Annotated in this window: 42 protein-coding genes and 2 riboswitches (1 of these 44 only partly in view); of the genes, 26 read left to right on the plus strand and 16 right to left on the minus strand. The window is 67.8% G+C overall.

The window, feature by feature from the left end; all coding sequences use genetic code 11:
- A protein-coding gene (locus SOM10_RS17350; RefSeq protein WP_320491330.1) for an ABC-F family ATP-binding cassette domain-containing protein crosses the window boundary here: on the plus strand, positions 1-1,170 show its 3' portion. The gene continues 495 nt to the left of window position 1, outside the view; 1,170 of the gene's 1,665 nt are visible here — the last part of the coding sequence; the start codon falls outside the window, past its left edge; the stop codon is at positions 1,168-1,170.
- Between the two features lie 3 nt (positions 1,171-1,173).
- On the opposite strand, the gene SOM10_RS17355 is transcribed toward SOM10_RS17350, so the two are convergent.
- The 3 genes from SOM10_RS17355 to SOM10_RS17365 all read right to left on the minus strand — a co-directional run bounded on the left by SOM10_RS17355 (position 1,174) and on the right by SOM10_RS17365 (position 2,564).
- Positions 1,174-1,518, minus strand: coding sequence for a LysR family transcriptional regulator (locus SOM10_RS17355; protein ID WP_053099048.1), 345 nt, complete (start codon positions 1,516-1,518; stop codon positions 1,174-1,176).
- A 132-nt stretch (positions 1,519-1,650) separates the two neighbouring features.
- A complete protein-coding gene (locus SOM10_RS17360; RefSeq protein ID WP_053095543.1) occupies positions 1,651-1,950 on the minus strand; it encodes a Fe-S cluster assembly protein HesB in 300 nt (99 codons plus the stop codon).
- A gap of 104 nt (positions 1,951-2,054) precedes the next feature.
- Entirely contained in the window at positions 2,055-2,564 is a 510-nt protein-coding gene (locus SOM10_RS17365) for a GNAT family N-acetyltransferase (protein WP_372984305.1), read from the minus strand.
- Between the two features lie 96 nt (positions 2,565-2,660).
- Here SOM10_RS17365 and SOM10_RS17370 point away from each other — a divergent pair, with 96 nt between their 5' ends.
- The gene (locus SOM10_RS17370; protein WP_320491333.1) at positions 2,661-3,215 is read left to right on the plus strand and encodes a DNA starvation/stationary phase protection protein; all 555 of its coding nucleotides are present in this window, start codon (positions 2,661-2,663) and stop codon (positions 3,213-3,215) included.
- A 9-nt stretch (positions 3,216-3,224) separates the two neighbouring features.
- On the opposite strand, the gene SOM10_RS17375 is transcribed toward SOM10_RS17370, so the two are convergent.
- Entirely contained in the window at positions 3,225-3,758 is a 534-nt protein-coding gene (locus SOM10_RS17375; protein ID WP_056278016.1) for a DUF6328 family protein, read from the minus strand.
- A gap of 69 nt (positions 3,759-3,827) precedes the next feature.
- Between SOM10_RS17375 and SOM10_RS17380 the strand changes: the two genes are divergently transcribed.
- Positions 3,828-4,049, plus strand: a complete 222-nt coding sequence (locus SOM10_RS17380; RefSeq protein ID WP_053095546.1) for a hypothetical protein — start codon at positions 3,828-3,830, stop codon at positions 4,047-4,049.
- Positions 4,050-4,059: 10 nt separating this feature from the next.
- Here SOM10_RS17380 and SOM10_RS17385 read toward each other — a convergent pair whose 3' ends face one another.
- Positions 4,060-4,641: a 1-acyl-sn-glycerol-3-phosphate acyltransferase gene (locus SOM10_RS17385; protein ID WP_053095547.1), complete on the minus strand. Its 582-nt coding sequence runs from the start codon at positions 4,639-4,641 to the stop codon at positions 4,060-4,062.
- A 96-nt stretch (positions 4,642-4,737) separates the two neighbouring features.
- Here SOM10_RS17385 and SOM10_RS17390 point away from each other — a divergent pair, with 96 nt between their 5' ends.
- Positions 4,738-4,881, plus strand: a complete 144-nt coding sequence (locus SOM10_RS17390) for a hypothetical protein (RefSeq protein ID WP_164481686.1) — start codon at positions 4,738-4,740, stop codon at positions 4,879-4,881.
- Between the two features lie 26 nt (positions 4,882-4,907).
- Here the strand turns inward: SOM10_RS17390 and SOM10_RS17395 are convergent, their stop codons facing one another.
- Positions 4,908-6,386 carry an MDR family MFS transporter gene (locus tag SOM10_RS17395; protein ID WP_053095548.1) on the minus strand — a complete coding sequence of 493 codons (1,479 nt, stop codon included), beginning with the start codon at positions 6,384-6,386 and terminating at the stop codon, positions 4,908-4,910.
- Between the two features lie 171 nt (positions 6,387-6,557).
- Between SOM10_RS17395 and SOM10_RS17400 the strand changes: the two genes are divergently transcribed.
- Positions 6,558-8,603, plus strand: coding sequence for an ABC transporter ATP-binding protein (locus tag SOM10_RS17400; protein ID WP_320491334.1), 2,046 nt, complete (start codon positions 6,558-6,560; stop codon positions 8,601-8,603).
- A 7-nt stretch (positions 8,604-8,610) separates the two neighbouring features.
- On the opposite strand, the gene SOM10_RS17405 is transcribed toward SOM10_RS17400, so the two are convergent.
- Genes SOM10_RS17405 through SOM10_RS17435 form a run of 7 tightly spaced genes read right to left on the minus strand, consistent with a single transcriptional unit; the run spans position 8,611 to position 15,946 of the window.
- Positions 8,611-9,384 carry an SDR family NAD(P)-dependent oxidoreductase gene (locus tag SOM10_RS17405; protein ID WP_320491336.1) on the minus strand — a complete coding sequence of 258 codons (774 nt, stop codon included), beginning with the start codon at positions 9,382-9,384 and terminating at the stop codon, positions 8,611-8,613.
- A 20-nt stretch (positions 9,385-9,404) separates the two neighbouring features.
- Positions 9,405-10,352, minus strand: a complete 948-nt coding sequence (locus tag SOM10_RS17410; RefSeq protein ID WP_187249376.1) for a glycosyltransferase family 2 protein — start codon at positions 10,350-10,352, stop codon at positions 9,405-9,407.
- A 36-nt stretch (positions 10,353-10,388) separates the two neighbouring features.
- Positions 10,389-11,528, minus strand: coding sequence for a cysteine desulfurase family protein (locus SOM10_RS17415; RefSeq protein ID WP_320491337.1), 1,140 nt, complete (start codon positions 11,526-11,528; stop codon positions 10,389-10,391).
- 5 nt (positions 11,529-11,533) lie between these two features.
- Positions 11,534-12,385: a carboxylating nicotinate-nucleotide diphosphorylase gene (gene nadC, locus SOM10_RS17420; RefSeq protein ID WP_053095552.1), complete on the minus strand. Its 852-nt coding sequence runs from the start codon at positions 12,383-12,385 to the stop codon at positions 11,534-11,536.
- Entirely contained in the window at positions 12,385-13,899 is a 1,515-nt protein-coding gene (nadB, locus tag SOM10_RS17425) for an L-aspartate oxidase (protein WP_320491340.1), read from the minus strand. Before nadB ends, nadC begins: the two co-directional genes overlap by 1 nt.
- Positions 13,896-15,233, minus strand: coding sequence for a quinolinate synthase NadA (nadA, locus tag SOM10_RS17430; protein WP_053095554.1), 1,338 nt, complete (start codon positions 15,231-15,233; stop codon positions 13,896-13,898). Before nadA ends, nadB begins: the two co-directional genes overlap by 4 nt.
- A complete protein-coding gene (locus SOM10_RS17435; RefSeq protein WP_053095555.1) occupies positions 15,230-15,946 on the minus strand; it encodes an NUDIX hydrolase in 717 nt (238 codons plus the stop codon). Before SOM10_RS17435 ends, nadA begins: the two co-directional genes overlap by 4 nt.
- 243 nt (positions 15,947-16,189) lie before the next feature.
- Between SOM10_RS17435 and SOM10_RS17440 the strand changes: the two genes are divergently transcribed.
- From SOM10_RS17440 to SOM10_RS17500, 13 genes are all read left to right on the plus strand, one after another.
- Positions 16,190-17,881: an ABC transporter substrate-binding protein gene (locus SOM10_RS17440; RefSeq protein ID WP_056278036.1), complete on the plus strand. Its 1,692-nt coding sequence runs from the start codon at positions 16,190-16,192 to the stop codon at positions 17,879-17,881.
- Positions 17,882-17,920: 39 nt separating this feature from the next.
- A complete protein-coding gene (locus tag SOM10_RS17445; RefSeq protein WP_053095557.1) occupies positions 17,921-18,916 on the plus strand; it encodes an ABC transporter permease in 996 nt (331 codons plus the stop codon).
- Positions 18,909-19,889 (plus strand): ABC transporter permease, encoded by a 981-nt coding sequence (locus SOM10_RS17450; protein WP_053095558.1) that lies wholly within the window; start codon positions 18,909-18,911, stop codon positions 19,887-19,889. The genes SOM10_RS17445 and SOM10_RS17450 overlap by 8 nt, the downstream gene beginning before the upstream one ends.
- Positions 19,886-20,749 carry an ABC transporter ATP-binding protein gene (locus SOM10_RS17455; RefSeq protein WP_053095559.1) on the plus strand — a complete coding sequence of 288 codons (864 nt, stop codon included), beginning with the start codon at positions 19,886-19,888 and terminating at the stop codon, positions 20,747-20,749. The genes SOM10_RS17450 and SOM10_RS17455 overlap by 4 nt, the downstream gene beginning before the upstream one ends.
- Entirely contained in the window at positions 20,746-21,582 is an 837-nt protein-coding gene (locus SOM10_RS17460; RefSeq protein WP_072590993.1) for an ATP-binding cassette domain-containing protein, read from the plus strand. The genes SOM10_RS17455 and SOM10_RS17460 overlap by 4 nt, the downstream gene beginning before the upstream one ends.
- Positions 21,583-21,709: 127 nt before the next feature.
- A riboswitch (glycine riboswitch) is annotated at positions 21,710-21,804 on the plus strand.
- A gap of 1 nt (position 21,805) precedes the next feature.
- Positions 21,806-21,908: riboswitch (glycine riboswitch) on the plus strand.
- 51 nt (positions 21,909-21,959) lie between these two features.
- Entirely contained in the window at positions 21,960-23,144 is a 1,185-nt protein-coding gene (locus SOM10_RS17465) for a glycine cleavage system aminomethyltransferase GcvT (protein ID WP_320491343.1), read from the plus strand.
- The gene (gene gcvH, locus SOM10_RS17470) at positions 23,141-23,518 is read left to right on the plus strand and encodes a glycine cleavage system protein GcvH (RefSeq protein WP_320491344.1); all 378 of its coding nucleotides are present in this window, start codon (positions 23,141-23,143) and stop codon (positions 23,516-23,518) included. Before SOM10_RS17465 ends, gcvH begins: the two co-directional genes overlap by 4 nt.
- Before the next feature lie 61 nt (positions 23,519-23,579).
- On the plus strand, positions 23,580-26,411 hold the full coding sequence (gene gcvP, locus SOM10_RS17475) for an aminomethyl-transferring glycine dehydrogenase (RefSeq protein ID WP_372984318.1): 2,832 nt from the start codon (positions 23,580-23,582) through the stop codon (positions 26,409-26,411).
- Between the two features lie 225 nt (positions 26,412-26,636).
- Complete coding sequence (locus tag SOM10_RS17480) at positions 26,637-28,274, plus strand: peptide ABC transporter substrate-binding protein (RefSeq protein ID WP_150115049.1); 1,638 nt, start codon at positions 26,637-26,639, stop codon at positions 28,272-28,274.
- Between the two features lie 101 nt (positions 28,275-28,375).
- On the plus strand, positions 28,376-29,302 hold the full coding sequence (locus SOM10_RS17485; RefSeq protein ID WP_053095564.1) for an ABC transporter permease: 927 nt from the start codon (positions 28,376-28,378) through the stop codon (positions 29,300-29,302).
- On the plus strand, positions 29,295-30,239 hold the full coding sequence (locus SOM10_RS17490) for an ABC transporter permease (protein ID WP_053095565.1): 945 nt from the start codon (positions 29,295-29,297) through the stop codon (positions 30,237-30,239). The genes SOM10_RS17485 and SOM10_RS17490 overlap by 8 nt, the downstream gene beginning before the upstream one ends.
- Positions 30,236-31,909, plus strand: a complete 1,674-nt coding sequence (locus SOM10_RS17495; RefSeq protein ID WP_053095566.1) for a dipeptide ABC transporter ATP-binding protein — start codon at positions 30,236-30,238, stop codon at positions 31,907-31,909. The genes SOM10_RS17490 and SOM10_RS17495 overlap by 4 nt, the downstream gene beginning before the upstream one ends.
- 2 nt (positions 31,910-31,911) lie before the next feature.
- Positions 31,912-32,472 carry a PH domain-containing protein gene (locus SOM10_RS17500; RefSeq protein ID WP_295104154.1) on the plus strand — a complete coding sequence of 187 codons (561 nt, stop codon included), beginning with the start codon at positions 31,912-31,914 and terminating at the stop codon, positions 32,470-32,472.
- Positions 32,473-32,486: 14 nt separating this feature from the next.
- On the opposite strand, the gene SOM10_RS17505 is transcribed toward SOM10_RS17500, so the two are convergent.
- Positions 32,487-33,269 carry a CPBP family intramembrane glutamic endopeptidase gene (locus tag SOM10_RS17505; protein ID WP_056278052.1) on the minus strand — a complete coding sequence of 261 codons (783 nt, stop codon included), beginning with the start codon at positions 33,267-33,269 and terminating at the stop codon, positions 32,487-32,489.
- 34 nt (positions 33,270-33,303) lie between these two features.
- Positions 33,304-34,374 (minus strand): hypothetical protein, encoded by a 1,071-nt coding sequence (locus SOM10_RS17510; protein WP_157538134.1) that lies wholly within the window; start codon positions 34,372-34,374, stop codon positions 33,304-33,306.
- A gap of 138 nt (positions 34,375-34,512) precedes the next feature.
- Between SOM10_RS17510 and typA the strand changes: the two genes are divergently transcribed.
- From typA to SOM10_RS17530, 4 genes are all read left to right on the plus strand, one after another.
- Complete coding sequence (typA, locus tag SOM10_RS17515) at positions 34,513-36,426, plus strand: translational GTPase TypA (protein WP_053095568.1); 1,914 nt, start codon at positions 34,513-34,515, stop codon at positions 36,424-36,426.
- Between the two features lie 165 nt (positions 36,427-36,591).
- Positions 36,592-37,476 carry a phospholipase gene (locus tag SOM10_RS17520; RefSeq protein ID WP_187249386.1) on the plus strand — a complete coding sequence of 295 codons (885 nt, stop codon included), beginning with the start codon at positions 36,592-36,594 and terminating at the stop codon, positions 37,474-37,476.
- Between the two features lie 173 nt (positions 37,477-37,649).
- Positions 37,650-38,663 (plus strand): glutaminase A, encoded by a 1,014-nt coding sequence (gene glsA / locus SOM10_RS17525; protein WP_320491357.1) that lies wholly within the window; start codon positions 37,650-37,652, stop codon positions 38,661-38,663.
- Between the two features lie 28 nt (positions 38,664-38,691).
- Positions 38,692-40,323 (plus strand): MFS transporter, encoded by a 1,632-nt coding sequence (locus SOM10_RS17530; RefSeq protein ID WP_072590999.1) that lies wholly within the window; start codon positions 38,692-38,694, stop codon positions 40,321-40,323.
- Between the two features lie 3 nt (positions 40,324-40,326).
- Here SOM10_RS17530 and SOM10_RS17535 read toward each other — a convergent pair whose 3' ends face one another.
- A complete protein-coding gene (locus SOM10_RS17535) occupies positions 40,327-40,875 on the minus strand; it encodes a helix-turn-helix domain-containing protein (RefSeq protein WP_187249387.1) in 549 nt (182 codons plus the stop codon).
- Between the two features lie 93 nt (positions 40,876-40,968).
- Here SOM10_RS17535 and SOM10_RS17540 point away from each other — a divergent pair, with 93 nt between their 5' ends.
- The 4 genes from SOM10_RS17540 to SOM10_RS17555 all read left to right on the plus strand — a co-directional run.
- Positions 40,969-41,679 (plus strand): AzlC family ABC transporter permease, encoded by a 711-nt coding sequence (locus tag SOM10_RS17540; RefSeq protein WP_320491358.1) that lies wholly within the window; start codon positions 40,969-40,971, stop codon positions 41,677-41,679.
- Positions 41,676-41,990 carry an AzlD domain-containing protein gene (locus SOM10_RS17545; RefSeq protein ID WP_053095573.1) on the plus strand — a complete coding sequence of 105 codons (315 nt, stop codon included), beginning with the start codon at positions 41,676-41,678 and terminating at the stop codon, positions 41,988-41,990. The genes SOM10_RS17540 and SOM10_RS17545 overlap by 4 nt, the downstream gene beginning before the upstream one ends.
- 35 nt (positions 41,991-42,025) lie before the next feature.
- Entirely contained in the window at positions 42,026-42,502 is a 477-nt protein-coding gene (locus SOM10_RS17550; RefSeq protein ID WP_230100669.1) for a histidinol dehydrogenase, read from the plus strand.
- 9 nt (positions 42,503-42,511) lie between these two features.
- The coding region (locus SOM10_RS17555; RefSeq protein WP_320491374.1) for a ferredoxin family protein at positions 42,512-42,685 on the plus strand (174 nt) is incomplete at its 3' end.

Below are 42,685 nucleotides of genomic sequence, written 5' to 3' on the forward strand. Positions count from 1 at the left end.
ACCGGCCTGTCCGGCGGCCAGGCGGCTCGCGTCGGACTCGCCGCACTGCTGCTGTCGCGGTTCGACATCGTCTTCCTCGACGAGCCGACCAACGACCTCGACCTCGATGGGCTGGAGCGCCTCGAGGCGTTCGTACGCGGTCTCCGCGGCGGCGTCGTTCTCGTCAGCCACGACCGTGAGTTCCTGGCTCGCAGCGTCACCCGCGTGCTCGAACTCGATCTCGCCCAGGGATCGAATCGTCTCTACGGGGGCGGCTACGACGCCTACATCGAGGAACGCGCCGTCGTGCGTCGGCACCTGCGGGAGAAGTACGACGAGTTCGCCGACAAGAAGGCGGACCTCGTCGCGCGGGCGCGCACCCAGCGAGAATGGTCGAGCCAGGGCGTCCGGAACGCGATGAAGAAGGCTCCGGACAACGACAAGATCAGGCGCAAGGCGTCGACGGAGTCGAGTGAGAAGCAGGCGCAGAAGGTGCGTCAGATGGAAAGCCGGATCGCACGACTGGACGAGGTCGAGGAGCCGCGCAAGGAATGGCAGCTGGAGTTCACGATCGGCTCTGCGCCCCGATCGAGCAGCGTGGTCTCGACACTCAACGGGGCGGTCTTCCAGCAGGGCGCGTTCACGCTGGGGCCGCTGTCTCTGCAGGTGGACGTCGGCGACCGCATCGGAATCACCGGTCCCAACGGCGCCGGCAAGTCGACTCTGCTCCGTGGGCTCCTCGGACGACAGCAACCCGTCGAGGGGACCGCGGCGCTCGGGAGCAGCGTGCAGATCGGCGAGATCGACCAGGCTCGGTCGCTGCTGATCGGCGATTCTGCGCTCGCCGATGCGTTCGAGGCTCTCGTGCCCGAAACGTCGTCGGCCGAGGTGCGCACTCTGCTGGCGAAGTTCGGTCTGAGGGCAGACCACGTCACGCGTTCCGTCGAAGCCCTGTCACCCGGTGAACGCACGCGGGCGGCACTGGCGCTGCTGCAGGCGCGGGGAGTCAATCTGCTCGTCCTCGACGAGCCGACCAACCACCTCGACCTGCCGGCGATCGAACAGCTCGAGCAGGCGCTCCAGTCGTACACCGGAACTCTGCTGCTGGTCACGCACGACCGACGGATGCTGGAGGCTGTCCAGACCGATCGGCGGTGGTCCGTCGAGAGCGGCCAGGTCACCGAACGCTGAGGCTCAGCGACCCTGACGCTTCTTGTAGGGCTTCGGCTGACCCTTCACGATGGGCGCGCGACCTTTGCCCTTGGACGCCTTGGCCTTGCCGCCCGCCGGGCCCGCCGTCTTCGGCGCGGGCGGGGGAGCGGCGGCCACGGTCGCCTGCGCTTCGGCGAGGAACAGCTCTCCCACGTTCGTGAGTCGCGGCGTCCCCTCGCGATTGATCAACGTGTGTCCGACCTCGTCCTCGAGCTTGTCGAGAGAGGTGTACAGGGAGGCCAGGGGAATGCCCAGCTGGGAGGCGGCTCGGGGGAAGTGCAGCGTCTCAGCGAGGACGACGTAGCGACGGAGCAATGCCAGCTTCATGCGGGGGAACGGTCCTTCTGGATCCGCGACGATCACGGGTCTCCGTCTAACCTACGCGAGGCGGATGCGCGGCAGTCCCAGACGCACGGATGCCGCGGCTCGATGAGCCGCGGCATCCGGTGGCGGATCTCCTCAGGAGACCTGCGGAAGCACGGCGAAGGACACGGATCCCTCGTCATCGACGCCGGCGTCGAGCACCTTGTCATCGAGCGCGGCTGCGGCGGTCTCATCGAGGAAGAGTCGGGTGCCCGACACCTCGACGACCTGGTCGTCGGGTTCCGGGTCCGGCGTCACGAGGACGGCGAGGCGCGCACCCCCATCCGGTCCAGGGGCGGGCGTGGAGTGGATGCGAAGCCCGGCGTCGTCAGCGTCGGTCTGACGGCTGACGAGGGTGTTCACGATTGCGGTGGCGTTATCGGTGAGGGTGAGCACAAGACTCTCCTTCCGGTTGCGGTCACGACGCGGGTGCGGCGTGACGGGCCACGATTCCGCACTCGGCGGGACGATTCAACCCGACGCGCCCGTTCAGAGGGGTCTCACACCTGATGCAGAGGTTTTCTCAGGAACACCTGCTCGGTTCCGTCGCCCTGCGGCACGCGCTCGGCCTCCTCGTATCCGCATGACTCGTACAGGCGGATGTTGGCCTCGCTCAGACTGCCGGTGAAGAGCTCGGCCACATCCGCGCTCGACGCGCGTTCGGCCGCGTCGAGCAGCGTGCGCCCGATGCCCTCTCCCTGCATGTCGGGCGCGATCGCGATCCTGCCGATCAGTAGCACGCCGTCGTCCTCGACGAACCGGATGACCCCGACCAGCCGTCCGTCCTTCCGCGCCGCGAGGCCGCTGCTGGAACGCAGCTCGGCCTCCACTTCGGGGAGCGTCTGGGTCAGCGGGGGCATATCGGCGCTGCCGTAGATCTGCGCCTCCGACACGAACGCCGCGCGTTGCAGGGTGAGCACCTCACCCGCATCCGACTCCGAGGTCGGGCCGATCACCACATCCGATGCGTGGTCGTCGATCTCGGTCTGTGCTCTCTCTGATTTCGTCACTGCGCCACGATCTGATGAGACCGGGGGGACTGTCAACCCCCTCGATACGGGCCGCGAGCGGAGCTAATCTCGCAGTTTCCAACCCCAGGAGGACTCATGGCTGAGAAGAGCACGTCCAAGAGCGCGTCCAAGACCGGCACCGCATCCAAGCGCGGAGCGAAGACGACGAGAAGGCAGAACGCCGAGAAGGGATTCACGGCGTCGCCCACCCTCGCCGCGAACCTGCAGCTCGTGCTGGTCGACCTGATCGAGCTCTCACTACAGGGCAAGCAGGCACACTGGAACGTCGTCGGACGCAACTTCCGGGACACCCACCGTCAGCTCGACGAGATCATCCACGCCGCGCGCACGTTCAGCGACACGGTCGCCGAGCGGATGCGGGCACTGCACGCGGTGCCCGACGGACGCACGGACACGATCGCGGAATCGACCTCTCTTCCCGCGTTCCCGATGGGCGAGGTCTCGACGACCGACACGATCGACCTCATCACCGCGCGCCTCGAGGCGACGATCGGGACGATCCGCGACGTGCACGATGCCGTCGACGAGGAAGACCCCACGTCGGCCGACATCCTGCACGCGGTGCTCGAGAGCCTGGAGCAGTTCGCGTGGATGGTGAGTGCCGAGAACCGCACTCCCGCGACCAGCTGAGCTGACGTCTCACTCTCGTTCGTCCTCCCGCGTACGTTCGGCCTCTCGCCGGACCAGGCGCGGGAGGACGAGCCAGAGGAGGAGGACGGCGACCAGTGAGGAGACGAGCGCGATGAGCCCGGCGGCGCGATCGACGGTGAAGTCGATGATGAGGGTGGTCACACCGATCGTCAGTGCGGAGATCGCCACGAGGTCGATCTTCACGATCCGAGCGGCCACCCGGACGAGTTCGGGTTTGCGGCGGCGACCGAACAGCGCCCGGTGCATGCCCACCGGCGCGAGCGCCAGGATCGTCGCCAGCGCGGCGAGTGCCACTAGCACCACGTACAGATCCCTCTGGACCTCGTCCATGTCCTCGAAGCGGGGAGTGAAGGCGACGGCCAGCAGGAATCCGGTGAGGATCTGCGTACCGGTCTGCATCACTCGCAGCTCCTGCAGGAGCTCCTCCCAGTTGCGGTCGGCGCGCTCGTTCCGAGTCTCGTCGCGTCCGTCTCGTCGGTCGTCGAGCTCGCTCGACGGTGCAGATCGGTGGTCGGGTTCCATGCAGTCAGTTTTGCGGCACCGCTCGGAGTCTGTCCAGACTCTTGCGCAGATGCACTCGAGGAGCAGGGGATGACGCTTCCACCGATCCGCGAGTGGTGGCCCGGGCTGTCGCTCGAGGCGCGAGTCGAGGTGCTCGGAGATACCGCGCCGCACCTCGGCGAGCGAACGCGGGATGAGATCAGGACGATCACCGGGGCTGTGGTCGGCATGGCCGAGACGCTGTCCGACGACGATCTGGAGTACGCCCGTTCCGAGGCCCGGTCGGAGATCGAGCAGGAGGACTCGGCCTGAGACGGCGTTGTCAGCTGTCGCCGTTCGCGTGCTCCTCGCGCAGCCGCGGCACGGTGCGGCGTTCGGGACGGAGACCGGCCTTGTCTGCGTAGAACGCCCGGATCCTGTCCATGTCAGCGGCGACGTCCCCCGTCAGCTCGATCGTGGGGCCGAGTCCGGTGGTCATCGTGCTGCGGTCGACGAAACCGAGAGTCACCGGCATCCCGGTCTCTCGTGCGATCCGATAGAAGCCGGACTTCCAGTACTCGTTGCCCCCGCGAGTGCCGTCGGGCGTGATCACGAGGCCGAAGACGCCGCCGGAATGGACCTGCTCCACGACGTCGTTGACGACCCGCGCCGGGTCGGCGCGGTCGACGGCGATGCCGCCGAGACGACGCATGATCGGACCCCGCCACCCGCGGAACAGGCTGTTCTTGCCGAGCCAGTGCACCTCGATGCCCAGTCTCCACGCGATCGCCAGCATGAGCACGAAGTCCCAGTTGGACGTGTGCGGCGCACCGATGAGGATGGTGGGTCTCTGAGGAGTGGCCTCGGCGGTGAGGGTCCAGCGGCTGACTGCCCAGAAGAAGCGGGCGAGGAGTCGTTTGAGCACTCGTCCACCGTAGGGCAGAACGTCTGATGATCAGCCGCCCCCCGGCCGCCGCCGCATTTCCGCGCCATGCCGTCGCCACAGGCGTACGATCGAATGATGGCCAAGACACAGGACTCCGCCGAGCAGGACGCACCGACCGTGCTTCAGCCGCTGACCGGAACTCCGAACCTGCTTGATGACGACGCCGCCGGGTACTGCAGCGGCGGCGTCTGCCACTTCCCTGCGCCGAAGACGCAGTAGCAGGAGACGCCGCCGCAGCGGGACGATCAGTGCCCGCCGTGCGCTCCGCCGGAGACGTCGTCAGCCGGCTTGCGGACGAAGGGGCTCAGCGCCACCGCAGCCAGCGAGATGATCGCGGCGATGAGGAATGCCATGCGGGCACCCGGCGCACCGGCGACCGCCGTGGGGAGCCCTTCGGCTTCTCCGGCGTGCAGGATGGCGGAGTACGTCACCGTCAGCACCGCCACGCCCGCCGCGCCACCGACCTGCTGGAGGGTGTTCAGCACAGCGGAGCCGTGTGAGTACAGCGAACGCTGCAGCGACCCGAGCGACGCGGAGAACAACGGCGTGAACGACATCGCGAGTCCGACCGACATGGCCGCCTGCACGATGATGAGGACCCACCACACGGTGTGCTCGCCGACGGTCGAGTAGTAGAACAGCGCGGCCGACACCAGGATCGTTCCGGGGATCAGCAGCGGGCGAGTGCCGCGTGCGTCGTACACCCGACCCATGATGGGGCCGAGCAGACCCATCAGCACCGAACCGGGAAGCAGGATGAGACCGGACTCGAGGGCGTTGAGGCCGGCGACGTTCTGCAGGTACTGCGGCAGAAGGGTCAGCGTCCCGAACATCGACAGCGCGAGGATCGTCATGATGACGACCGAGAATGTGAAGTTCGCCGAACGGAACACGCGCAGGTCGAGCAGTGCGTCGTCGACCCGCTGCAGCACCAGCTGGCGCCACACGAACAGCGCGAGTGCGACGGCACCCACGACGAGAGCGACGACACCGGCGGTCTCGCCGGATCCGCCTTCCCCGCCGAACTGGCTGAGACCGAAGACGATGCCGCCGAATCCGAGAGCGGCGAGCGGGATGGAGACGACATCGAGGGGGACCACGCGGGTCTCACCCAGGTTGGTCATCCACTTGACGCCGATGAGCAGCGAGACGAGCGCGATGGGCAGGATGATCGCGAACAGCGCACGCCAGTGGAGCGTCTCGAGGACCGCACCGGCGAGCGTCGGTCCGATCGCGGGAGCGAGCGAGATGACGAGTCCGACGCGCCCCATCATGCGTCCGCGCGACTGGGCGGGGACGACGTTCATGATGGTGGTCATAAGGAGCGGCATCATGATGCCCGTGCCGGCGGCCTGGATGACGCGGCCGGCGAGGAGGATCTCGAAGCCGGGCGCCACGAGGGCGACCAGGGTTCCGAGCGAGAACGAGATCATCGCGGCGATGAAGACCTGACGGGTCGTGAAGCGCTGCAGGATGAACCCGGTCGTCGGGATGACGACCGCCATGGTGAGCATGAATGCGCTCGTCAGCCACTGGCCGAGCTCGGGCGGGATGCCCAGATCGACGTTCAGATGGGGGATCGCGATGCCCATCGTGGTCTCGTTGAGGATCGCGACGAACGCGGCGACGAGCAGGAGCCAGATCACGCGCATGTCGCTGCGGGCGATCTCGCCGCTGCGCGCGGGAGGGGGCGTGGTGATCGACCCGGTGTCGACGGCAGACATACGGCCTCCAAGGCACTGAAGAGAGGGGGAGATCGCGCGAGTGCGCGGGGACCACTCAGCGTAACCACAGGTTCGGACATTTCATTCCGGATCCCTCTGAATCCGCTCTCAGCGGACGGACGCCCGCGCTGAGCGCGTCCCGGGGTCATGCGTGCTGACTACGCTGGCGACATGAGCATGGGTGGTGGACGCGGGGGATTCCGCGGTGTGGACGAGAGCGCACAGCGTCGGCTCAACGCCGAGGCACCGCGCATCAGCGGGCTCGGATCCAGGGTGATCGCGCTGTTCCGTCCGTACCGCTGGCGCATCTTCTGGACCGGCGTATTGGTTGTGATCGGCGCCGCCATCGCCGTGATCCCGCCGCTGATCGTGCAGCGCATCTTCGACGACGCGCTCTTCCCCGTCGACGGCGGTGGCCCCCAGCTGCAGCTCCTGATCTGGCTGGTCTCGGCGATGGTCGGGCTCTTCCTCCTCTCCGCCGTCCTCGGCGTCGCGCAGACCTGGCTCACCTCGACCGTCGGCAACAGCGTCACGGGCGATCTGCGGGTCCGGCTGTTCGAGCATCTGCAGGCCATGGAGCTCGGATTCTTCACCCGGACGAAGACCGGCGTCATCCAGTCGCGTCTGCAGAACGACGTCGGCGGCGTCTCGGGCGTCCTGACCAACACCGTTACCAGCATCCTCGGCAATGTCGTGACGGTCATCGCCTCCCTCGTCGCGATGATCCTGATCGATTGGCGACTCACGCTGATCGCTGTCGTGCTCATGCCGTTCCTCATCATCGTGCAGCGACGCGTGGGGCAGGTCCGTGCGCGCATCGCCGGCGAGACCCAGGAGTCGCTGTCCGAGCTCACCTCCATCACGCAGGAGACTCTGAGCGTGTCGGGGATGCTCCTGTCGAAGGCGTTCAACCGACAGCGCACCGAATCGCAGCGATACCAGGCCGAGAACCGCAACCAGGTGAGGCTGCAGGTACGGCGGGCGATGAGCGGGCAGGGCTTCTTCGCGGTCGTCCAGGTGCTGATGGCGAGCGTCCCCGCGGTCATCTACCTCGTCTCGGGCTACCTGATCGCCGGTGGCACCGGCGCGATCACCGCGGGAACCGTCGTCGCCTTCACGACCGTCCAGGCCCGTCTGCTGCAGCCGCTGATGGGCCTCATGCGGGTGTCGCTCGACCTCCAGACGTCGTCTGCGCTGTTCGCGCGCATCTTCGAGTACCTCGACCTGGTGCCCGAGATCCAGGACGCCCCGGATGCGATCACGGTCGCTGAAGCGCCGGGGCCACGGGGACGGATCGAGTTCGCCGACGTCGTCTTCCGCTATCCGGACGCGGCACCCGATGCTCGCCCCACCCTGCAGGGCGTCTCCTTCGTGGCCGAGCCCGGTCAGCACGTCGCATTCGTCGGTCCCTCGGGTGCGGGCAAGACGACGGTGCTGTATCTGGCGCCGAGACTGTACGAGGCGCATGGCGGCGCGGTGCTGTTCGCGGGAGCGGACGTGAAGACCCTCACGCAGGAGTCGATCATCGACCAGGTCGGCATCGTCTCGCAGGAGACGTACCTGTTCCACGCGACGATCCGCGAGAACCTGCTGTACGCCAGACCCGACGCGACGGACGAGGAGATGATCGCCGCCTGCACCGCAGCGAACATCCATCACATCATCAGCGGGTTCGAAAACGGCTATGACACCGTGGTCGGAGAACGGGGATACCGTCTCTCGGGCGGTGAGAAGCAGCGCATCGCGATCGCCCGAGTGCTGTTGAAGGATCCGCCCGTGCTGCTGCTCGACGAAGCGACGTCCGCTCTCGACACGGTGTCGGAGCGCGTCGTGCAGGAGGCGTTGGACGAAGCGGCCAAGGGGCGCACGACGCTGACGATCGCGCATCGACTCTCGACGATCATGGGTGCCGACGTCATCCATGTCGTCGAAGCCGGCCTGATCGTGGAGTCGGGCACTCACGCCGAGCTCCTCGCGCGGGGCGGCCTCTATGCCGAGCTCGCCGCACAGCAGGTGGCCGCTTCGCGAGTGCTCGATACGGAGAGGGCCGTCGAGACGGCCGTCTCGGGAGGCGTGCGCGCCGCCCTCGCTCACCGTCGGGCCGACCGGGCTCCGGAGGATTCCGCCGGGGCGGATGCGGTCGACGCGCTCACCGCTCCGGTTCCGCTGCTCGACGTGTCCCGTGCCGACGAGCGGGTCTACCCGGCCGAGGGGTGAGACGTGCTCAGTGCACCGACAGGCCGCCGTCGATGAACAGCGACTGCCCGGTGACGTAGCTCGAGCCGGCGCCGGCGAGGAACACGGCCGCGGCCGCGAAATCCGACGGCAGTCCGTTGCGTCCGATCATGGTCCGTGCGGCGAGGGCGGCGATCTGCTCGGGGTCCTCCTGCAGCCGGGCGTTGAGCGGGGTGAGCACGAACCCGGGGACGAGACTGTTGCTCGTGACTCCGGTGCCTCCCCATGCCTCGGCCTCCGAGCGCATCAGCGACTCCACGGCTCCCTTCGAGGCGCCGTAGACGCCGCTGCCGACGAACGCGCGATGCGCCTGCTGGGAGCTGATGTGGATCAGCCGCCCGTAGCCCCGCTCGGCCATGCCGGTGGCATAGCGCTGGCCGAGCAGGAAAGGGGCGAGCGCATTCACCGTCATCGTCGCGTCCCAGTCGTCCTCGGTGATCTCTGCGAACGGCGGGCGGATGTTGATCCCTGCGGAGTTCACCAGGATGTCCGGCTCGCCGAACGGCTCGACGGCCGCTTCAGCGAGGGCTCGGATTCCCTCCCGCGTGCCGAGGTCTCCGGCGACTCCTGCCGCCCGGCATCCGGCGCGGGTGAGCTCCGCCACGGTCTCAGCAATCCGCGCTTCACCGCGCGCCACGATCACGGTCGAGGCGCCTGCGCTCGCGAGTGCCGTCGCGATGCCGCGTCCGATGCCCGAGCTGCCACCGGTGACGACGGCGGTGCGCCCCTCGAGCGAGAAGAGGTCGGCGAGGTACTGGTTCATCGGTCTCCAGAGTGCGGGTCTCACCACGCCAGCGCGGCGGTGAGGGCGGGATCGGGGCGGGCGGCGGCGTGCTCGGGGAGTGCCTCGATCTCGGCGACGAACGCGTCGACCTCGTCTGAGTAGTCCGGTTCGGTGTGCGTGCGCGCGATCTCGAGCAGCGGCGGAATGTCCATGGCCAGGATCAGCTCGAGACGGGCAGTGACGGCGGCCTGTGCCCCCGCCTCGTGCAGCACGCGGATTCCTCCGCGCAGAGCCGTGAGATAGTCGCGCAGCACGGGGAGCTTCGCACGCCCCTGCGTGATCGAGGTGCCGTCCGCGCGCAGGCGCCAGCGCACCACGGTGTCGGGGATGACATCGAAGCTGCGCGCCCGTGTGTACATCAGCTGGGCGACCACCTGATCCTCGTAGGCGACGCCCTCGGGGAACCTCAAGTCGTTCCAGAACTCGGTGCGGCTGACCTTCGACCAAGCCACGATGTTCGCGCTCGCTCGAGGGTGCTCCGCGATCGTGGTGGCGAGTCGTTCGGGCGACGTCGCTGCCGACACCCACGGCTGCACGCGCCCCGCGACGTAGCGCTCGCCGTCGAAGCGCGACCGCACGTAGGCGCCGGCGACGAAATCGCTGCCGGTCTCGGCGAGCGTCCCGACGAGTCGTTCGAGGGCCGAGGGCGTGAGTTCGTCGTCTGCGTCGAGGAAGCCGATCAGGGGAGTGTCGACGAGGTCGATGCCGACGTTCCGCGCGGCACCCAGGCCTCGGGACGCCTCGTGCTGCACCGCCCGGAACCGTGGATCCGATGCGGCGGCCGCGGCGAAGATCTCCGCCGTGTCGTCTCTGGATCCGTCGTCGATGAGGATCGCGTTCCACCGCGTCTCGGTCTGCGAGCGCAGCGACTCGAGTGCGGCAGGAGCGAAGGCGCCGATGTCGCGGCCGGGGACGATCAGGGTCACGATCGGGGCGGAGGCGGTCACGAGCCGAGTCTATGGCCGGCCGGTCGGGCTCGTCGTTCAGGGGTGGGTGACCGCGCGCACCGATTCGGCGACCAGCCCGGCGAGCCGTTCGGCCAGGTCGTGCGGGAGCGCCTCGCGTCCGAAGGTGAACCGCACAGAGGTCTGCGCGACCGCGGGGGAGATCCCGCATGCGAGAAGCACATGCGAGGGCTCGTCGCTTCCGGCGGCGCAGGCAGAGCCGCTCGACGACACCACTCCCCGACGCTCGAGCTCGAGCAAGACAGCCTCCCCGCTGACTCCGGCGAACGTGAAGCTCGCCGTGCCGGGCAGCCGTGCCACGGGGTCGCCGGTGAGGGCCGCCTGCGGCACGAGTGCGTGCACCGCGGCGATGAAGCGCCCCGTCGACTCAGCGACCCGGGCGCTCGCCTCCTCGCGCTCCGCGTCGGCGAGCTCCAGCGCTGTCGCGAGGGCCACCGCGCCCGCGACGTTCTCGGTGCCCGAACGGCGTCCTCGTTCCTGGCCGCCCCCGTGCATGAGCGGCTCGAGCGCGACGCGCCCTCGCACGGCGAGCGCTCCGATCCCCTTCGGAGCTCCGAGCTTGTGCCCGGCGATGGCGACGGCATCCGCTCCGAGGGCGCTGAGCGGCAGCCACCCCGCAGACTGCACGGCGTCGACATGCACCGGGACGCCTGCCTCCCTCGCGGCTGTTGCGAGGGAGGCCACGTCCTGGACCGTGCCGATCTCGTTGTTGGCGTGTCCGAGGGCGACCAGTGCGGTGTCATCGCGCAGGGCCTGCGTCAGAGCGGCGACGGAGATCCTGCCGAGGCCGTCGACGGGGATCGGCGTCACCTCGACGTCGTGGAAGCGCCGCAGGTGGTCGGCGGATTCGAGGATCGACTCGTGCTCGATCGGCGAGACGACCAGATGCCGGCGACCGCGTGCGAGGGCTGCCAGCACGATGCCCTTCACCGCGAGATTGTTCGATTCCGTTCCACCGGATGTGAAGATCACATCGCCCGCGCGCATGCCGAGCACTCGGGCCACCCGCGACCGCGCGTCGTCGAGTGCGCTCGCCGCGGCCTCACCGTACGTGTGGTGGCTCGACGGATTGCCGAAGACCCCGGTCAGAAACGGGCGCATGGCCTCGACGACCTCCGGTCGCACCGGAGCCGTTGCGGCGTGATCGAGATAGAGCATCCCCGTCAGTCGATCCGCACGTCGAGACCGAGATCGAGCGCCCGGGCGGAGTGCGTCAGGGCGCCGACCGAGATGACGTCGACCCCGGTCGCCGCGATCGCCCCGACCGTGTCGAGAGCGACCCCGCCCGAGGCTTCGACCTGCGCGCGATCGCCGATCATCGAGACCCCGGCGCGCAGGTCGTCGAGAGAGAAGTTGTCGAGCAGCACCGTGTGCGCACCCCCGTCGAGCACGGCGGGGATCTGATCGAGCCGGTCGACCTCGACGACTACGTGCGTCGTGTGAGGCAGTCGGGAGAGCGCATCCCGCAGAGCCGAGGCGAGGTCGACGCCCGAGCGCTTCAGCACCGCGAGATGGTTGTCCTTGGCCATCACCGCATCGGACAGCGAGAACCGGTGGTTGTGACCACCGCCCGAGAGCACCGCATGCCGTTCGAACGCTCGCATGCCCGGGGTCGTCTTCCGCGTGTCGGCGATCCGCGCCGATGTCCCCTCGACCGCGCGCACGTAGGCGGCGGTGGCTGTCGCGACACCGCTCATCCGCTGGGTGAAGTTCAGAGCGATGCGCTCGGCGGTGAGGATGCCGCGGGCCGAGCCGGATACCGAGGCGAGCACGTCGCCCGCATCGAAGGCGTCTCCGTCGCCCACATGCACGTCGACCGCGATCGCCGGATCGGTGAGGTGGAACGCGGCCGCGAACACCTCGCCGCCGCTGAAGGTGCCCGCTTCGCGCGCGACGAGGTCGGCAGTGGCGGTGGCATCCGCGGGAAGCAGGGTCGCGCTCGTCAGGTCGCCCCAGGGGGCGTCTTCCTCGAGGGCTGCGCTGACGACGCGGGTGATGTGGGCGGCGGTGAGCATCAGACTGTCTCCAGGAGAGGTGAGGCGAGGGGTTCGCGGAAGTGCGCACCGACGGAATCGGTGCGAGCGAGCGCGGCAGACGCGGTCGCGCGGGCGAGCAGGAGGAGGTTCGCATCCTCGCGCTCGCGGACGGTGGCCGGCTCGGGAATCGCGGCGAGCCAGCGGCCGACGATGGTTGCGGCGTGTCGCAGACCCTCTTCCGAGCGCAGCAGGCCGACGTGGTCCCACATCAGGCGCTGCAGGGCGGCGCGGCCGAAGTCGTCGCCGACAGCGGCCTCGCCGGTGGATTCCGACTCCTCGGACAGAGGTGCGCGAGGCGCCGAGCCGCGCTGCGAGCCGACGGGAGGATGCTGCCGGGGCGTGCCGAGCGCGGCCGCCGCGCGGGCTCCGAAGACCGCGCCTTCGAGCAGCGAGTTCGAGGCGAGGCGATTCGCACCGTGCACACCGGTGCGCGCGACCTCGCCCACGGCGAAGAGCCCGGGGACGGAGGTGCGCCCGTCGAGGTCGGTGACGACGCCTCCCATCAGATAGTGGGCGGCGGGTGTCACCGGGATCGGAGTGGAGGCCCAGTCGAGACCGCGTTCCCGCGTCACGCGATCGATCGTCGGGAACCGCTGCGCGAGCCTGAGTCCGCCGATCATGGTCGCGTCGAGACGCACGGGGGAGCTCTGTCGGGTGGACTGGCGGGCGATCGCCCGCGCGACGACGTCGCGCGGGGCGAGCTCGCCGTCCGGGTGGCTGTCGAAGACGAATCGCCGACCGTCGGCGTCCACCAGCGTCGCCCCTTCGCCGCGGACCGCTTCCGAGACGAGGAAGGCGGGACCCTCGGCCAGGATCGTCGGATGGAACTGCACGAACTCGAGGTCGGCCACCGCGGCCCCGATCCGCACGGCGGCGGCGATGCCGTCACCCGTGGTGCCGAGGGGATTCGTGGTGTGCGCATACAGGTGCCCTGCGCCGCCCGTGGCGAGCACGACCGCGTCGGCGGAGAGCTCCGAGACCGCCCCGCCGACCTGGACACGCACGCCGCGCACGACGCCGTCCTCGGCGATCACGTCGGCCAGGAAGGCGCCCTCCACGACGGTGACATCCGCGTCGCGGACCGAGGCCACCAACGCCCGGGTGATCGCTGCTCCCGTGGCATCCCCTCCGGCGTGCACGATGCGTGCGTGACGGTGCGCGGCCTCCCGCCCGAGCAGCACCCGCCCGTCGGGTGAGCGGTCGAACGCGACGCCTCGGGCGATCAGCTCCGCGATCCTGGTCGCGCCCTCGTACACGAGAACATCGACCGCGGCGGGATCCGAGAGTCCTGCTCCGGCATCGATGGTGTCTGCGGCGTGTTGTGCCGCCGAGTCGCCGACGCCGTAGATTCCGGCGACGCCGCCCTGCGCGTACCCTGTGCAGCCGTCGCCCAGCGCACCCTTCGTCACGATCGTGACCGAGTGGCCGGTCTCGTGCGCGTGCAGGGCCGTCGTGAGTCCGGCGATGCCCGAGCCGACGACGACGACGTTCATCGGGCGCTCGCCGCCACGGGCGGCTTCGCCGCCAGCATCCGTTCGAGGGCGATGCGGGCGGGGTCGGCCACGTCCGCCGTCACCGTGATCCGATTCGGCGTGCGGCCCGCGACGAGCTCTTCGAGCACCCAGGCGAGATACCCGGGGTGGATGCGGTACATCGTCGAGCAGGGGCACACCACCGGGTCCAGGCAGAAGATCTCGTGCTGGGGGAACTGCGCCGCGAGGCGACGGACGAGGTTGATCTCGGTGCCGATCGCGAAGGTGGTCGGCGTGGTCGCCGCGGCGATCGCCCGACGGATGTAGTCGGTCGATCCTGCCTCGTCCGCCGCGTCCACGACGGCCATCGGGCACTCGGGGTGCACGATCACCCGGACCCCGGGGTGCTCGGCCCGCGCCTGGTCGATCTGATCCACGGTGAAACGGCGGTGCACCGAGCAGAACCCGTGCCAGAGGATCACCTGCGAGTCGACGAGCTGTGCCGCGGAGGATCCGCCGAGCGCCTGGCGCGGGTTCCACATCGGCATCCGCTCGAGCGGTACGCCCATCGCCTTCGCGGTGTTGCGGCCGAGGTGCTGGTCGGGGAAGAAGAGCACGCGCTGACCGCGCTCGAATGCCCACTCGAGTACGGTCTGCGCATTCGAGGAGGTGCACACGATTCCTCCGTGGCGCCCCACGAAGCCCTTGATCGCGGCCGACGAGTTCATATACGTGACGGGGATCACCGGCACTCGTCCACCCGCATCGGGTGTGTCGAGGTCGCCCAGCACGTCTGCGAGCTGCTCCCAGCAGTCCTCGACCTGATCGATGTCCGCCATATCGGCCATCGAGCATCCGGCCGCCAGATTGGGCAGGATCACGGCCTGGTCGGGTCCCGAGAGCAGGTCAGCTGTCTCGGCCATGAAGTGCACTCCGCAGAACACGATCGCCTCGGCGTTCGGACGCTCCTTCGCCGCGGTCGCGAGCTGGAACGAGTCGCCCACGTAGTCGGCGTGCCGCACGACCTCTTCGCGCTGGTAGAAGTGCCCGAGCACGACGGCGCGGTCACCGAGGGTGGCCTTCGCGATGCGGATGCGCTCGTCGAGGTCGGCCTCGCCGGCCTCTCGGTACTCGGCGGGGAGCTCTCCCTGCCGCGGAGCGCCGGTGGGGATGACGTCGCCCATCGACGACCCGGGACCGTATCCGGGGCGGGAGTCGAAGTCCCAGGGGCCGGCGGCGAGGTCGGTCGCGCACGTCGCGTCGGTCGAGGCGCCGGACACGATCGACTGGATCGCGTGATCGACAGAGGCGTCGATCGGCTGGACGACCGGTGTGGGAACGAAGGTGATGCTCATCGGGTGCTCGTCTCCTCGGGGCCGAGGGGGCCGTGATCGGCCAGCTCGACGTCGGTGTTGTAGCGGTACAGGCGGGCGGGTCGGTGGTTGCCGGTGCGGAACCGGTCGGTGGGAAGGAGGTTGCCGGCGGATTCGACCTGGCGGCGGAAGTTGGCCGGATCCAGGTGCTTGCCGAGAATGGCCTCGTACGCCTCGCGGAGATCCGCCAGGGTGAACTCGGCAGGAAGGAAGCCGTGGGCGACGCGGCTGTAGCCGACCTTGTTCCGCAGTCGCCACAGGGCGTACTCGACGATCTTCGTGTGATCGAAGGCCAGCGCCGGGAGCTCATCGAGGTCGACCCAGCGCACGTTCTCCGGAGCCTTGCCGGATGCCCGATGCGCCGCGCTCTGCGCGTCGACGTCATCCTGGCGGAGCAGTGCCCAGTACACGATCGACACGACGCGGGTGGGGGAGCGGTCGACGGCCCCGAAGGCGTAGAGCTGCTCGAGATAGCTCGGCGTCAGTCCCGTCGTCTCGGCCAGAGTCCTGGCTGCGGCGTCGACAGCCGATTCGGTCTCGGTGAGCCAGCCGCCGGGGAGGGCCCACTGGCCGGCGAACGGCTCGCGCGTGCGCAGCACGAGTGGCAGCGCGAGCACCGCCGAGCCGTCCTCGGTGCGTCGAAGGGTGAGGATCACGGTCGACACGGCGACGTCGATGCCTCTGCTTTGGGTCATATGTACCTTAACCTCCTGCTCCGATCTTAGTGTCATCTCGACTGTTAGTGCATCTTCATGACGCCACCGCCCCTGAGGCCGAAACGTTATATACCAGCGTTCTGGACTCTTGTCGCTATGAAAGGGATTTGTTAGGTTACTGTCCTAACAAATCCCTTTCGGGATCTGTTGCGAACTCCGTCCGGAGTTCGACTCCACCCGGAGAAATCCCTCCTGCAGTGCAGCACCGAGAGGAAATACAGAATGATCCGTAACGGAAGGCGCAAGATCGCGCTCACCGCTGTGGCGGGGGCATCCGTCCTCGCCCTGGGCCTGACGGCCTGTGGCGCAGGCGGAGGCAACGAGGGGAGCGGTGGCGATGGCGACCGTGCTCTTCGTGTCTGGGCCGGCAGCCAGACCCCCATCACCGCGAACTACAACCCGTTCGCCCCGACCGTGCTCCACGGTGCACTCGGGCCGATCTACGAGCCGCTGTTCTTCTTCAACAAGACGGCGGATTCCGAGCCCGTCGGTCTGATCGGAGACTCGTACGAATACAACGAGGACGGCACGGTGATCACGATCGCCATCAAGCCCGATCTCAAGTGGAGCGACGGAGAGCCGCTGACCGCCGCCGACGTCGCGTTCTCCTTCACCTACGAGGCCAACAACCCTGAGGGCAACGGTCTCGTCTCGGCGGAGGCGACCGACGACACCACGGTCGTCCTCACGTACACGACCGCGCAGTACACGACCGAGTTCCAGCGCCTCGGTTCGACCTACATCCTCCCCGAGCACGTGTGGGCGGAGGTCACCGACTTCGCGAACTTCGCCAACGAAGAGCCGGTCGGCTCCGGCGCCTACGTGGTCGACAAGACGACGAGCGAGTCGTACACGCTCGTCGCGAACGAGAACTTCCGCGACGCCGACGAGCTCGGAGTCAAGAAGGTCCAGTACATCGCGGTCGACAACAACCAGACCGCACAGGACCTGCTCGCCGCCGGCAAGCTCGACTGGACGGGCATGTTCATCCCGAACCCGGACGACGTCACGGGCAACGGAGCGATCGATTGGATCAACACGCCGCAGGACCCGACTGTCCTGTACACGTGCTCGAACGCCGAGCTCGGCTGCACGGGTCCCCAGACCGACGTCGCGGTTCGACAGGCGCTCAACGTCGCGATCGACCGCGCGGCCATCAAGGACAAGGCGTTCGTCGGTCTGACCGGCGACATCTCGCCGACCTTCGCGCTGCTGCCCCGTGACGAGAAGTGGGTCGCGGACTCCGCCAACGAGATCAGCCCCCAGGAGGCGAACGCCGACGAGGCTGGCGAGATCCTCGAGGCCGCCGGCTACACGAAGGACGGCGACTTCTACGCGAAGGACGGCGTGCCGCTCGAGCTCAGCCTGATCTCGGTCGACGGCTGGACCGACTACAACGATGCGGCGAAGCTGATCGCCGAGCAGGCAGAGGCTGCCGGCATCAAGATCACGGCATCCACGGTGCAGTGGCAGGAATTCTCGGACGCCCGTCAGGGCGGTGAGTTCCAGCTGATCGTCGGCGGTGTGGTCGGAACCTCGGTGGCCGACCCGTTCCAGATCTACCGCGACTGGTTCGGCGGCACGACCGTCGGTTCGACCGCAGCGGTGGGCTCGGAGGTGCCCGCGGGGCGTTGGAACTTCAGCCGATACAGCAACCCCGTCGTCGACACGGCCGTCCAGGCCGCGATCAGCACGAACGACGAGGCAGAGAAGAAGGAGCTGTACGGCACGATCCAGACCGAGATCGTCCGTGATCTGCCCTACATCCCGCTCGTGATCAACGCGACGCAGACCTTCTACAACACGAAGGACTTCACGGGATGGCCGACGGAGGAGGACCTCTACGCCTTCCCGCCGTCCTGGGGTGCGATCGCGGCGGGCTACGTCCTGACGCAGCTCGAGCCGGCGAACTAAGCACATGGAGTCGGGGGAGCAGGAAGCACGGTCAGTGACATGAAGTTCTATGCACGAAGAATCGGGTTCTACGCGTTCACGCTATGGGCCGCGATCTCACTCAACTTCCTGCTTCCCCGGCTCATGCCGGGGAACCCGGCGGACATCATGATCGCCAAGATGCAGCGAGCGGGCGGCGAGGTCTCCGAGACCACGATCCGCAACATCAAGCTGCTTCTCGGCGGTGATGACTCGTCCCTCTGGGATCAGTACATCGCGTACTGGGGGCGCATGTTCCAGGGCGACCTGGGCATCTCCGTCACCAAGTTCCCCGCGCCGGTGAGCGAGCTGATCGGGCAGGCGCTGCCCTGGACGCTCATCCTCGTCGGCACGGTGACCGTGATCTCCTTCATCCTCGGCGTCGTCCTCGGCGCCTGGGCGGGATGGAAGCGCGGAACGTGGGTCGACCACCTCATCCCGGCGACCACCGTGCTGCAGTCCATCCCGTACTTCTGGATGGCGCTGCTGCTCGTCTCGGTGTTCGCGGTCGGGCTCGGCTGGTTCCCGATCTTCGGCGGCTACGACGTGTTCGACTTCCCGGACGGTCCCGAGCCGACCTGGGCGTTCTTCATGGATGCGCTCTCGCACGCCATCCTGCCCGCACTGACGATCGTGATCTCGTCGGTGGGCGGCTGGATGTTCGGGATGCGCAACATGATGGTGCAGACCATGGCCGAGGACTACGTGCTCACGGCCGAGGCCAAGGGGCTCCGTCCGCGTCGCATCATGACGACGTACGCCGCCCGCAATGCCGCGATCCCGTCGATCGCCGGCTTCTCGATCACCCTGGGATTCGTTGTCGCCGGCTCCATCGTCATGGAGCAGGTCTTCACCTACCCGGGCATCGGGAAGCTGATGTTCCAGGCGGTCACGAACAACGACTACGCGCTGATGCAGGGACTCTTCCTCGTCATCACGATCACGGTGCTCGCCGCCAACTTCATCATGGACCTCGTCTATGGCTTCATCGACCCGAGGGCTCGCCAGAATGTCTGACACCGAGAACACAGTGCTGATCACGAAGGATCAGCCCATGACCCAGCCTGCGAGCACGATCTCTCTCGCCACCCAGCGGGGCCGCAGACGCCGCCGCGTCCTTCCCACCTCATCGACGAAGTTCATCATCGGCGCGAGCATCGTGATCGCGATCGTGCTGTTCGCGATCATCGCGCCGATCTTCTCGCAGGACCCTCGAAGCACCGACAACCCCGCACTGCTCCCGCCCTCGCCGGAGCACTGGTTGGGCACCACCAAGCTCGGCAACGACATGTTCGCCCAGCTCGCCATCGGCGCCCAGGGCTCGCTCCTCGTGGGCGTGGTAGCGGGCGGAATCGCCATCATCCTGTCGCTTGTCTTCGGAGTCCTCGCGGGGTACCTCGGCGGATGGCGCGAGGACACCCTGGCGCTGCTGACCAACGTGATGATCGTGATCCCCGGCCTGCCGCTGGTGATGGTCATCTCCTCCTTCGTCCCGCAGCGCAGCTGGCAGCTCGTCGCGTTCGTGCTCGGCATCACGTCCTGGGCCGGTGCCGCCTACGTGCTCAGGCTGCAGACCCGATCTCTGCGCACCCGTGACTACGTCTACGCGTCCAAGGTCGCGGGAGAGCGATCCTTCCGCGTCATCCTGGTCGAGATCATGCCGAACCTGCTGCCGTTGCTCACCGCGCAGTTCCTGTTCGCGATCATCTTCGCGATCCTCGGCGAGGCCGGTCTCTCGTACCTCGGTCTCGGCCCGAACTCCTCCATCACCTGGGGGACGATCCTCAACGACGCGCAGTCAGGTCAGGCGCTCGGACGAGGCGCCTGGTGGTGGTTCGTCCCACCGGGAATCATGATCGCCATGCTCGGCGCGGGACTCTCGCTCATCAACTTCGCGATCGACGAGGTCATCAACCCCAAGCTCCGCAATGCACCCGACGCCGCTCGGCGCGTGCGCAAGGCCGCCAAGACGAAGGGGGTCGCCGCATGAGCGCTCCGGATGCCGTGCTGACCGCACGCGACGTGTCGATCGAGTACGAGGTGGATCCGCCCGTGAAGGCGGTCCGCAACGTCTCTCTCACACTCAACCGAGGCGAGATCCTCGGCCTCGCCGGTGAGTCCGGCTGCGGCAAGACGACGCTCGCCTACGGCATGAATCGGCTGCTCAAGGCTCCTGCGCTCATGACCAGCGGCGAGATCGTGTTCCATGACCGCGACGGCCACGACATCGACATCGTCGCTCTCGACGGCGATGGGCTGCGGGCCTTCCGCTGGGACAAGATCTCGATGGTGTTCCAGGGTGCGATGAACTCGCTCAATCCGGTCATCAGCGTCAAGGCGCAGATCTTCGACATCTTCGAGACCCATCGCCCCGGCATGTCCAAGAAGGACAAGCAGGCGCGGGCCGAAGAGCTGCTGACCCTGGTCGGGGTCGACCCGTCGAGACTGACGAGCTTCCCCCATGAGCTGTCCGGTGGCATGCGTCAGCGCATGATGATCGCGATGGCGCTCGCGCTGGACCCTCAGGTGATGATCATGGACGAGCCGACCACGGCGCTCGACGTGGTCGTGCAGCGCGGGATCATCCGCGAGATCATGCGGCTGCGTGAGCGGCTGGGCTTCGCGGTGATCTTCATCACGCATGACCTGCCCATGCTGATCGAGATCAGCGACCGCATCGCCGTGATGCTGCAGGGGCAGATCGTCGAGGAGGGCACCGCGGAGGAGATCTACCGCACGCCCCAGCACGAATACACCAAGAAGCTCCTGTCGAGCTTCCCGAGTCTGACCGGCGAGCGCGGAGATTTCGTCCGCACCGGCAACCAGCCCAGTCAGGAGGAGGTCCGATGAGTGCTCCCACCCTCGAAGCCCGCAACCTGGTGAAGGACTTCACGCTGCGATCCGGCCTCAAGACGTCGGTCCTGCACGCGGTGAAGGACGTCTCGTTCACCATCGAAGCGGGGAAGACGGTCGCTCTCGTCGGCGAATCCGGGTCGGGCAAGTCGACGATCGCCCGGATGCTGATGAAGCTCGAGACGCCGACGGGCGGGCAGATCCTGCTCGACGGCAAGGACTCGGGCATGCGCGGCCGCGCCGTGGAGGACTACCGCTCCCAGGTGCAGATGGTCTTCCAGGACCCCTTCGCGTCACTCAACCCGTTCCACACGATCATCCATCACCTGGAGCGGCCGATCCGGCTCCACCACCCCAAGCTGTCTGGCTCCCAGGTGCGGGCGCGGGCGATCGAGCTGCTCGAGCGCGTGCGGCTGTCGCCCGGCGAGAGCTTCGCGGAACGTCGCCCGCATGAGCTGTCCGGTGGTCAGCGGCAGCGGGTGGCGATCGCTCGTGCGCTCGCCCCGGGCGCGCGGTTCATCGTCGCGGATGAGCCGGTCTCGATGCTCGATGTCTCGATCCGACTGGGAGTGCTCAACCTGCTGGCAGACCTGCAGCGGGAGGAGAACCTCGGCGTGCTCTACATCACGCACGATCTCGCGACGGCACGTCACTTCAGCGACGAGATCATGGTGCTCTACAAGGGTGATGTCGTCGAGCGCGGCCCCGCCGACGAGGTCATCCTCAATCCGCAGCACGAGTACACCAGGACATTGCTGGGCGCCGCGCCCGAGCCCGAGAACCTCGGGCGTCTGCGAGACGAGGTCAGAGCCGAGCTGGCGGGTCGCTGACCTCCAGTGGATGACGCCGCGCTCGCCTGGCGCCCCTCCTTCGGGGCGTCGGGGGAGCGCGGCTTTCTGCGGCCTGTGCCGACGACGTCGACCCGCTAGACTGAGGCCACAAGTGAAGACAGGCCGAATGACCCACGCGGGAGAGCCCCGGCGAATGCAGCCGGGCACCGAAGGAGCAAGCCTCCCCGCCAATCTCTCAGGTACGCGTACCGCGCGGTTCCGGCCACTCTGAAAAGCGATCTCGAGCGACGCCGCGTCAGCTCGGATCCGCCGACGGTGAAAGCCCAGTCTCTGGGCGAAGCTCTCAGGCTCATGACAGAGGGGGAGTTCCCAGGAGCAGCGTCGCTGTTCCGCCCGATCCAGCCCGGGAGAACTCCATGTCCGACCCCCGCTACACCCCGCTGCGTGAGCGCCACGAGGCGCTCGGTGCATCGTTCACCGAATTCGGCGGTTGGCAGATGCCGGTGCGATACACGTCCGACCTCGCCGAGCACCACGCCGTGCGGCAGGCGGCCGGCATCTTCGACATCTCCCATATGGCGGAGTTCCTCGTCACCGGCGACTTCGCCGGGGAGTTCCTCGACTACTCGCTCGCGGGCCGGCTGTCGGCGATGGCGGTCGGCAAGGCGAAGTACTCCCTGATGCTCGCCGACGACGGCGGGATCATCGACGACGTCATCGTCTACCGGCTCGCAGACGACCGCTTCCTGGTGATCGCGAACGCGGGAAACCGCGGATTCGTCGACCAGGCGTTCGCATCGCGCGTCCGTTCGTTCCCATCGCGGATCGAACGCGAGATGCCCGCCAGGGCCGAGGGAGAGGACCGCAGCTTCGCGGGGTTCATCGGCGACAGGGGCGTGGACGTCGAAGACGTCTCCGACGACTATGCCCTGCTCGCGGTCCAGGGCCCCGCCTCCGAGGCGATCGTCTCGTCGACGCCGGGCATCACCGATCTCGGCACCCCATGGGCGGAGCAGAAGTACTACGCCTGGGCCGATGCGCTGTTCCAGGGTGCACCGCTGCTGCTCGCCCGCACGGGCTACACGGGTGAGGACGGATTCGAGCTTCTGGTGAGAGCCGCCGACGCACCCGCCCTGTGGGACGCCCTCGTCGAGGCGGGTGAGCCGCACGGGCTCGTCCCCGCGGGCCTCGCCGCGCGCGACACCCTCCGGCTCGAAGCGGGGATGCCTCTCTACGGTCACGAGCTCTCGCGCGAGACGAAGCCGTCTCAGGCCGGTCTCGGGCGAGTGGTGGTGTCCGACAAAGATGACTTCATCGGCAAGGGAGCGGTGGATGCCGCATCCGACGCTCCGGTGCTCGTCGGCCTGGTCGCCGAGGGCAAGCGAGCCGGACGCGCGGGCTACTCGGTGGTCGACGCGGACGGCATCGTTCTGGGCGAGGTCACCAGCGGTGCACTGAGCCCGACGCTCGGCCACCCGATCGCGATGGCCTACGTGGCACCTTCTTCCGCTGCCGCGGGAACCGCAGTATTCCTTGATGTGCGGGGGACCAGGATCCCCGCGACCGTGACCGCCCTGCCTTTCTACCGGAGGACCAAATGACCGATCTCAACGCACTCAGCTATACCGACGAGCACGAGTGGATCGCCGCTGGCGGTGACACCGTCACCATCGGGATCACCGACTACGCGGCCGACAAGCTGGGAGACGTCGTGTTCGTCGAACTCCCCGCCGTCGGCACCGAGATCGCCGCAGGCTCGGTCGTCGGTGAGATCGAGTCGACCAAGTCGGTCGGCGAGCTCTACGCCCCGGTCACCGGCACAGTCGTCGAGATCAACGACGCCGTCGTCGACGACCCGTCGCTCGTGAACGCCGAGCCGTTCGACGGAGGCTGGCTCATCAAGGTCTCCGTCGCCGCCGGTGCGCTCGAGGGCCTGATGGACCGCGACGCGTACGTCGCTCTCACGGAGGGCTGATCGTCCAGTGGTCTCTTTCGCCGATCGTCATATCGGAACCACCGCCGCCGCCCAGCGCCAGATGCTCGACACCCTGGGCGTCGAGTCGAAGCTCGAGGACTGGAGCCCGGTCGAGGCGCTGATGCGTCAGGCCGTGCCCGCTTCGATCTTCACCCCCGCCTCCACGGAGTCCGTGATCCCGCGCGCAGCGAGCGAGACCGAGGCGCTCGCCGAGCTGCGCGCGCTCGCGTCCCGCAACACGGTGAACCGGCCGATGATCGGGCTCGGGTACTACGGCACGATCACCCCTCAGGTGATCCAGCGCAACGTGCTCGAGAATCCGTCGTGGTACACCGCGTACACGCCGTACCAGCCCGAGATCTCGCAGGGCCGCCTCGAAGCACTCATCAACTTCCAGACGATGGTCGCCGAACTGACCGGCCTGACCACCGCGAACGCGTCGATGCTCGACGAATCGACCGCTGTGGTCGAGGGGATGCTGCTGGCACGCCGCGCGTCGAAGAAGGCGTCGAACGTCTTCGCCGTCGACGCCGACGCGTTCCCGCAGACGAAGGCACTGCTCGAGACCCGTGCCGAGGCCGTGGGCATCGAACTGGTGTCCGTCGACTTCGCGGCGGGCGAGGAGCTGCCCGCCGAGCTGTTCGGCGTCTTCGTGCAGTACCCGGGGGCCTCCGGGCGAGTCTGGAACCCGGCGGCCGTGATCGATGCGGCGCACCTCGCGGGCGGGCTCGCCGTCGTCGCGGCCGACCTTCTCGCGCTCACCCTCGTCGCGTCGCCCGGCTCGCTCGGGGCCGATGTCGCGGTCGGGACGACGCAGCGCTTCGGCGTGCCGATCGGCTTCGGAGGCCCGCACGCGGGCTACATGGCTGTGCGCGCAGGGCTCGAACGTCAGCTGCCCGGCCGTCTCGTCGGCGTCTCTGTCGATGCCGACGGCAAGCCGGCGTATCGGCTGTCGCTGCAGACCCGCGAGCAGCACATCCGCCGCGAGAAGGCGACGAGCAACATCTGCACCGCTCAGGTGCTGCTCGCCGTGATGGCGTCGATGTACGCCGTCTACCACGGTCCCGATGGACTGAAGGCGATCGCCCGGGAGGTCGCGGCCAAGACCGCGATGCTGCGCGACTGGCTCGCCGATGCGGGTGCGGACGTCGTGCACGACTCGTTCTTCGACACCCTCCAGGTGCGGGTGCCGGGGCGCGCTGCCGAGTTCGTGGAGCAGGCCCATCACGGTTTCGGCATCCTGCTGCACGCCGCGGATGCCGACACGATCGGCATCTCGATCGACGAGACCACGACGGTCGCCGAGCTCCATCAGGTCGCTCAGGTCTTCGGCGGTGCCCGGGAGCGCGCATTCGGATTCTTCGGCTCCGGTTCGCAGGGCGGCCTCCCCGGCGATCTGCTCCGTCAGGACGAGTACCTCACGCACCCCGTCTTCCACGCGCACCGCAGCGAGACGGCGATGATGCGCTATCTCAAGAGCCTCGCCGATCGTGACTATGCGCTCGACCGCGGCATGATCCCGCTCGGGTCCTGCACGATGAAGCTCAACGCGGCGACCGAGATGGCATCGATCACGTGGCCGGAGTTCGCGGGCATCCACCCGTTCGCGCCGGCATCCGATGTCGCGGGGTATCTCGACATGATCACGCAGCTCGAAGCGTGGCTCGCCGAGGTCACGGGGTACGACGCCGTCTCGCTGCAGCCGAACGCCGGGTCGCAGGGCGAGCTGGCCGGCCTCCTCGCCATCCGCGGATACCACCTCGCGAACGGCGACACGCAGCGCACGGTGTGCCTCATCCCGTCGTCCGCGCACGGCACCAACGCGGCCTCCGCGGTGCTCGCCGGAATGAAGGTCGTCGTCGTGGCGTGCGATGAGCTCGGGAACGTCGACCTCGACGACCTGCGGGCGAAGATCGCGGCGCACGCCGACGAGCTCTCGGCGCTGATGATCACCTACCCGTCGACGCATGGCGTCTACGAGCAGGACGTGGTCGAGATCACGACCGCGGTGCACGACGCCGGCGGCCAGGTGTACGTGGACGGTGCGAACCTCAACGCGCTGCTCGGCTACGCCCGGTTCGGCGATCTCGGCGGCGACGTCTCGCACCTCAACCTGCACAAGACGTTCGCGATCCCGCACGGCGGCGGCGGCCCCGGTGTGGGCCCCGTCGCGGCCAAGGCGCACCTCGCGGCCCACCTGCCGTCGCACCCGCTCGCGCAGCGGGCGGAGCATGCGGGCGGATTCGTCTTCGAAGGCGGCGCGGTGTCGGCGGCACCGTACGGATCTGCGGGCATCCTGCCGATCTCCTGGTCCTATGTGCGGATGATGGGCGCCGACGGCCTCCGTCACGCGACCGCGGCCGCCGTGCTGTCGGCGAACTACATCGCCGCGCGCCTGGGCGAGCACTTCCCCGTGCTGTACGCGGGGGAGGACGGCCGGGTGGCGCACGAGTGCATCCTCGACCTGCGTCCGCTTCGCGAGGAGACCGGGATCACCGTCGACGACGTCGCCAAGCGACTGATCGACTTCGGCTTCCACGCACCGACCATGTCGTTCCCGGTCGCGGGGACTCTGATGGTCGAACCCACCGAGTCCGAGGACCTCGGCGAGATCGAGCGGTTCATCGAGGCCATGATCATGATCAAGGCCGAAGCGGATGCCGTCGCCGCCGGGCGCTGGCCCGCGGACGACAACCCTCTCGTCAACGCTCCGCACACCGCCGTCTCGCTGATCGCGGGGGAGTGGGAGCACGCCTACAGCCGTGAAGACGCCGCCTATCCGGTGCACGCCCTGGTGGCAGGCAAGTACTGGCCGCCCGTGCGCCGCATCGACCAGGCGTACGGTGACCGCAACCTCGTGTGCGCCTGCCCGCCGATCGAGGCGTTCGCCTGAACCGAATCCTGAGGGGTGACGGCGTCGTGTCCATGCGGACACGACGCCGTCACTCGTTTCCGTGCATTTCCGCGTGTTTCGGGGATGTTTCAGTTGGTCACCACTCAGTAACGGTTCATTAGCCGAGAGCGGCGTCCACGAAACCGCGGGTTACAGTCAACTATCCCTACGCGTTCGACGATGAGCGCGCAGTCTGATGAATACCCGTCCACAGGAGGACACAAAGTGAAGCGCAACAAGATCGCCCTTGCGGGCACTGCGCTGTTCGCGATCGGCGCCCTGGCGCTCGCGGGCTGCGCGAGCGGTGGAAGCGGCAATGAAGGCGACGGCGGCTCCGGTGCGAACACCGACGCCGACGCCATCATCACCACGAACGGCTCGGAGCCCGAGAACCCGCTGATCCCCACCAACACCAACGAGGTGGGCGGCGGAAAGATCCTCGACGAGATCTTCGCCGGTCTGATCTACTACGACGCCGACGGCAAGCCCGTCAACGACGTGGCTGAGGAGATCACCACGGAGGACCCGCAGAACCTCACCGTCAAGATCAAGGAAGGCCTGACCTTCACCGACGGTGAAGAAGTCACCGCCGACAACTTCATCAAGGCGTGGAACGAGGGCGCCAAGGCGTCGAACGCTCACCTCTCCAGCTACTTCTTCGAGGACATCGAGGGCTTCAGCTACGACACCGACTCCGAGCTCACGGGTCTCAAGCAGGTCGATGACTACACCTTCACGATCGCGCTGAACAAGCCGGCATCCGACTTCGCTCTGCGTCTCGGCTACTCGGCCTTCTACCCGCTCCCCGACGTCGCGTTCGAGGACATGGAAGCGTTCGGTCAGAACCCGATCGGCAACGGTCCGTACATGATCGACGGCGAAGACGCGTGGCAGCACGACGTCCAGATCGACCTCGTCCGCAACGACGACTACGACGGTGGCCGTCAGGCCGCCAACGGCGGTCTGACCATCAAGTTCTACGCCACCCAGGAGGCCGCATACGCCGACCTGCTGTCGAACGAGGTCGACGTCATCGACGCGATCCCGACGAACTCGCTCCCGGTCTTCACCGACGAGCTCGGCGACCGTGCTGTGAACCAGCCCTCCGCTGTGTTCCAGTCCTTCACCATCGGCCAGTTCCTCCCGCACTTCAGCGGCGAAGAGGGCCAGCTGCGTCGTCAGGCGCTGTCGATGGCGATCAACCGCGAGGAGATCACCGAGACGATCTTCTCGGGCACCCGCACCCCGGCATCCGACTTCACCTCTCCGGTCATCGACGGCTGGTCCGACTCGGTTCCCGGCAGCGAGGTCCTCGACTTCGACCCCGAGAAGGCGAAGGAGCTGTGGGCTGAGGCCGACGCCATCGCACCGTGGGACGGCGAGTTCAAGATCGCGTACAACTCCGACGGCGGCCACGACGCCTGGGTCGACGCGGTGAGCAACAGCATCAAGAACACGCTCGGCATCGAGGCATCGGGTGACCCGTACCCGACCTTCCAGGACCTTCGCACGAAGATCAACGACCGCACCATCACCACGGCTGCGCGCTCGGGCTGGCAGGCCGACTACCCGGGTCTGTACAACTTCCTCGGACCGCTCTACGCCACCGGCGCAGGCTCCAACGACGGTGACTACACGAACCCCGAGTTCGACGAGCTCATCTCCGCCGGCATCAGCAACCCCGACGCCGAGGCTCAGATCGAGGACTTCACCAAGGCGCAGGAGGTCCTGTTCCAGGATCTTCCCGCGATCCCACTGTGGTACTCGAACGTGACCGGTGGCTTCAGCGAGAACGTCGACAACGTCACGTTCGGCTGGAACTCGGTTCCGCTGTACTACGAGATCACGAAGGCCGGCGAGTAAGTCTGACGGCACTTCACCTGTGAGGCGGTGACGATTCTTCGTCACCGCCTCACAGGCTTGTGTTCACGTAGCTTTCTTTCCCCTCAAGAAGGGACAAGCGGATGCTCGGTTACATTCTGAGACGTCTCCTGCAGGTGATCCCGGTCTTCTTCGGAGCCACCCTGCTCATTTACTTCCTCGTGTTCGCCATGCCCGGCGACCCGATCCTCGCCCTGTTCGGCGACAAGACGCCCAACCCGGCGGTCGTCGAGCAGCTGCGCGCGCAGTACCACCTGGACCAGCCGTTCATCGTGCAGTACTGGTACTACATCACCGGCGTCTTCCAGGGCGACCTGGGCACGACCTACTCGGGCCGCCCGGTCTCGGCTGTGCTCGCCGCCACGCTTCCTGTCACCGGCCGACTCGCAGTGATGGCCATCGCCATCGAGTTCGTGCTCGCCATCGTCATCGGCACCATCTCGGCGCTGCGCAAGGGCAAGCTGTTCGACAACGTCTCGCTCGTCGTGGCGCTGGTCGCGATCGCGATCCCGATCTTCGTGGTGGCGTTCCTCGCGCAGTACTTCCTCGCGATCCAGCTCGGCTGGTTCAAGCCCACGGTGGGTGCGGACAACGACTGGGGCGGGCTGTGGCTGCCGGCGATCGTGCTCGGTTTCAGCCTCTATGCGGTGAGCATGCGTCTCATGCGCAGCTCGGTCATCGAGACCCTGAACCAGGACTGGGTGCGCACGGCGTACAGCAAGGGCCTCTCGCGCAACCGCGTGCTGCCCGTGCACGTGCTGCGCAACTCCCTGATCCCGGTGATCACGAACTCCGCCACGAACTTCGGCGTGCTGCTCGTGGGCGCCACCGTCACCGAGGGCATCTTCAACGTCCCCGGTGTGGGAAACACGCTCTTCCAGGCGATCCAGCGCGGCGAGGGACCCACGGTCGTCTCGTTCGTGACCGTGTTCGTCATCCTGTACGTGTTGGTGAACCTTCTCATCGACCTGCTCTACGGTCTGCTCGACCCGAGGATTCGCTATGCCTGATCCCACATCTCAGAAGCACTACGTCGCTCCGATCGAGACGGAGTCGATCGCGGTCGACGCCGTTCGGATCTCGGACAAGCCCAGCAACCTCTGGCGTGACGCCTGGTTCGACCTGCGTCGTCGTCCGCTGTTCTGGTTCTCGGTCGTCCTCGCGCTGTTCTTCCTCGTGATGGCGCTGTGGCCGACTCTGTTCACCGCGACGCCGCCGAACAACGACTGCCAGCTGTCGAACAGCAACGGCGGTCCGACGGACGGACACCCGCTCGGGTTCACGTTCCAGGGCTGCGACATCTATGCGCGCATCGTCTGGGGTGCTCAGACGTCGCTGGCCGTCGGCCTCATCGCGACGCTGATCTCGTCCGTTCTCGGCCTGATCATGGGAGCTCTCGCGGGCTTCTACGGCGGATGGCTCGACTCGGTGCTCTCGCGCATCGGCGACATCTTCTTCGCCATCCCGTACATCCTCGCGGCCGTCGTCGTGATGACCGTGTTCCGGGATTCCCGTTCGGTGTGGACGCTCGCGTTCGCCATCGGAGCGTTCGCCTGGGCGTCCACGGCTCGCGTCGTGCGGGCCGAGGTGCTCCGTGTGCGTCAGGCGGACTTCGTGATGGCGTCGCAGGCGCTCGGTCAGTCGAAGTTCAAGATCCTCCTGAACCACGTGGTCCCGAACGCCATCGCTCCGCTGCTCGTCGTCTCGACGCTCGGCCTCGCCGCCGCGATCGTCGCGGAAGCGACGCTCTCGTTCCTCGGGGTGGGGCTCGGCAGCGACGTGATGTCGTGGGGAAATGACATCGCGAAGGCTCAGGCATCGCTGCGTGTCGCGCCGATGGCGCTCATCTATCCGTCGATCGCCCTCACCCTCGCGGTGCTGGCGTTCGTCACCCTGGGCGAGCTCATCCGAGACGCCCTCGACCCGAAGGCGAGGGCACGCCGATGAGCGAGCGAATCACCGAACAGGTCCCGCTGCTGAGCATCCGCGACCTGAGCGTCGCGTTCCGCACGCAGGAGGGTCTGCGCGAAGTGCTCCACGGAGTGAGCTTCGACGTCATGCCCGGAGAGACCGTCGCGATCGTGGGCGAGTCGGGCTCGGGCAAGTCCACGACGGCCACGGCCATCGTGAACCTGCTGCCCGGCACCGGCCAGGTCACCGCGGGATCGATCACCCTCGAGGGGCGCGAGCTCACGACGCTCAACCGTCGCGAGATCGAGGCCGTCCGAGGCCGGGACATCGGCTTCGTGCCGCAGGACCCGATGTCGAATCTCAACCCCGTCTGGAGCATCGGCTTCCAGGTGAAGGAGGCGATCCGTGCGAACGGCATCGCCCAGGGGCGCGACGCGGCCAAGGCGCGCACCGTCGAGGTGCTGCAGCAGGCCGGACTCGCCGACGCCGAGAAGCGTCTGCACCAGTTCCCGCACCAGTTCTCGGGAGGCATGCGCCAGCGCGCGCTGATCGGGATGGGCCTCGCGGCCGACCCCAAGCTGCTCATCGCCGACGAGCCGACCTCGGCTCTCGACGTCACTGTGCAGCGCGTGATCCTCGACCACATGGCGTCGCTCACCCGTGACAAGGGCACCTCGGTGCTCCTGATCACGCACGATCTCGGTCTCGCAGCCGAGCGTGCGGACAAGATCATCGTGATGAACGGCGGCAACATCGTCGAGTCCGGTCCCAGCCGCGAGATCCTCGAGAACCCGCAGCACCCGTACACGAAGCGACTGGTCGCCGCGGCGCCCAGCGTCGCATCGCAGCGCATCCAGGCGGTGGTGGAGGACCGGGGGATCGAGACGCTCGACGACCTCGCCGACATCCCGCCGACGGTGCGCGTCGCCGGACTCACGAAGGACTACCGGATCCGCCAGGGGAACTTCCGCAGTGAAGCGTTCCGCGCTGTCGACGACGTGTCCTTCGAGATCCCTCGCGGCAAGACGCTCGCGCTCGTGGGCGAGTCGGGCTCTGGCAAGTCCACGGTCGCCAAGATGGTGCTGAAGCTCGAAGAGCCGACCAGCGGAACCATCGAGATCGACGGGCAGGATGTGTCGAGGCTGTCGAATGCGCAGGCGTTCGGTCTGCGTCGGCGCATGCAGCCGGTCTTCCAGGACCCGTACGGCTCGCTCGATCCACTGCGCAACATCGGCAACACGATCGCCGAGCCGATGCAGATCCACGGCGTCGGCGATCGCGCCTCGCAGCGCGAGCGGGTCGAGGAGCTGCTCGACCAGGTCTCGCTTCCGCGCGTCCTCGCGACCCGGTATCCGAACGAGCTCTCGGGCGGTCAGCGTCAGCGTGTCGCGATCGCACGCGCTCTCGCGCTCAAGCCCGACATCATCGTCCTCGACGAGGCGGTGTCGGCGCTCGACGTGCTGGTGCAGGATCAGGTGCTGCAGCTGCTGGCCGAGCTCCAGTCGGAGCTCGGGCTCACCTACCTGTTCATCACTCACGACCTCGCGGTCGTCCGAGTGTCGAGCGATCTGGTGTGCGTCATGGAGAAGGGCAAGATCGTCGAGCAGGGCACTGTCGACGAGATCTTCGCGAATCCCCAGCAGGAGTACACCGATCGTCTGCTCAAAGCGATCCCCGGGGCGACCATCACCCTCGGCGGTCACTGAGAGTGAGCATCGACCCTCGACCGGAGGCCGCACGGACTTTCCGTGCGGCCTCCGGGCCTGTCTCCCTCGTGCTGTGCTCGCTGCTCGCGATCTTCCTGCTCGGCGACGCCGTCGTACGCGCCGGCTGGGGCCAGATGCTCCTGCTCGCGCCCTGGGTGCTGCTCGGACTCTGGGTGGTCTACGAGATCGCTTTCGTCTCGGTCGTCCGCATCGACGACCAGGGAGCGATGGTGCAGAACATGCTGCGTCGCACCTCGTTCGGCTGGAGCCGCGTGCGCGACGTCGACCTGCGCTGGCAGCTCGTCTTCTCGCTCGACGACGGCACCGACCTGTCGAGCTACGGAGGGCCGGCTCGAGCGCGGCCGGTGCGACGCGCGACCGGCGACGACGAGGCCAAGGCCCCCGTCGCGCTCCGCGACCTCACCGACGTCCGTGACCGCTGGCAGGCGGCTCTCTCCGGTGCGGACGCGCCGATCCGCCGCACGTGGGACTATCGGGCGCTCATCGCCCTCGGTGTCATCGTGCTCTGGGCCGTGGCGTCGATCCTGATCGCGAACGGCTGACCTCGCCTCGGCTCTCAGCCGGGCAACCCGAACAGCGCCGGCCAGGTCGCCGCGGCCCAGGGGTAGCCGACGAACACGGTCGCGTCGATCAGGAAGTGCGCCACCAGGAACGGCATCAGCCGGCCACTGCGCTGGAACAGCCAGCCGAACAGCAGGCCCATCGCGAAGTTGCCGATGAAGGCGCCGGGCCCCTGGTAGAGGTGGTAGCTCGCGCGCAGCAGTGACGTCGTCAGGATGATGGTCCACGGGCCCCACCCGAGCTGCTTCAGACGGGCGAACAGATATCCCAGCACCACGAACTCCTCCTGGAGCGATGCACGGGCTGCCGCGAGAAGGAGGATCGGCACGGTCCACCAGTGGGCGCCCTGGCCCGAGGGGTCGACCGCGACGAAGATCCCCATGGCTCTTCCGGCCAGGTAGAGCCCGATCCCCGGGATGCCGATCGCCGCGACGAGCAGTGCGCCCCGCCCGATGTCGGCACCCACGCGGGTCCCGTCGAGGCCGAGCCTGCCGAGGTGCGGCCTCGACGACTGCCAGAGCAGGAAGCAGACGAGCAGCACCGGGACGATCGAGAATCCGATCGAGAGGACCTGATAGATCAGGTCGAAGATCTCCCGATCGCTGCGGGACGGATTGAGCGCGGCCGTCTGATCGGCGAGAGGCGTCTCGTCGGTGAGTCGGTAGGCCAGCTGCACGATCGCGTACACCGCGGACTGACCGAGGCCGAGCGCGAGGACGATCGCGATCTCCCACCACAGGCGTGCTCTCGGGGATGGGGCGTTCGAGGGGAGGCTCATGGCATCACCGATCGTACTCGCGCGGCTGGCACTGCTATGGCATGGGCGCGTGCACTTCGACAGCCCACGTGCGCATGAGCTGTCGCTCTTCGGCTGTGCAGATGTAGTCGTAGCCGTAGTCGCGACCGTCGAAGGTCAGGGTCCACAGATCCAGATAGGTCAGTGCGTAGCAGTCGGCGAACACCTCGCTGTTCCCCTGAAAGTGCCCCTGCTCGACGAGGACGCCAGATGACCCCAGCTCGGCCCCGTTCGCATCGCTGTCGGCTCGCATGTAGAGGTGCGAGAGCTCGTGCAGAACGACCAGACGGATGGCGGTGTCGCCGCCGAGCTGGTCTTCAGGCAGAAGGTGAACCGTCAGCGTTTCCTCGGAGATGCAGCCGATCGTCACACTTCCGTCATCCGGTTCTCCGGGGGTCCCGCACTCGGTGTCCGCGTTCCATGCGATGTCGATGAATCCCTGGCCGGCTTCGTCGACGATCGCCTCGCTGACCGAACCGGAGACGTTCGCTCGTCGCGCGGCGGCGTCGGCGATCCGCTGCTCGAGGCTCTGCCGGATGGCCTTGGCTTCGCTCGCATGGTCAGCGACCGACGCGTCGGTGACAGGGGGCTGCGAGATCGACGCCTCCAGGCGTCGGAACGTCATGAGGTCCGCGACCAGGGGAGCCACCGGGTTCGCCTCGATCTGTGCATAGAGCTCATAGAACCTGCTCCGCTCCGCATCGAACGCCGCCAGCGACTCGGAGCGGGAGCCGGTTCCCTGTGCTGCCGGCTGCTCCGGCGACGAAGAGGACGCAAACAGCCCTGCGACGACGAGCACCACGACGAGGGCGAAGCCCAGCAGAGCGATTCCACCGCAACCGAGGAGCGCGCACAGCCCGCCCCTTCCTCGCCGCGGAACAGGGGCTGGAGCTGGAGCAGCCATCGCCGCTCGGATCGCGGGATTGACTGCGAGTATCCACTCGCGCAGCTGCGGGTAGCAGGCGGGGTGATGCAGTAGGAGCGAATGCAGATCTCCCCGGCGTGCGGCTATCTCTGCGAGCAGAGCGGGTGGCGTCGCAGGATTCTGCACGGCGGCCAGGTCGGTGTCGTGCATGTGGCCGCTCATGCGGCCACGGTATCGCACAGCCCTCGCATCGGCGCGACGGTCGAGGTCGTACTTCGCCGTTCAGGAACGACTCGCCCGAATACGATAGTCTGGAACGTCGGCTTCTCGGCAAAACCCCACACTCTTTAGGACATCTGCATGGCGCACGCCCTTCGCTCTGACCTCCGCAACGTCGCAATCGTCGCGCACGTCGACCACGGCAAGACCACTCTCGTCGACGCCATGCTGCGTCAGACCGGCTCGTTCGGCGAACACGCCCACGTCGATGAGCGCGCGATGGACTCGAACGACCTCGAGCGCGAGAAGGGCATCACGATCCTCGCCAAGAACACGGCGATCACCTACAAGGGCAAGCATGCTCAGGGCAAGGAGATCACGATCAACGTGATCGACACCCCCGGCCACGCCGACTTCGGTGGTGAGGTCGAGCGCGGCCTGTCGATGGTCGACGGCGTCGTGCTGCTCGTCGACGCCAGCGAGGGCCCGCTCCCGCAGACCCGTTTCGTGCTGCGCAAGGCTCTCGAGGCCAAGCTGCCCGTCATCCTCCTGGTCAACAAGACCGACCGTCCCGACGCTCGTATCGCCGAGGTCGAGGAAGAGGCCCACGACCTGCTGCTCGGCCTCGCGTCCGACCTCGTCGACGACGTGCCCGACCTCGATGTCGACGCCCTGCTCGACGTTCCCGTCGTCTACGCGTCCGGCCGTGCCGGCGCGGCCTCGCAGAACCGCCCCGCCGACGGATCGCTGCCCGACAACGACGACCTCGAGCCGCTGTTCGAGGCGATCCTCGAGCACGTCCCCGCTCCCGCCTACGACGACGAGCACCCGCTGCAGGCCTGGGTCACCAACCTCGACTCCAGCCCCTTCCTCGGTCGTCTCGCTCTGCTGCGCGTCTTCAACGGCACGCTGAAGAAGGGCCAGACGGTCGCCTGGGTCCGCGCTGACGGCACGCACCAGAACGCACGCATCACCGAGCTGCTCAAGACGCGGGCGCTCGAGCGCTACCCGGCCGATTCGGCGGGCCCGGGCGACATCGTCGCCATCGCCGGCTTCGAGAACATCACGATCGGCGAGACGATCGCCGACCCCGAGGATGTCCGGCCGCTTCCCGCGATCACCGTCGACGACCCGGCCATCTCGATGACGATCGGCACCAACACCTCGCCGCTCATGGGCAAGGTCAAGGGTCACAAGCTCACCGCTCGCATGGTCAAGGACCGTCTCGACAAGGAGCTGATCGGCAACGTCTCGCTCAAGGTCGTCGACATCGGGCGCCCGGACGCCTGGGAGGTGCAGGGCCGCGGAGAGCTGGCGCTGGCCATCCTCGTCGAGAACATGCGCCGTGAGGGCTTCGAGCTCACCGTCGGCAAGCCGCAGGTGGTCACGAAGAAGATCGACGGCAAGACGTACGAGCCGTTCGAGCACCTCACGATCGACACGCCGGAGGAGCACCTCGGCGCGATCACTCAGCTTCTGGCGAACCGCAAGGGCCGCATGGAGAACATGACGAACCACGGCACCGGCTGGGTCCGCATGGAGTTCATCGTCCCGTCGCGCGGTCTCATCGGGTTCCGCAGCGAGTTCCTCACGACGACCCGAGGCACCGGCATCGCGAACGCGATCTCGCACGGCTACGAGCCGTGGGCCGGTTCCATCACGACCCGTCAGAACGGCTCGATCGTGGCCGACCGTCAGGGCGTCGTGACTCCGTTCGCGATGATCGCCCTGCAGGAGCGCATGTCGTTCTTCGTGCAGCCCACGCAGGAGGTCTACGAGGGCATGGTCATCGGCGAGAACTCCCGCGCCGACGACATGGACGTCAACATCACGAAGGAGAAGAAGCTCACCAACATGCGTGCGGCGAGCTCCGACACCTTCGAGTCGATGACGCCCCCGCGCCAGCTGACGCTCGAGGAGAGCCTCGAGTTCGCCCGTGACGACGAATGCGTCGAGGTCACGCCCGAGGTCGTCCGCATCCGCAAGGTGAATCTCGACGCGAACACTCGTGCGCGTGAGACCGCTCGCCTGAAGCGCCAGGACGCGAACGTCTGAGAATCGTCTGAGAGAAGGGGCCCTGTACCGCCGGAAACGGCGGTACAGGGCCCCTTTCTCACGAAACGTCCAGGAGTGCCGTTGCAGAATCGTTACCTTGCGCCTGGGGCGATCTCCCGATGAGTGTCCTGTGACGGGCGTACGACGACCCGAAAGTCGAACCCAATGCTTCACACCACCCGTGCGCTTCGGCGCGCCCACGCGGCGGCGACAGCTCGTAACGCCATCACGGCGCGTCGCCCGAAACTGATTCTCGGAACGATCACCGGCGGCGTGCTCGGCCTCGCTCTGACGGTCGGCATCGTGTCCGCCCCCGCGGCCGGCGCCGAGCTGCCGGACGCCGTCGCAGGCGTCACCTCGTTCGTCACCGGCGAGCCGGACGCCCCGGCCAAGAGCGCGGATGACTCGGCGCTCACGATGGTCGCCGCTCAGGATGCCGTCGCGGCAGCTGAGGCGCTGAACGCAGAGGTCGCGGCATCGGGCCTCGATCTGGGCGCCGCACCCTCGAGCGTCGACACCGCTGACGTGACCACGTGGGTCGATCAGCTGGCGGACCGTGATGACTTCTCGAACAGGGAGCTCTCGAGCCTGACCGCGTACGCAGTCACCGGAACCGACGAGATCGTCGCGGAGACCGCTGCGCTGCAGGCGTCCTATGTCGCGGCCCAGGAGGCGAAGGCCGCTGCGGACGCGGCTGCGGCCCAGGCGGCGGCTGAAGCCGCGGCGCTCGCTCAGACGAACACCGTCGACGGCGCGAAGGCCGCGGCTCGCGACATCGCGTCGAGTGAGTACGGCTGGGGTGAGGACCAGTTCTCCTGCCTGAACTCGCTGTGGACCAAGGAGTCCGGCTGGAACTACAAGGCGTACAACGCCTCGGGTGGCGCGACGGGGATCCCGCAGGCTCTGCCCGGAAGCAAGATGGCGTCAGCCGGTTCCGACTGGCAGACCAACGCGGCCACTCAGATCCGCTGGGGCCTCGGATACATCTCGTCGGTCTACGGCACCCCCTGCAGTGCGTGGGGCCACTCCCAGTCGGTGAACTGGTACTGAGTCGCAGCTCCGCACACCCTCCCTCCGAGACCCACCCCGCCTGCGTGCGGCGGTGGGTCTCGGTGTCTCCGGACATGTGTCGCAACAGGGCACTGCCTGCCCTAGGCAGCGCGACGCATTGGCACTACGGTGAGCGATGACGGCTGGGGGGTCGTGGACTCGAAGGAGAACGCATGGACGTCGCGGCGCTGGCAGGCATCCCGCAGCAGGTCTCGACGGGTGGGCTGCCCGGGTGGGACAGGGTCGACCAGCTCGTGCGTGAGGCTCATCGCCTGTATGCGCAGGACCACGGCGGCGCGGTCGCCGACTACATCCCGGTGCTCGCCGAGGCCGACCCCGAGCTGTTCGGTCTCGCGGTCATCGAGGTCGACGGCGGCCTGCATGACGCCGGGGATGCGCAGCATCCGTTCTCGATCCAGTCGATCTCGAAGATGTTCGTCTACGCCCTGGCGATCCAGGAGCACGGCCATGAGCGGGTGCGCGACATCGTCGGCGTCAACAACACCGGCCTCGCCTTCAACTCCCTGATGGCGCTCGAGCTCAACGGCGGACACCCCATGAATCCGATGGTCAACGCCGGTGCGATCGCGACGACGGCACTGATGCCGGGGCAGACGGCTGTCGAGCAGTGGGAGCGCGTGCGCGAGGGGCTCTCTGCTTTCGCCGGCCGCGCGCTGAGCCTCGACGGCGTGGTGTACGCCTCGGAAGCCGCGACCAACGAGCGCAACCGGGCGATGGGCTGGCTGCTCCGCAGCTACGGACGGCTGGTCGGCGACCCCGACGAGGTCGTCGACGTCTACACGCGTCAGTGCGCTCTCAGCGTCACGGCCCACGACCTCGCGGTGATGGGGGCGACGCTCGCCGACGGCGGCGTGAATCCGATCACGGGCGAGCGGGTGGTCTCTGCGGACGTCTGCCGCGACACTCTCGCAGTGGTGGCATCCACGGGCCTCTACGAGGCCTCGGGTGAGTGGCTGTTCGAGATCGGGCTGCCCGCCAAGTCGGGTGTGGCAGGAGGGATCGTCGCCGTCGCGCCGGGCAAGGGTGCCGTCGCCGGATTCTCACCGCGCCTCGACGCGGCGGGAAACTCCGTGCGATCGCAGCTCGCCATCGGTCACCTCTCCCGCGCTCTCGGACTGAACCTGTTCGCCTCCGCGCCCGCGCCGACCGCTCGGTCGACGGACTGACCTCCTTCCCCGCTCAGAGGACCCTGCCATGACACTCACTGCTCCGGCATCCACGAAGACCTCCTGGATGCCGCTCGTCAGTCTCTTCCTCGCCCAGGTGCTCATGTCGTTCAACGTGGCAGCCCTGCCGATATCCCTCGGTGGCATGGTCAGTGAGTTCGGCGTGCCGCCGACGGTCGCCAGCACCACCATCGTGATGTACGGCCTCGCCGTGGCCGCCCTCGTGATGACCGGCGCGAAGCTCGGGCAGCGGGTCGGCTGGGTCCTCATCTTCCGGATCGTGATCGGCCTGTTCGCCGCGTCGTCGGTGCTGATGATCGTGTCCCCGAGCGTGGGCTGGGCCATCGCGGGTCAGGCGGTCGCCGGCGCCGCCGCAGCGATCATCGTCCCCTCGATCGTGGCGCTGATCGCCGAGAACTATCGGGGCGCGCAGCAGGCGACGGCGATCGGTGCGATCGGGTCCGCCCGAGCCATTTCGGGAGTCACCGCGTTCCTCATCGGCGGCACGCTCGGCACCCTGGTCGGATGGCGGCCGATGTTCTTCATCGTGTTCGGCATCGCCGTGGTCGTCTTCGCGTTCAGCTTCACGCTGCGAGGTGATGGGGGAGACGCGTCGATCCGCATCGACCTCGTGGCGTCGCTCCTCATCGGCGCGGCCATCGTGCTTCTGACCCTGGGTTTCAACAACCTCAACGGGTGGGGTGCCGTCGCCGCGACCGAGGCCGCACCCTTCAACATCCTCGGGCTCTCGCCTGCGCCCGCCTTCGTCGTCGTCGGGATCGTGCTCGGTCAATGCTTCTTCGTCTGGACTCGCCGTCGGATGGCCGAGGGCAAGGTGCCGCTGATCGACCTCAGCATCCTCGACTCGTCGAAGGAGCGCGCTGCCGTGTACGCGATGTTCATCGTCGTGGCGCTCGAGGCGTGCGTGAACTTCACCATCCCCCTGTACATCCAGATCGTGCAGGGAAGGACGCCCTTCGACACGTCGCTCGCGATGATGCCTTTCAACCTGACCGTGTTCATCACCGCCACACTCGTCGTCCGGTTCTACAAGCGCTACCCGCCGCGGGTCATCGGCGTCTTCGGCTTCATCCTCACCACGGTCGCGCTCGTCTGGCTGTCCTTCGTGGTGAACAACAACTGGGAGACGCTTCCGACGATCCTCGGGCTGGTCGTGTTCGGCATCGGTCAGGGTGCGCTCGTGACCCTCGTCTTCAACGTGCTCGTCACCGCGGCGCCGGCTGAGCTCGCGGGTGATGTCGGCTCGTTGCGCGGCACCACGCAGAATCTCGCCTCGGCGGTCGGGACCGCTCTGGCCGGCGCACTCCTCGTCTCGCTCCTCGGGGTGAGCATCGGCCGCGCGGTCGTCGAGCACCCCGAGCTGCCGCCGTCGCTCGTCGCGCAGGTCGACATGGACAACCTGAACTTCGTCAGCAACGACGACCTGCGCGCAGCACTCGAGCAGACGGATGCGACGCCCGAGCAGGTCGACGCGGCGGTGGCCGTCAACGAGGAGTCGCGTCTGGGGACGCTGCGACTCGGCCTGCTGCTGCTCGCGGGACTCAGTGCCGTGGCGATCCTGCCTGCATCCCGGCTGCCGAAGTACAAGCCGGACGAGATCCCGGACCCGTCACCGGTCTCGGGCTCCGCGCCGAAGTGATGCTCAGCGCAGCTCCGAGATGAGCACCGCACTGGTCGAGGCGACGGTCGCCTCGAACACGTGGGGCGCGTCTCCGGCGTACGAGAGATAGTCGCCCGGGTTCAGCAGCACGGGGGCGTCCGACGGACCGATCCGAGCCTGGCCGGAGATGAGGATCACGTGTTCGGTCGTTCCTACGTGATGCGGATCGGAGCGGCGTGGGTCCCCGGGATCCGCGTGGATCAGGTACACATCCCGCCTCGCACCCGGCGGGCTCGCTGAGAGCAGGGTCGCGCTGTACGCGGCGACCGACGACGGGACGCCCGTGAGGTCATCGGCGCGGATGAGCGTCGGCGCGTTGCTCTGCTGATCGACGAGGACGGCGAACGGCACCCCGAGCGCGACGCCGAGCGCCCAGAGCGTCTCGACGCTGGGGTTGCCGGCACCGGACTCCAGTTGGGAGACGGTCGCCTTCGAGATTCCCGCTCGACGCGCCAACTCCGACACGGATAGTCCGGCTCTCTCCCTCTCTCTGCGCAGAGTGCGGGCGATGCGCGTTCGGAGTTCCTCCATGTGTTCATCATGTCAAACGATCGTTCGCTTGACTATCCCGGACACCGCGTTCAGAATGATGGTCATGTGTTCACCGCAGCGAACGATCGTGCGATGAGCGCCGACCGCGAGGTCTGGCGTGAAGCGCTGGGAGTCGTGCTCGCCACCAGCGCCTATGGCATCTCGTTCGGCGCGCTGGCCGTGGCATCCGGACTCGACGTCTGGCAGGCGTGCGTGCTGAGCCTGCTGATGTTCACGGGCGGGTCGCAGTTCGCCTTCGTCGGAGTCTTCGCCGCCGGAGGAGTGTCCGCACTGCCGTCGGCGATCGCGTCGGCCGCGCTGCTGGGAGTGCGCAATGTCGCATACGGCATGCGGATGTCACCCGTCGTCGGCACGACCACCGGACGGCGGATAGCGGCGGCGCACTTCACGATCGACGAGTCGACCGCCGTGGCCATCTCGCAGACTGATCCGCGGCTGAGGCAGGTCGGCTTCTGGGTCACCGGGATCGGCATCTTCATCGGCTGGAACATCACGACCCTGATCGGGGCACTCGTCGGCGACGTGCTCGGTGACCCCAAGACCTGGGGGCTGGATGCTGCGGCGGCCGCGGCGTTCCTGGCTCTGCTCTGGCCGCGCCTGAAGGAATGTCAGGCCATAGCGGTCGGGGTGGCTGCGGCGGTGGTGGCGGCCGCCCTCACGCCGTTCATCATGCCCGGGCTGCCCGTGCTCGTGGCAGCCGTCGTCGCGATCATCGTGGGCTGGTTCAACTGGCTCGGTCGAGTCGATGCCTCCGCACCCGACGGTGGGGAGGCCGCCGCGTGAGCATCTGGAGTGCGATCCTTCTCGCTGCGGTGATCTGCCTCGCTCTGAAGGCCGCGGGGTACCTCGTGCCGCCCTCGGTGCTCGAGGCACCGCGACCGGCGCGCATCTCCGATCTGCTCACCGTGGCCCTGCTCGCCGCGCTCGTGGCCGTGCAGACCCTCGGAGCCGGGCAGGCCGTCGTCGTCGATGCACGGGTTCCCGCTCTGCTCGTCGCGGCCGGGCTTCTCTGGCTGCGTCAGTCGTTCCTCGTCGTGGTGGTCGCGGCCGCCCTCGTCGCGGCTCTCCTGCGCCTGTTCGGGCTCGCTGTCTGAGCGCCCCTTCGCGGCGGCGCGCGTAGGATCGACTCGTGCGTATCGGATGGATCTCCCGGGTGCTCTCCTGGATCGCCGCGGCTCTCGTCGGCGGCGTGTTCGGCGTCGCAGGGACGATCGGTCACAGCCTCATGTGGGGTCCCGTGCCCGTCGGACTCATCGTCGGAGCGATCGCGTGCGGCGCGATCCTCGTCGCGATCCGCGCGCTCACCCACGACCGAGGCGCGACTCTCGCCGCGGGGCTCGGCATGCTCGGCATGCTGGTGCTCATCTCCGGCGTCGGGCCCGGGGGATCGGTGGTCGTCGAAGACACGCTCAGCGGTCGCATCTGGACCTATCTCGTCGCGGGGCTCGTGCTCCTCGCTGTCGCATGGCCCTCGTTCTCGCGGCTTCCGACTCGCACCGAGGCGCAGGCGTCGACGGCCGCGGCATCCGGCACGGCGCCCGGCGCAGACGAGGCGACCGCCCCTCGTGCCCCCGTCCTGGGCGATCGGACCGGCGGCGAGTCGTAGACTGGAGGGGTGACGTATGTGATCGCCCTCCCGTGCGTCGATGTCAAGGATCGCGCCTGCATCGACGAGTGCCCCGTTGACTGTATCTATGAGGGCGAACGCTCGCTGTACATCCACCCCGACGAATGCGTCGACTGCGGCGCGTGCGAACCCGTCTGCCCCGTCGAGGCGATCTACTACGAA

Source organism: Microbacterium sp. CFBP9023 (assembly GCF_034045055.1).
Classification (GTDB): Bacteria; Actinomycetota; Actinomycetes; order Actinomycetales; family Microbacteriaceae; genus Microbacterium.

Bases quoted from the DNA above. Each gene is read 5' to 3' on its own strand.
- SOM10_RS17355 (WP_053099048.1), bottom strand. From the start codon at position 1,518: ATGAAGCTGGCATTGCTCCGTCGCTACGTCGTCCTCGCTGAGACGCTG.
- SOM10_RS17370 (WP_320491333.1), top strand. From the start codon at position 2,661: ATGGCTGAGAAGAGCACGTCCAAGAGCGCGTCCAAGACCGGCACCGCA.
- SOM10_RS17375 (WP_056278016.1), bottom strand. From the start codon at position 3,758: ATGGAACCCGACCACCGATCTGCACCGTCGAGCGAGCTCGACGACCGA.
- SOM10_RS17380 (WP_053095546.1), top strand. From the start codon at position 3,828: ATGACGCTTCCACCGATCCGCGAGTGGTGGCCCGGGCTGTCGCTCGAG.
- SOM10_RS17390 (WP_164481686.1), top strand. From the start codon at position 4,738: ATGGCCAAGACACAGGACTCCGCCGAGCAGGACGCACCGACCGTGCTT.
- SOM10_RS17395 (WP_053095548.1), bottom strand. From the start codon at position 6,386: ATGTCTGCCGTCGACACCGGGTCGATCACCACGCCCCCTCCCGCGCGC.
- SOM10_RS17400 (WP_320491334.1), top strand. From the start codon at position 6,558: ATGAGCATGGGTGGTGGACGCGGGGGATTCCGCGGTGTGGACGAGAGC.
- SOM10_RS17405 (WP_320491336.1), bottom strand. From the start codon at position 9,384: ATGAACCAGTACCTCGCCGACCTCTTCTCGCTCGAGGGGCGCACCGCC.
- SOM10_RS17415 (WP_320491337.1), bottom strand. From the start codon at position 11,528: ATGCTCTATCTCGATCACGCCGCAACGGCTCCGGTGCGACCGGAGGTC.
- nadC (WP_053095552.1), bottom strand. From the start codon at position 12,385: ATGCTCACCGCCGCCCACATCACCCGCGTCGTCAGCGCAGCCCTCGAG.
- nadB (WP_320491340.1), bottom strand. From the start codon at position 13,899: ATGAACGTCGTCGTCGTCGGCTCGGGCATCGCCGGACTCACGACGGCC.
- nadA (WP_053095554.1), bottom strand. From the start codon at position 15,233: ATGAGCATCACCTTCGTTCCCACACCGGTCGTCCAGCCGATCGACGCC.
- SOM10_RS17435 (WP_053095555.1), bottom strand. From the start codon at position 15,946: ATGACCCAAAGCAGAGGCATCGACGTCGCCGTGTCGACCGTGATCCTC.
- SOM10_RS17440 (WP_056278036.1), top strand. From the start codon at position 16,190: ATGATCCGTAACGGAAGGCGCAAGATCGCGCTCACCGCTGTGGCGGGG.
- SOM10_RS17445 (WP_053095557.1), top strand. From the start codon at position 17,921: ATGAAGTTCTATGCACGAAGAATCGGGTTCTACGCGTTCACGCTATGG.
- SOM10_RS17450 (WP_053095558.1), top strand. From the start codon at position 18,909: ATGTCTGACACCGAGAACACAGTGCTGATCACGAAGGATCAGCCCATG.
- SOM10_RS17455 (WP_053095559.1), top strand. From the start codon at position 19,886: ATGAGCGCTCCGGATGCCGTGCTGACCGCACGCGACGTGTCGATCGAG.
- SOM10_RS17460 (WP_072590993.1), top strand. From the start codon at position 20,746: ATGAGTGCTCCCACCCTCGAAGCCCGCAACCTGGTGAAGGACTTCACG.
- SOM10_RS17465 (WP_320491343.1), top strand. From the start codon at position 21,960: ATGTCCGACCCCCGCTACACCCCGCTGCGTGAGCGCCACGAGGCGCTC.
- gcvH (WP_320491344.1), top strand. From the start codon at position 23,141: ATGACCGATCTCAACGCACTCAGCTATACCGACGAGCACGAGTGGATC.
- gcvP (WP_372984318.1), top strand. From the start codon at position 23,580: ATGCTCGACACCCTGGGCGTCGAGTCGAAGCTCGAGGACTGGAGCCCG.
- SOM10_RS17485 (WP_053095564.1), top strand. From the start codon at position 28,376: ATGCTCGGTTACATTCTGAGACGTCTCCTGCAGGTGATCCCGGTCTTC.
- SOM10_RS17490 (WP_053095565.1), top strand. From the start codon at position 29,295: ATGCCTGATCCCACATCTCAGAAGCACTACGTCGCTCCGATCGAGACG.
- SOM10_RS17495 (WP_053095566.1), top strand. From the start codon at position 30,236: ATGAGCGAGCGAATCACCGAACAGGTCCCGCTGCTGAGCATCCGCGAC.
- SOM10_RS17505 (WP_056278052.1), bottom strand. From the start codon at position 33,269: ATGAGCCTCCCCTCGAACGCCCCATCCCCGAGAGCACGCCTGTGGTGG.
- SOM10_RS17510 (WP_157538134.1), bottom strand. From the start codon at position 34,374: ATGAGCGGCCACATGCACGACACCGACCTGGCCGCCGTGCAGAATCCT.
- typA (WP_053095568.1), top strand. From the start codon at position 34,513: ATGGCGCACGCCCTTCGCTCTGACCTCCGCAACGTCGCAATCGTCGCG.
- SOM10_RS17520 (WP_187249386.1), top strand. From the start codon at position 36,592: ATGCTTCACACCACCCGTGCGCTTCGGCGCGCCCACGCGGCGGCGACA.
- glsA (WP_320491357.1), top strand. From the start codon at position 37,650: ATGGACGTCGCGGCGCTGGCAGGCATCCCGCAGCAGGTCTCGACGGGT.
- SOM10_RS17530 (WP_072590999.1), top strand. From the start codon at position 38,692: ATGACACTCACTGCTCCGGCATCCACGAAGACCTCCTGGATGCCGCTC.
- SOM10_RS17535 (WP_187249387.1), bottom strand. From the start codon at position 40,875: ATGGAGGAACTCCGAACGCGCATCGCCCGCACTCTGCGCAGAGAGAGG.
- SOM10_RS17540 (WP_320491358.1), top strand. From the start codon at position 40,969: ATGAGCGCCGACCGCGAGGTCTGGCGTGAAGCGCTGGGAGTCGTGCTC.